This is a genomic window from Herbiconiux liangxiaofengii, from assembly GCF_041927335.1.
In the GTDB taxonomy this organism is placed as follows: domain Bacteria; phylum Actinomycetota; class Actinomycetes; order Actinomycetales; family Microbacteriaceae; genus Herbiconiux; species Herbiconiux liangxiaofengii.
This window is the reverse complement of record NZ_JBHFHD010000011.1, coordinates 226382-281296: the sequence shown is the minus strand read 5'-3', so window position 1 is coordinate 281296 and position 54915 is coordinate 226382. Positions and strand designations below refer to the sequence as shown.

At 71.8% G+C, this 54915-nt stretch carries 55 protein-coding genes and 1 tRNA gene (2 of these 56 only partly in view); 25 read left to right on the top strand and 31 right to left on the bottom strand.

What is annotated here, in order from left to right:
* The 3 genes from ACEXOR_RS13395 to ACEXOR_RS13385 all read left to right on the top strand — a co-directional run.
* Positions 1 to 415, top strand: partial view of an MFS transporter gene (locus ACEXOR_RS13395; protein ID WP_445451951.1) — the 3' portion only. It extends 815 nt beyond the left edge of the window; only the last 415 of its 1230 coding nucleotides appear in the window; the start codon falls outside the window, past its left edge; it ends in the stop codon at positions 413 to 415.
* 41 nt (positions 416 to 456) lie between these two features.
* Positions 457 to 538: transfer RNA gene (locus ACEXOR_RS13390), tRNA-Leu, on the top strand.
* A 55-nt stretch (positions 539 to 593) separates the two neighbouring features.
* Complete coding sequence (locus ACEXOR_RS13385; protein ID WP_374850167.1) at positions 594 to 1358, top strand: DedA family protein; 765 nt, start codon at positions 594 to 596, stop codon at positions 1356 to 1358.
* Between the two features lie 21 nt (positions 1359 to 1379).
* On the opposite strand, the gene ACEXOR_RS13380 is transcribed toward ACEXOR_RS13385, so the two are convergent.
* From ACEXOR_RS13380 to murI, 4 genes are read right to left on the bottom strand one after another with little or no spacing between them, the layout of a single operon-like run.
* The gene (locus ACEXOR_RS13380; protein ID WP_374850166.1) at positions 1380 to 2375 is read right to left on the bottom strand and encodes a cation diffusion facilitator family transporter; all 996 of its coding nucleotides are present in this window, start codon (positions 2373 to 2375) and stop codon (positions 1380 to 1382) included.
* Positions 2376 to 2421: 46 nt separating this feature from the next.
* Positions 2422 to 3021 carry an RdgB/HAM1 family non-canonical purine NTP pyrophosphatase gene (rdgB, locus tag ACEXOR_RS13375; protein WP_374850198.1) on the bottom strand — a complete coding sequence of 200 codons (600 nt, stop codon included), beginning with the start codon at positions 3019 to 3021 and terminating at the stop codon, positions 2422 to 2424.
* Positions 3018 to 3785 carry a ribonuclease PH gene (rph, locus tag ACEXOR_RS13370; protein ID WP_374850165.1) on the bottom strand — a complete coding sequence of 256 codons (768 nt, stop codon included), beginning with the start codon at positions 3783 to 3785 and terminating at the stop codon, positions 3018 to 3020. The genes rdgB and rph overlap by 4 nt, the downstream gene beginning before the upstream one ends.
* Positions 3782 to 4618, bottom strand: coding sequence for a glutamate racemase (murI, locus tag ACEXOR_RS13365; protein WP_374850164.1), 837 nt, complete (start codon positions 4616 to 4618; stop codon positions 3782 to 3784). Before murI ends, rph begins: the two co-directional genes overlap by 4 nt.
* A gap of 47 nt (positions 4619 to 4665) precedes the next feature.
* On the opposite strand from murI, the gene ACEXOR_RS13360 reads away from it, so the two are divergent.
* Positions 4666 to 5967 (top strand): nicotinate phosphoribosyltransferase, encoded by a 1302-nt coding sequence (locus ACEXOR_RS13360; RefSeq protein WP_374850163.1) that lies wholly within the window; start codon positions 4666 to 4668, stop codon positions 5965 to 5967.
* 3 nt (positions 5968 to 5970) lie between these two features.
* Here the strand turns inward: ACEXOR_RS13360 and ACEXOR_RS13355 are convergent, their stop codons facing one another.
* The 3 genes from ACEXOR_RS13355 to ACEXOR_RS13345 all read right to left on the bottom strand — a co-directional run bounded on the left by ACEXOR_RS13355 (position 5971) and on the right by ACEXOR_RS13345 (position 9040).
* Positions 5971 to 6267: a DUF3039 domain-containing protein gene (locus ACEXOR_RS13355; protein ID WP_374850161.1), complete on the bottom strand. Its 297-nt coding sequence runs from the start codon at positions 6265 to 6267 to the stop codon at positions 5971 to 5973.
* 65 nt (positions 6268 to 6332) lie between these two features.
* A complete protein-coding gene (locus tag ACEXOR_RS13350) occupies positions 6333 to 7922 on the bottom strand; it encodes a hypothetical protein (protein WP_374850160.1) in 1590 nt (529 codons plus the stop codon).
* Positions 7898 to 9040: an ABC transporter ATP-binding protein gene (locus tag ACEXOR_RS13345; RefSeq protein WP_374850159.1), complete on the bottom strand. Its 1143-nt coding sequence runs from the start codon at positions 9038 to 9040 to the stop codon at positions 7898 to 7900. The genes ACEXOR_RS13350 and ACEXOR_RS13345 overlap by 25 nt, the downstream gene beginning before the upstream one ends.
* Before the next feature lie 378 nt (positions 9041 to 9418).
* On the opposite strand from ACEXOR_RS13345, the gene ACEXOR_RS13340 reads away from it, so the two are divergent.
* From ACEXOR_RS13340 to ACEXOR_RS13325, 4 genes are all read left to right on the top strand, one after another.
* Positions 9419 to 10111, top strand: a complete 693-nt coding sequence (locus ACEXOR_RS13340) for a phosphocholine cytidylyltransferase family protein (RefSeq protein ID WP_374850158.1) — start codon at positions 9419 to 9421, stop codon at positions 10109 to 10111.
* A gap of 121 nt (positions 10112 to 10232) precedes the next feature.
* Positions 10233 to 11036 carry an ABC transporter permease gene (locus ACEXOR_RS13335; protein ID WP_374850157.1) on the top strand — a complete coding sequence of 268 codons (804 nt, stop codon included), beginning with the start codon at positions 10233 to 10235 and terminating at the stop codon, positions 11034 to 11036.
* Positions 11036 to 11800, top strand: coding sequence for an ABC transporter ATP-binding protein (locus ACEXOR_RS13330; protein ID WP_374850156.1), 765 nt, complete (start codon positions 11036 to 11038; stop codon positions 11798 to 11800). The genes ACEXOR_RS13335 and ACEXOR_RS13330 overlap by 1 nt, the downstream gene beginning before the upstream one ends.
* A gap of 139 nt (positions 11801 to 11939) precedes the next feature.
* Complete coding sequence (locus tag ACEXOR_RS13325) at positions 11940 to 12245, top strand: hypothetical protein (RefSeq protein WP_374850155.1); 306 nt, start codon at positions 11940 to 11942, stop codon at positions 12243 to 12245.
* Between the two features lie 37 nt (positions 12246 to 12282).
* On the opposite strand, the gene ACEXOR_RS13320 is transcribed toward ACEXOR_RS13325, so the two are convergent.
* The 3 genes from ACEXOR_RS13320 to ACEXOR_RS13310 form a co-directional block, all read right to left on the bottom strand.
* Positions 12283 to 12588, bottom strand: a complete 306-nt coding sequence (locus ACEXOR_RS13320) for a helix-turn-helix domain-containing protein (RefSeq protein ID WP_374850154.1) — start codon at positions 12586 to 12588, stop codon at positions 12283 to 12285.
* Positions 12589 to 12650: 62 nt separating this feature from the next.
* A complete protein-coding gene (locus ACEXOR_RS13315) occupies positions 12651 to 15125 on the bottom strand; it encodes an ATP-grasp domain-containing protein (RefSeq protein WP_374850153.1) in 2475 nt (824 codons plus the stop codon).
* Between the two features lie 172 nt (positions 15126 to 15297).
* Positions 15298 to 15831 (bottom strand): SRPBCC family protein, encoded by a 534-nt coding sequence (locus ACEXOR_RS13310; protein ID WP_374850152.1) that lies wholly within the window; start codon positions 15829 to 15831, stop codon positions 15298 to 15300.
* Between the two features lie 33 nt (positions 15832 to 15864).
* On the opposite strand from ACEXOR_RS13310, the gene ACEXOR_RS13305 reads away from it, so the two are divergent.
* Positions 15865 to 16155: a hypothetical protein gene (locus ACEXOR_RS13305; protein WP_374850151.1), complete on the top strand. Its 291-nt coding sequence runs from the start codon at positions 15865 to 15867 to the stop codon at positions 16153 to 16155.
* A 30-nt stretch (positions 16156 to 16185) separates the two neighbouring features.
* Here the strand turns inward: ACEXOR_RS13305 and ACEXOR_RS13300 are convergent, their stop codons facing one another.
* Entirely contained in the window at positions 16186 to 19887 is a 3702-nt protein-coding gene (locus tag ACEXOR_RS13300) for a TM0106 family RecB-like putative nuclease (RefSeq protein WP_374850150.1), read from the bottom strand.
* 186 nt (positions 19888 to 20073) lie between these two features.
* Here ACEXOR_RS13300 and ACEXOR_RS13295 point away from each other — a divergent pair, with 186 nt between their 5' ends.
* Entirely contained in the window at positions 20074 to 20886 is an 813-nt protein-coding gene (locus tag ACEXOR_RS13295; protein ID WP_374850149.1) for an SDR family NAD(P)-dependent oxidoreductase, read from the top strand.
* A 22-nt stretch (positions 20887 to 20908) separates the two neighbouring features.
* Here ACEXOR_RS13295 and ACEXOR_RS13290 read toward each other — a convergent pair whose 3' ends face one another.
* Positions 20909 to 21538 carry a TetR/AcrR family transcriptional regulator gene (locus tag ACEXOR_RS13290; protein WP_374850148.1) on the bottom strand — a complete coding sequence of 210 codons (630 nt, stop codon included), beginning with the start codon at positions 21536 to 21538 and terminating at the stop codon, positions 20909 to 20911.
* Positions 21539 to 21622: 84 nt separating this feature from the next.
* Between ACEXOR_RS13290 and ACEXOR_RS13285 the strand changes: the two genes are divergently transcribed.
* Positions 21623 to 23143, top strand: a complete 1521-nt coding sequence (locus tag ACEXOR_RS13285; protein WP_374850147.1) for an MFS transporter — start codon at positions 21623 to 21625, stop codon at positions 23141 to 23143.
* Between the two features lie 67 nt (positions 23144 to 23210).
* Here the strand turns inward: ACEXOR_RS13285 and ACEXOR_RS13280 are convergent, their stop codons facing one another.
* The gene (locus ACEXOR_RS13280) at positions 23211 to 23873 is read right to left on the bottom strand and encodes a hypothetical protein (RefSeq protein ID WP_374850146.1); all 663 of its coding nucleotides are present in this window, start codon (positions 23871 to 23873) and stop codon (positions 23211 to 23213) included.
* 125 nt (positions 23874 to 23998) lie between these two features.
* On the opposite strand from ACEXOR_RS13280, the gene ACEXOR_RS13275 reads away from it, so the two are divergent.
* Positions 23999 to 25099 carry an NAD-dependent epimerase/dehydratase family protein gene (locus tag ACEXOR_RS13275; RefSeq protein ID WP_374850145.1) on the top strand — a complete coding sequence of 367 codons (1101 nt, stop codon included), beginning with the start codon at positions 23999 to 24001 and terminating at the stop codon, positions 25097 to 25099.
* 90 nt (positions 25100 to 25189) lie between these two features.
* The gene (locus ACEXOR_RS13270; RefSeq protein WP_374850144.1) at positions 25190 to 26506 is read left to right on the top strand and encodes a M18 family aminopeptidase; all 1317 of its coding nucleotides are present in this window, start codon (positions 25190 to 25192) and stop codon (positions 26504 to 26506) included.
* A 28-nt stretch (positions 26507 to 26534) separates the two neighbouring features.
* Here ACEXOR_RS13270 and ACEXOR_RS13265 read toward each other — a convergent pair whose 3' ends face one another.
* The 3 genes from ACEXOR_RS13265 to ACEXOR_RS13255 form a co-directional block, all read right to left on the bottom strand.
* Positions 26535 to 27116: a hypothetical protein gene (locus tag ACEXOR_RS13265; protein ID WP_374850143.1), complete on the bottom strand. Its 582-nt coding sequence runs from the start codon at positions 27114 to 27116 to the stop codon at positions 26535 to 26537.
* Between the two features lie 120 nt (positions 27117 to 27236).
* The gene (locus tag ACEXOR_RS13260; RefSeq protein WP_374850142.1) at positions 27237 to 27503 is read right to left on the bottom strand and encodes a hypothetical protein; all 267 of its coding nucleotides are present in this window, start codon (positions 27501 to 27503) and stop codon (positions 27237 to 27239) included.
* A 118-nt stretch (positions 27504 to 27621) separates the two neighbouring features.
* The gene (locus ACEXOR_RS13255) at positions 27622 to 28296 is read right to left on the bottom strand and encodes an esterase/lipase family protein (RefSeq protein WP_374850141.1); all 675 of its coding nucleotides are present in this window, start codon (positions 28294 to 28296) and stop codon (positions 27622 to 27624) included.
* A gap of 203 nt (positions 28297 to 28499) precedes the next feature.
* Between ACEXOR_RS13255 and ACEXOR_RS13250 the strand changes: the two genes are divergently transcribed.
* Both ACEXOR_RS13250 and ACEXOR_RS13245 read left to right on the top strand, forming a co-directional pair.
* On the top strand, positions 28500 to 29384 hold the full coding sequence (locus tag ACEXOR_RS13250; protein WP_374850140.1) for a glycosyltransferase family 2 protein: 885 nt from the start codon (positions 28500 to 28502) through the stop codon (positions 29382 to 29384).
* A 62-nt stretch (positions 29385 to 29446) separates the two neighbouring features.
* Complete coding sequence (locus tag ACEXOR_RS13245; protein WP_374850139.1) at positions 29447 to 29788, top strand: hypothetical protein; 342 nt, start codon at positions 29447 to 29449, stop codon at positions 29786 to 29788.
* A gap of 39 nt (positions 29789 to 29827) precedes the next feature.
* Here ACEXOR_RS13245 and ACEXOR_RS13240 read toward each other — a convergent pair whose 3' ends face one another.
* The 6 genes from ACEXOR_RS13240 to ACEXOR_RS13215 all read right to left on the bottom strand — a co-directional run bounded on the left by ACEXOR_RS13240 (position 29828) and on the right by ACEXOR_RS13215 (position 35260).
* Positions 29828 to 30298, bottom strand: coding sequence for an SRPBCC family protein (locus ACEXOR_RS13240; protein WP_374850138.1), 471 nt, complete (start codon positions 30296 to 30298; stop codon positions 29828 to 29830).
* Positions 30299 to 30302: 4 nt separating this feature from the next.
* Positions 30303 to 31760 carry a phytoene desaturase family protein gene (locus tag ACEXOR_RS13235; protein WP_374850137.1) on the bottom strand — a complete coding sequence of 486 codons (1458 nt, stop codon included), beginning with the start codon at positions 31758 to 31760 and terminating at the stop codon, positions 30303 to 30305.
* A complete protein-coding gene (locus tag ACEXOR_RS13230) occupies positions 31757 to 32770 on the bottom strand; it encodes an SDR family oxidoreductase (RefSeq protein ID WP_374850136.1) in 1014 nt (337 codons plus the stop codon). The genes ACEXOR_RS13235 and ACEXOR_RS13230 overlap by 4 nt, the downstream gene beginning before the upstream one ends.
* A gap of 127 nt (positions 32771 to 32897) precedes the next feature.
* Positions 32898 to 33392, bottom strand: coding sequence for an SRPBCC family protein (locus tag ACEXOR_RS13225; RefSeq protein WP_374850135.1), 495 nt, complete (start codon positions 33390 to 33392; stop codon positions 32898 to 32900).
* Between the two features lie 9 nt (positions 33393 to 33401).
* Positions 33402 to 33983, bottom strand: a complete 582-nt coding sequence (locus ACEXOR_RS13220) for a hypothetical protein (protein ID WP_374850134.1) — start codon at positions 33981 to 33983, stop codon at positions 33402 to 33404.
* Positions 33980 to 35260, bottom strand: coding sequence for a serine/threonine-protein kinase (locus ACEXOR_RS13215; protein WP_374850133.1), 1281 nt, complete (start codon positions 35258 to 35260; stop codon positions 33980 to 33982). The genes ACEXOR_RS13220 and ACEXOR_RS13215 overlap by 4 nt, the downstream gene beginning before the upstream one ends.
* 122 nt (positions 35261 to 35382) lie before the next feature.
* On the opposite strand from ACEXOR_RS13215, the gene ACEXOR_RS13210 reads away from it, so the two are divergent.
* Genes ACEXOR_RS13210 through ACEXOR_RS13200 form a run of 3 tightly spaced genes read left to right on the top strand, consistent with a single transcriptional unit; the run spans position 35383 to position 36996 of the window.
* Positions 35383 to 35523 (top strand): hypothetical protein, encoded by a 141-nt coding sequence (locus ACEXOR_RS13210; RefSeq protein WP_374850131.1) that lies wholly within the window; start codon positions 35383 to 35385, stop codon positions 35521 to 35523.
* Between the two features lie 9 nt (positions 35524 to 35532).
* Positions 35533 to 36378, top strand: a complete 846-nt coding sequence (locus tag ACEXOR_RS13205) for a helix-turn-helix transcriptional regulator (RefSeq protein ID WP_374850130.1) — start codon at positions 35533 to 35535, stop codon at positions 36376 to 36378.
* Between the two features lie 9 nt (positions 36379 to 36387).
* Positions 36388 to 36996 carry a TetR/AcrR family transcriptional regulator gene (locus ACEXOR_RS13200; protein WP_374850129.1) on the top strand — a complete coding sequence of 203 codons (609 nt, stop codon included), beginning with the start codon at positions 36388 to 36390 and terminating at the stop codon, positions 36994 to 36996.
* A 22-nt stretch (positions 36997 to 37018) separates the two neighbouring features.
* On the opposite strand, the gene ACEXOR_RS13195 is transcribed toward ACEXOR_RS13200, so the two are convergent.
* Positions 37019 to 38104 (bottom strand): GlxA family transcriptional regulator, encoded by a 1086-nt coding sequence (locus ACEXOR_RS13195; RefSeq protein WP_374850127.1) that lies wholly within the window; start codon positions 38102 to 38104, stop codon positions 37019 to 37021.
* 215 nt (positions 38105 to 38319) lie between these two features.
* Between ACEXOR_RS13195 and ACEXOR_RS13190 the strand changes: the two genes are divergently transcribed.
* From ACEXOR_RS13190 to ACEXOR_RS13175, 4 genes are all read left to right on the top strand, one after another.
* Complete coding sequence (locus ACEXOR_RS13190; RefSeq protein WP_374850126.1) at positions 38320 to 38679, top strand: UBP-type zinc finger domain-containing protein; 360 nt, start codon at positions 38320 to 38322, stop codon at positions 38677 to 38679.
* Positions 38680 to 38819: 140 nt separating this feature from the next.
* A complete protein-coding gene (locus ACEXOR_RS13185) occupies positions 38820 to 39977 on the top strand; it encodes a PucR family transcriptional regulator (RefSeq protein ID WP_374850125.1) in 1158 nt (385 codons plus the stop codon).
* A gap of 51 nt (positions 39978 to 40028) precedes the next feature.
* Positions 40029 to 41273, top strand: a complete 1245-nt coding sequence (locus ACEXOR_RS13180; protein WP_374850124.1) for an NAD(P)/FAD-dependent oxidoreductase — start codon at positions 40029 to 40031, stop codon at positions 41271 to 41273.
* Positions 41270 to 42508 (top strand): MFS transporter, encoded by a 1239-nt coding sequence (locus tag ACEXOR_RS13175; RefSeq protein WP_374850123.1) that lies wholly within the window; start codon positions 41270 to 41272, stop codon positions 42506 to 42508. The genes ACEXOR_RS13180 and ACEXOR_RS13175 overlap by 4 nt, the downstream gene beginning before the upstream one ends.
* Here ACEXOR_RS13175 and ACEXOR_RS13170 read toward each other — a convergent pair.
* On the bottom strand, positions 42496 to 43641 hold the full coding sequence (locus tag ACEXOR_RS13170) for a zinc-ribbon domain-containing protein (protein ID WP_374850122.1): 1146 nt from the start codon (positions 43639 to 43641) through the stop codon (positions 42496 to 42498). The genes ACEXOR_RS13175 and ACEXOR_RS13170 overlap by 13 nt on opposite strands.
* Positions 43642 to 43926: 285 nt before the next feature.
* On the opposite strand from ACEXOR_RS13170, the gene ACEXOR_RS13165 reads away from it, so the two are divergent.
* The gene (locus tag ACEXOR_RS13165) at positions 43927 to 44628 is read left to right on the top strand and encodes a GIY-YIG nuclease family protein (RefSeq protein WP_374850121.1); all 702 of its coding nucleotides are present in this window, start codon (positions 43927 to 43929) and stop codon (positions 44626 to 44628) included.
* Positions 44629 to 44732: 104 nt separating this feature from the next.
* Positions 44733 to 45362, top strand: a complete 630-nt coding sequence (locus ACEXOR_RS13160; protein WP_374850120.1) for a DnaJ family domain-containing protein — start codon at positions 44733 to 44735, stop codon at positions 45360 to 45362.
* Between the two features lie 66 nt (positions 45363 to 45428).
* Here the strand turns inward: ACEXOR_RS13160 and ACEXOR_RS13155 are convergent, their stop codons facing one another.
* The 5 genes from ACEXOR_RS13155 to ACEXOR_RS13135 form a co-directional block, all read right to left on the bottom strand.
* On the bottom strand, positions 45429 to 46886 hold the full coding sequence (locus ACEXOR_RS13155) for a hypothetical protein (protein ID WP_374850119.1): 1458 nt from the start codon (positions 46884 to 46886) through the stop codon (positions 45429 to 45431).
* Entirely contained in the window at positions 46886 to 47707 is an 822-nt protein-coding gene (locus ACEXOR_RS13150) for a TIGR03943 family putative permease subunit (RefSeq protein WP_374850118.1), read from the bottom strand. Before ACEXOR_RS13150 ends, ACEXOR_RS13155 begins: the two co-directional genes overlap by 1 nt.
* Positions 47700 to 48749, bottom strand: a complete 1050-nt coding sequence (locus ACEXOR_RS13145) for a permease (RefSeq protein WP_374850117.1) — start codon at positions 48747 to 48749, stop codon at positions 47700 to 47702. The genes ACEXOR_RS13150 and ACEXOR_RS13145 overlap by 8 nt, the downstream gene beginning before the upstream one ends.
* Before the next feature lie 59 nt (positions 48750 to 48808).
* Positions 48809 to 51349 carry an acyltransferase family protein gene (locus ACEXOR_RS13140; protein WP_374850116.1) on the bottom strand — a complete coding sequence of 847 codons (2541 nt, stop codon included), beginning with the start codon at positions 51347 to 51349 and terminating at the stop codon, positions 48809 to 48811.
* Positions 51350 to 51459: 110 nt separating this feature from the next.
* Positions 51460 to 53142 (bottom strand): CYTH and CHAD domain-containing protein, encoded by a 1683-nt coding sequence (locus ACEXOR_RS13135; RefSeq protein ID WP_374850115.1) that lies wholly within the window; start codon positions 53140 to 53142, stop codon positions 51460 to 51462.
* 67 nt (positions 53143 to 53209) lie between these two features.
* Here ACEXOR_RS13135 and ACEXOR_RS13130 point away from each other — a divergent pair, with 67 nt between their 5' ends.
* Complete coding sequence (locus tag ACEXOR_RS13130) at positions 53210 to 54100, top strand: aminotransferase class IV (RefSeq protein ID WP_374850114.1); 891 nt, start codon at positions 53210 to 53212, stop codon at positions 54098 to 54100.
* Positions 54101 to 54110: 10 nt separating this feature from the next.
* Here ACEXOR_RS13130 and ACEXOR_RS13125 read toward each other — a convergent pair whose 3' ends face one another.
* Both ACEXOR_RS13125 and ACEXOR_RS13120 read right to left on the bottom strand, forming a co-directional pair.
* Entirely contained in the window at positions 54111 to 54671 is a 561-nt protein-coding gene (locus ACEXOR_RS13125; RefSeq protein WP_374850113.1) for a LysM peptidoglycan-binding domain-containing protein, read from the bottom strand.
* Between the two features lie 60 nt (positions 54672 to 54731).
* Positions 54732 to 54915, bottom strand: the 3' end of a protein-coding gene (locus tag ACEXOR_RS13120) for an LLM class F420-dependent oxidoreductase (protein WP_374850112.1). It continues 782 nt past the right edge of the window; only the last 184 of its 966 coding nucleotides appear in the window; the start codon falls outside the window, past its right edge; the stop codon is at positions 54732 to 54734.

The window sequence follows — 54915 nt, the reverse complement described above, 5'->3', positions numbered from 1 at the left end:
GCTGTTCTACACCAGCGGGTGGATCATGGACCGGTTCGGCCGGCTGTGGAGCGTGGTGCCGTCGATGGTGGGCATGGGGCTCGCCCTGATCACCCTCTCGTTCACGCACGACCTCGGCAGCTCCGCCCAGTGGTTCGTGGTGATCGCCATCGTGATGGGCGTGGCGAACGGGGTGGGCAGCGGCATCATCATGACGCTCAGCGCCGACCTCGCACCGCGGGAGAACCCGGCGCCGTTCCTCGGTGCCTTCCGGTTCACGGCCGACGCCGGTGCGGCTCTCGCGCCGCTCGGCGTCTCGGCCGTGGTGGCGGTGGCGTCGCTGCCGTTCGCGACCGGCATCGTGGGGGTCGTGGGCCTCGTGGGAGCCGGCATCCTGGTGCGGTCGATCCCCCGTTATCTGCCGCACTCCCGCTGACAAGCCGCCGGGCACCCTACCCCTACACTGGAGTTGCGTCTGCGGGAGTGGTGGAATTGGCAGACACGCAGGATTTAGGTTCCTGTGCTTTCGAGCGTGAGGGTTCAAGTCCCTTCTCCCGCACTCTCACCGATTTGCCGCCGGGCGAAACCGCCCCGACGACTGGAGAAGACTGACCGTGTTCACTGCCGCACCCGCTGCTCTCATCCCCTGGCTCGACCCGAACACCCTGCTGGGCGGCGTGTTCGGCCCGGTCGCCCTGCTGGTGGTCTGTGCCATCGTGTTCGCCGAGACCGGCCTGCTGATCGGGTTCCTGCTGCCGGGCGACACCCTGCTGTTCTTCACCGGTGTGCTCGCGGTGGGCGGCAAGTTCGGCATCGACGTGTGGTGGGTGTGCCTGGCCATCTCGCTGGCCGCGTTCCTCGGCGGCGAGGTGGGCTATCTGATCGGTCACAAGCTCGGCCCGCGGGTGTTCGAACGCAAGGAGTCCGGCCTGTTCAGCGTGCGCAACGTGGAACGCACGAACGCCTTCTTCGAGCGCTTCGGCGCGCTGGCCGTCATCATGGCCCGCTTCGTGCCGATCGTGCGCACCTTCGCCCCGATCGCCGCCGGCGTCGGCCACATGAACTACAAGCGCTACTCGCTCTACAACGCCATCGGAGCCCTCATCTGGGGATCGGGAATCGTGCTGCTGGGCTTCGCGCTCGGCCAGATCGAGCCGGTTCGGGAGTTCACCGAGAAGTACCTCGACGTGGTTCTCATCGGCGTCGTGGTGCTCACCGTGGTTCCCACCGCCATCCACTACATCCGCGAGTCGCGGAAGGCCAAGCGCGACCCGAAGGTGGCCGAGGCCGACGACGTCGAGATCACTGGAGCCGCCGAGCGGCTCACGCTCGAGCCCGAGGTGTTCGGCGGCGACGTCGACACCACGCCGAAGGGCTGATCGCCCCCTCGGCAGCACCGCCTACCGGTGGTGGTTCTCCTCGTGCCGGGCGTGCTCGACCGGCTCGAGCTGGAAGGTGGAGTGCTCCACGTCGAAGTGGCCTTCGAGGCATTCGCCGAGCGAATCCAGGAGCAGTCCCGTCTCGCCGCGCTCGAACACGATCGGCTGCACCACCACGTGCGCCGAGAAGACGTACCGGCCCGAGGTGATGGCCCACACGTGCACGTCGTGCACGTCGACCACCCCCGGCTCGTCGAGGATGTGCGACCGGATGCCCGCGACATCCATCGTGGGCGGGGTGGACTGGTTGAGAACCCCCACCACGTCGCGAAGGAGCGACACGGCACGGGGAACGATCATGGCCGCGATCAGGAGCGAGGCGATGGCGTCGGCCTTCTCGAACCCGGTGGTGAGGATGACCACGGCCGCCGCGATCACCGCGATCGACCCGAGCAGGTCGCCGAGCACCTCGAGGTAGGCGCCGCGCATGTTGATCGAGGTCTTCGCCCCGCCCCGCAGCACCATCAGCGACACGAAGTTGGCCACCAGGCCCACGGCCGCCACGCCCAGCATGAGCCCGCCCTGCACCTCCCCCGCCTCGGTGGAGAGCAGCCGGCCCACCGCCTCGATGGTCACGAAGCCCGCCACGACGATCAGGATGAGGCTGTTGATCAGCGCGCCGAACACCTCGGCCCGCTGGTAGCCGTAGCTGTGGCGCTCGTTCGCCGGGCGGGCTGCCACGATCGTGGCGATCAGCGCCACGATCAGGCCGATCAGGTCGGAGAGCATGTGGCCCGCGTCGGCGAAGAGCGACAGCGAGCCCGACAGCACGGCGCCCGCGGCCTCCACGACGAGCACGGTGGCCACGATCGCGATGGCGATCGTGAGCCGGGTGCGGTTGGCCCCGGCACCGTGCGAGTGGGTGTGCGACCCGGACGCCGGCGTGGCCGACACATCCGCCCGAGTGTGACCGGACGCCGGGCCGCACCGGCGTTCGTGGCTGGAGTGATCGGTCATGATCACCACGGTAACCGCCTCCGAACACCGGGTGCCACCGTTCGCGCTAGTTAGGAATGACGCTCATTCTCAACACCGGGATGGCCGCCTCGAACGCCCGGGCGCGGTGGCTCTCGGCGTTCTTCTCGGCGGCCGTCAGTTCGGCGGCCGAGACCTCGCGACCGTCGGGTACGAAGATCGGGTCGTAGCCGAACCCGCCGCCACCGGCCGCCTGCCGGGCGAGCCGCCCGGGCCAGGTGCCGGAGACGACCTGCTCGAACCCGGTGGCCGGAACCACGATGGCGATGTGGCAGGCGAACCAGGCCGCCCGGTGCTCGTCGGCGAGATCGGACAGCTGGTCGAGCAGCAGTTCGAGGTTCGCGCGGTCGCCCCGGCCGTGGCCGGCCCAGCGTGCCGAGAAGATGCCGGGCGAGCCGCCCAGCACGTCGACGCAGATGCCGGAGTCGTCGGCCAGGGCCGGGAGCCCGGTGTGCCGGGCGGCCGTGCGCGCCTTGATCAGAGCGTTCTCGGCGAAGGTGGTGCCGTCCTCCACCGGTTCCGGCCCGTCGTAGGCCACGATCTCCAGCTCGGGCAGCGCCGCCCCCAGGATGTGCTGGAACTCCTCGACCTTGTGCGCGTTGTGGGTGGCGAGCACGACGCGCATCAGGCGGACCGCCCTGCCGCGTCATCCGTCAGCGTGGCGGTCTGCAGCGTCGCGAGCTCGGCCGTGCCCAGCAGGGCGAGATCGAGCAGTGCGTTCAGCTCGGTGCGGTCGAACGGTGCACCCTCGGCCGTGCCCTGCACCTCCACGAACAGCCCCCGGCCGGTGACCACGACGTTCATGTCGGTCTCGGCCCGCACGTCTTCGACGTAGGCGAGGTCGAGCATCGGCTCGCCGTCGATGATGCCCACCGACACGGCCGCGACCGAGTCGATCAGCGGCTGCGACTTCTGGCCGATGAACTTCTTCTTGCGGGCCCACTCGATGGCGTCGGCCATGGCCACGTAGGCACCGGTGATGGCGGCGGTCCTGGTGCCGCCGTCGGCCTGCAGCACGTCGCAGTCGATCACGATGGTGTTCTCGCCGAGCGCCTTCATGTCGACCACGGCCCGCAGCGACCGGCCGATCAGTCGCGAGATCTCATGGGTGCGACCGCCGATGCGGCCCTTGACCGACTCGCGATCGGTGCGGTCGTTGGTGGCGCGGGGCAGCATCGCGTACTCCGCGGTGACCCAGCCCTTGCCGGAACCCGACTTCCAGCGGGGCACGCCGTTGGTGAAGGATGCGGTGCAGAGCACCTTGGTCTTGCCGAACGAGACCAGCGCCGAGCCCTCGGCCTGCTCGCTCCAACCCCGCTCGATGGTGACACGGCGGAGCTGATCGGCGGTGCGGCCGTCTTTGCGGGGGCCGGTGCTCGGGGAATCGGTCACGGTGTGCTCCTTCTGGGATGCGGGATGGTGATGGCTCCGGTGTGCACCAGCTCGACCCGCGACACCTCGGGGCCGAGGAAGAGCTCCGACAGGCGCAGGAACTCCTGGGCGCTGCCGCCGGTGGCCTCGTAGCGGTACACGGGCGGTTCGGGCGAGGTGCGCTCCATGCCGGTGCGCACGAGGGTGCGGTACACGTCGTTGGCCGTCTCGGTGTCGCTGGAGACCAGCCGCACCCCCTCGCCCACCACGTAGGAGATGGCACCCTTCAGGAACGGGTAGTGCGTGCAGCCGAGCACCAGGGTGTCGATGTCGTGCTCCATCAGCGGGGCGAGGTAACGCTCCGCCAAAGCAACGAGCTCGTGGCTGGTGGTGTCTCCGGCCTCGACGTGGGAGACGAACTCGGGGCAGGCCTGGGAGAACAGCTGAAGATGCGGAGCCGCCGCGAACGCGTCGTCGTAGGCTCGCGAGGTGATGGTGGCGGTGGTGCCGATCACACCGACGCGGTTGTTGCGGGTGGCCGTGACCGCGGTGCGAACGGCGGGCTGGATGACCTCGATCACGGGCACGTCGTAGCGCTCGCGCGCATCCCGCAGCATCGCCGCCGACGCCGTGTTGCAGGCGATCACGAGCATCTTCACGTTCTGGGCCACGAGGTCGTCGAGCACCTCGAGCGCATAGCGCCGCACATCGGCGAGCGGCTTCGGGCCGTAGGGCGAGTGCGCGGTGTCGCCCACGTAGAGGATGGACTCGCGCGGGAGCTGGTCTCGCACCGAGCGGGCGACCGTGAGCCCGCCCACCCCGGAGTCGAAGATCCCGATCGGCGCATCACTCACGAGAACCCAGCCTAGTGCGGGCCGTCGGCCGCTCTAAGCTCGAGGGCGTGACCATGTCGACAGCTCTGCTCACCGATCGCTACGAACTCACCATGGTGGATGCCGCGCTGCGCGCCGGAACCCATGACCGACCGAGCGTGTTCGAGGCGTTCGGGCGCACGCTCCCCCGCGGTCGCCGGTACGGCGTGGTGGTGGGCACCGGGCGACTGCTGCAGCTGATCGAGTCCTTCCGCTTCGCCGACGCCGAGCTCGAGTTCCTCCGCTCGCACGAGGTGGTGAGCGCCCCCACGCTCGACTGGCTGGCCGACTACCGCTTCTCGGGCACGATCACCGGGTACCGCGAGGGCGAGGTGTACTTCCCCGGCTCGCCGCTTCTGGTGGTGGAGTCCAGCTTCGCCGAGGGCGTGGTGCTCGAGACCCTCATCCTGAGCGTGCTGAACTACGACTCCTCGGTGGCCGGCGCGGCCGCCCGTATGGTGTCGGCGGCGCGCGGCCGGCCACTGGCCGAGATGGGTTCGCGGCGCACCGGGGAGCGCTCGGCCGTGGCCGCGGCCCGGGCGGCCTACATCGCGGGCTTCGCCGCCACCTCGAACCTCGAGGCCGGCCGGAGCTGGGGCGTGCCCACCATGGGCACGGCCGCCCACGCCTTCACGATGCTGCACGACTCCGAGGAAGATGCCTTCCGCGCGCAGATCGACGCCCTCGGGCCCTCGACCACGCTGCTGGTCGACACCTACGACGTACCCACCGGGGTCGAGACCGCCGTGCGCGTGGCCGGCACCGGACTCGGAGCCGTGCGCCTGGACTCCGGTGACCTGCTCACCCTCGTGCACGACGTGCGGGAGCAACTCGACGCGCTCGGCGCCACGGCCACGAAGATCACCGTCACCAACGACCTCGACGAGTACGCCATCGCCGCACTCGCCTCGACGCCGGTGGACTCCTTCGGGGTGGGCACCTCGCTCGTGACCGGGTCGGGGCATCCCGCCGCCGGGATGGTGTACAAGCTGGTCTCCCGGCAGGGCGCCGACGGCCGGTGGGTGGCGGTGTCGAAGAAGTCGGCCGACAAGGCGACCCACGGCGGGCAGAAGCATCCGGTGCGGCTGCTCGACGCATCCGGTGTCGCCACCTCGGAGACGCTCTACGTGGGGGCGTTGCCGCCGACGGATGCGCGGGGCCGGGCCCTGCACGTGCCCCTCGTGGTCGACGGGGTCGTTCAGCGCGAGCACCTCGGGGCCTCCGGCGTCGCCGCCGCCCGACGCCATCACGCGGCCGCGATCGCCGAGCTGCCCGATCAGGCGTACCGGCTCGCCGCGGGCGAGCCGGTCATCCCGACCGTCTACGCCTGAGGCCTACTCGTCGAGCAGGCGCTCGTAGATCTCCTTGCAGGTGGGGCAGATCGGGAACTTCTCGGGGTCACGGCCCGGGGTCCACTTCTTGCCGCAGAGCGCCTTCACGGGCTTGCCGGTCATCGCCGACTCCATGATCTTGTCTTTCTCGACGTAGTGCGAGAAGCGTTCGTGATCTCCGGGGTCGATGCTGTCGGTGTTGAGCAGCTCTTCCAGCTCGCGATCGAGCGTGGTGGTACCGCCCCCGCCATCGGGGATGGCACCGGGATCGGAGGTTCGTGCGTGGGGGTGTTCGGCCATGCAGACGATTCTAGAGCGCTCCGAGGGCACCCCGGCCGAAGCGGGCCGCCCCGCGGAGGAGGGTCTCAGTTGCGCTGCGCGGCAGCGAGGATCTCGGGCCCACGGCGATCGAAGATGCGGGCTCCGCCGACGACGCCCAGAACGAGCACCACCACGCCTACCCCCACCCCGGCCCAGAGCGAGACCCAGAAGTACTCGGGGTCGACGAACACGCCGAGCACCCCGTAGACGATGGCCGGCAACGACAGGGCGAGGGTGCCGAACAGCGAGAAGATCTGGGCGAGCACCGAGGTGGCCCCGGTGGCCTGTGGCTGGGTGAACGCGCTGTCGCCGGGCCGGGTGGCCGGGTAGGGGAACCGGGCCGAGAAGAGACTGCCGAGCCCGAGACCGGTGGCCACCAGGCAGGTGCACACGCCGAGCATCGCCGGCAGGGCGTCGAGGTTGTCGGCGAACAGCACGCTGAGGAACGAGCCGATGCCGATCAGGGGCACGGCGATCAGCACCACCGGGATCATCCGGCCGACCCGGTCGGCGAGACCCACCCGGCCCGCCACGAGGTGCAGCCACACCGCCGTGTTGTCGAACGCCACGTCGTTGTGCATCACCCAGCCCAGGAACACGCACATCAGCGGAAGCGGCAACAGGGCGGTGTACTCGATGGGCACGCCCACGAAGGCGAACACCAGCACCGCGAGAACCGCCGGGGCCGGCACGATCACGAGCTGGGCGAAGTACCGTGGGTCGCGGGCCCAGTAGGTGAGCACACGGGCCGTGATGGCGCCGGTGGGGGTCGCCGGCACGCGGCCGAACCAGCCCAAGCCCGCCTCGTCGCGCGTCTCGTCGACGCGGTTGCCGGGAGACACGAGCATCAGCGACACCAGTCCGCGCCAGCCGAGCCAGAGCAGCCCCAGTGTGGCGAGGGCGATCAGCAGCTTGAGCACGGCGTACACCCACTCGCCGTTCACCGCGTCAGCAGGCACCGCCCAGGCGGCACCGAGCGGGGTCCAACCGAGGGCTCCGGCCAACGCCGGAAGCACGGCCTCATCGCCGCCGCCCCAGGACGAGCCGCCCCAGCCGGTGATCATGATCAACAGGATGCCGGGCACCAGCACGAGCACCGCGAGCACGCCCACGACCGCCCCGATGTCGCGCGCCCGCCGGCTCGAGAAGGCGAACGAACCGAGCGACACGGCGATGCGCGCGCCGAGCACGCAGGTGACCGCGCCGACGACCGCCGAGACGACCGCGAGCAGCGTGGAGCCCGGCGACTGCGACCAGGTGACGATGGAGGCGAGGCTCACGATGCTGACCACCAGGGCGGGCACGCCGAGGAATGCCGCAACCAGCAGCCCGAGCGCCAGGCGCCCGTCGCTCAGGCCGAAGAGCGCGAACGACCGGGGGTCGAATCGGTCGCGCATCCCGAAGATCAGGGGAACGAACCAGAAGCCGGCCGTCACGAGGCTGCCGCCGATCACGACGGTGGTTCGTGCGGTGTCACTGTCGGCCGAGCGCAGAGCGATCAGGCCCGCCACGAGCACAACCGTCATCACGACCGCATAGGCGAGGCCGATGAGCACCCCCACCAGCTGCGACGCCGGCCGGCGGCCCGCGTTGCCGAGAAGCCGAAGCCTCAGTCGGAGGAACTCAGCAACCATTCCATGCCTTCCGCGCTCTTGCGGCCGCCCGCGAGTTCGATGAAACGGTCTTCCAGCGACCCGCCGTCGCGCACCTCGTCGACCGTGCCCTTGCTGAGCACCCGGCCCTCGACGATGATCGCGACCCGGTCGCAGACGCGCTGGATCATGTCCATGCTGTGGCTGGAGAGCACGACGGTACCGCCGCCGGCCACGTACTTCTCGAGGATCTCGACCACGTTCGATGCCGAGACGGGGTCGACCGACTCGAACGGCTCGTCGAGCACCAGGATGCGCGGCGAGTGGATCATCGAGCTCGCCAGGGCGATCTTCTTGGTCATGCCCACGGAGTAGTCGGAGACGAGCCGGTTGATGGCGTCCTCGAGGCCGAAGGCCCGGGTGAGGTCGTCGGCGCGCTGGCGGACCGTCTTGGAGTCGAGACCGCGGAGCGTGCCCGAGTAGTGCAGCAGCTGGCGGCCGGTGAGACGGTCGAACAGGCGCAGCCGATCGGGCAGCACGCCGATCATGCGCTTCGCCGCCGCGCGATCGCGCCACACGTCGTGACCGAACACCGTGATGGTGCCGCCGTCGGGCCGCAGCAGGCCGGTGGCCATGGAGAGCGTGGTGGTCTTGCCGGCACCGTTGGGGCCGACGATGCCGTAGAAGGAGCCCTGGGGCACGTCGATGTCGATGCCCGCGACAGCCGTGGTGCTGCCGAACTTCTTGGTGAGGCCCGAGATCGACAGGCTGATGCGGGTCGGGTCGAGGTCGCGCACGACCGAGGCAGGGGCCTGACGTGCGGCGGGGCGCGACGGCCGTGACGGGGTGCGCGGCTTCGACGGGGTGCGCGGCGCCGCGGGGCGCTTGGCGGGAGTCCTGGGTGCGGCGGCCGAGGTCTCGGTGCCGGTCTCGGTCTCGGTCTCGACGCCTGTCGCATCGACGACCGCCGTGTCGGGGGCCGCTGTGTCGGGGGCCGCCGTTTCGACGGCCGTCGCCTCGGTGACGGCGGGCTTGGCCGCGGGCTTGCGCACGGGCGGCTTCCGCGGGGTGGCCGGCCGCTTGACGGGGGCCTTCGTGGTGGGAGTCGTGGCGGCGGGCGTCGTGGCGCCCGCCGGCTTCGCGGCGGTTGGCCGCTTCACCGGCTTCCGCGGGGTGGCGGCGCTCGTCGAGGCAGCAGAAGACGCTGGAGTGCGACGCGGTGTGCGCGGTGCACCAGAGCGCGCTCCTCCAGTATTCGGAGTGTCTGACTCTGAGCTCACCGCACCAACCTATCAATCCCATCGAGACGTCGCACCGACCCCGGGCGCACGTTCACGAAGCCCCCAGTCTGACATCGATCGACCCCCGCCGACGCATCACGAAACAGAAACGATACACGCTCTCGCTGTTGCCCCGAAAAGGGGTCATAGTACGCTGAACAAAGGCATAAAGGCGTGTCTATTCAATGACATCGAGGTGAACCGGGCCTGACAACTGGGCGAAGCCATCGACACGAACCCATCGACAGAGGAGGAATCATGACCACGCAGGTCGTCATTCTCGCCGCCGGGATGGGCAGCCGTCTCGGCCGCTCGCTTCCGAAACCGCTCACCGAACTCAGCGACGGCCGCACCATCATGGGCCAGCAGTTCGACAACATCCGTCACACCTTCGGTGCCGCCGCCCGGGTGACCGTGGTGGTGGGGTACAAGCTCGAGCACATCATCGAGGCATTCCCCGAGGCCTCCTTCGTCTACAACGAGGAGTACGACCAGACGAACACCTCCAAGAGCCTGCTCCGCGCGCTCCAGGCGTCGGGTTCGGGTGGCGTGCTCTGGATGAACGGCGACGTCGTGTTCGACCCGAGCGTGCTCGACCGCACGCTGCCGTTGATGGCGCGCGACCAGTCGTTCGTCACCGTCAACACCGCGAAGGTCTCCGACGAAGAGGTGAAATACACCACCACAGCCGAGGGCTACATCGACGAGCTGTCGAAGACCGTGGTGGGCGGGCTCGGTGAGGCCGTGGGCATCAACTACATCTCCTCCCGTGACAAGGCGGCGTTCGTGCGTCACCTCCAGCGCGTGAACGACCAGGACTACTTCGAGCGCGGTCTCGAGCTGGCCATCGCGAAAGACGGCGTTCTCGTCGAGCCGATCGACATCTCCGACCTGTACGCCGTGGAGGTCGACTTCGCGGAAGACCTCGAACGCGCCAACCTGTACGTCTGAGATGTCGGCGTCTTCGACGCCGAAATCGTGGGTCGTGCAGTCGTGGGCGGGCTCGCGAGGATGAAGCTGGCGCTGAGCTAGTCGGTAGGCTTGCCCCTGAGGCGACGAAAGGGCACCGCACGTGAGCGCAGCGACTGGGCTGCCGCTGGCTCGATCCAGTGGCGGATGGTCGCGTTACCGGCATTCGCTGTGGTTGCTGACCCGGCGTGATCTGCGGGTGCGCTACTCCACCTCGGCGCTCGGCTACGTCTGGTCGATCCTCGACCCGCTCGTGATGGCGGGCATCTACTGGTTCGTGTTCACGCAGGTGTTCCAGCGGCCGGTGGGCACCGAGCCCTACATCGTCTTCCTGCTCACGGCGCTGCTGCCGTGGATGTGGTTCAACGGCGCGGTCTCCGACTCCACGCGGGCGTTCCTGCGGGAGGCCAAGCTCATCCGGTCGACGAAGATCCCGCGCACCATCTGGGTGAACCGCCTCGTGCTGTCGAAGGGCATCGAGTTCGTCGCGAGCATCCCGGTTCTGGCCTTCTTCGCCATCGCCGCCGGAGCCGCGGTGAATCTCGACCTGGTGTACTTCCCGCTCGCGATCGTGCTGCAAGGCGTCTTGACCGTGGGGGTGGCGTTGATCGTGGCCCCGCTCGTGGTGTTCTTCCGCGACCTCGAGCGGGCCGTGAAGCTCGCGCTGCGCTTCCTGTTCTACGCCTCGCCCATCATCTACGGCACCCACGACCTGCCAGAGCCCCTTCAGGGCTGGGCGGCCTTCAACCCGCTCAGCGGCATCTTCTCGCTGTACCGGGCCGGCTTCTTCTCGGATCAGCTCGACTGGTACCAGGTGGGTGTCGGGGCGCTGATGTCGTTCGCGTTGCTCGGAATCGGTCTCGTCGTCTTCCGCCGGTCGGAGCGCGCCGTTCTGAAGGAGATCTGATGACCGCGCTCGAGGTGGGCCCGACGGAGCCCGACGTGATCTCGGTTCAGGGTGCCGGCATCCGGTTCAAGCGCAACCGGCGTGCGCGCCGCAGTTTCAAAGACCTGTTTGCCGGCCGGCGGCGGCGGTCGCGGCCCGACGAGTTCTGGGCGCTGCGCGACGTGAGCTTCACCGTCACCCGGGGCGAGGCCATCGGCGTGATCGGTCGTAACGGCCAGGGCAAGTCGACCCTGCTGAAGCTCGTCGCCGAGGTGGTGCTCCCCGACGAGGGAGCGGTGGGGGTGTTCGAGGGCGTGGCCCCGCTGATCGAGATCACCGGCGGGTTCGTCGACGACCTGTCGGTGCGCGACAACGTGTACCTCACCGCCGGGCTGCACGGGATGACGCGGAAGGAGGTCGATGCGCGGTTCGACTCGATCATCGAGTTCGCCGAGATCGGCGACTTCCTCGACACCCCGTACAAGCACCTCTCGAGCGGCATGCGGGTGCGGATCGCGTTCTCGGTGATCGCGCAGCTGGAGGAGCCGATCATCCTGGTCGACGAGGTGCTCGCCGTGGGCGACAAGGGGTTCCGGGAGAAGTGCTATCGGCGCATCGAGGAGCTGCTGGAGGGCGGGCGCACCCTGTTCTTCGTGTCGCACAACGAGCGTGATCTGCGGCGGTTCTGCACGCGGGGCCTGTACCTGGACAAGGGGCGGCTGGTGTTCGACGGCGCGATCGACGAGGCGCTCAAGCGGTACGCGGCCGACACGTCGGGGGGCTGACGGTCGAGGTCGGCACCGGCGTGCAGACCTTCGGCGTCTTCTGCGGCGTACGGTTGTGCAACCGGCGGAGTTGTGCACAATCGGGGTGCGCTCGCCCGGGTGGGGGGTGGTGGTCGGTGGGGGGCGGTGAGATCGGTTCATGGCAAGCAGTCACACATCCCCATACGAAACCGAATCAGTCGCCTACCGCGTACCGCTCCGCCTCGACCGCCGCGATGCGCCTCACCGCTACCGCCTCACCAATGCCGGAGACGAGCCGCTCCGCGGCCTGTCGTTCAGCCTGCTCGGCGGCGGCGTCATGCGCGCCAGCCCGCCGTTGCTGCTCGTGCCCGGGCAGCAGGTGCAGCTCACCCTACGTGGAGATCAGTTGACGTTGAGCGGTGTGCTCATCGTGCGCTGGTTCAGGCCGAACGGCGACGAATACCTGTGGCGGGTGAGCTTCTGAGGGGCGCCGGTGGGGTAGCGGAGCAGCGGGCCTCCGGCTACGCCGTGCCGCCGTTCTCGCGCGCACGGATGAGGTCGGCCACCGTCACCTTGTGCGGGCGGTCGGGCAGCATGTCGGGAGTCATGCCCTGGAGCAGCACGGCGGGGTCGAGGTTGAGGGCACCCGCGATGCGCAGGATCGTGTGCAGCGACGGGTTGGCCTGGCCTCGCTCGATCTTGCCGAGGTTGGTGAAATGCAGTCCTGCCAGGTCGGCGAGCTCCATCTGATTGATCGCGAAGCGCTGCCGCTCCTCCCGGATGCGGGTACCCAGCAGGGCGGCGGCATCGGAATGGGCTGAACTCACCCCTCATGCCTACCTGCCCCATGCTCACGCAACCAGAGCGCACGAACAGCATGCGTTTGCACCTACAGCGTATGGCGCTCCACCAAGGGCATGGCGATGCGCTCCAGAACGGCCTGCAGCATCGACCACGCCATCCGCCGACGCCACGGCAGGTGTCGCGTGTACACCGCGAGGTACTCGAGCTCCCGTTCGGCGCCGCGATTGCGTTTGAAGTCGGCCACGCCGCTCGAGGCGTGCAGGTCGACGCCCTCCTCGTGGGCCTGGCGCGCGACGAGCCAGCTGAGCATCCGGTACAGCCCCTCCTCCACCGGGAGGGTGGTGTCGTACCCGAACACGGGCGCGGCGAGCAGACCGTGCGCGGTCGAGGTGCCGATCACGCCGACGATGTCGGCGGGCGTGACCGGTGGCGCGGCGGTGCGGTGCAGCACGGTGCTGGGGCGGCCCGGTCGTGTCAGCAGCGTGAACCGCAGGAAACCGCTGCGCTGGGCCGCGCCCACGAAGGCCGCCGTGTACGCCGGGTTCAGGCGCGAGTACTTGCCCAGGTAGAGCAGGCCGTAGAGGTCGGCGATGCGCTGCCGGATGGCGGGGCTGGACATGCCGGTGACGGGGTCGACGGGCGCCGGTTGCGCACGGTGGCCCGAGGTCTCGAAGAGACCTCGGTCGCGGCGCACGTCGCGGAGCGTCATCCATTCGTCGCCTCGGGTGGGGGCGAAGAGCACGCTGCGCGAGGGCAGCAATCGGTAACCGGCGCGGCGCAGAACGTCGGGCAGCGTGGTTCCGCGGCCGTGCACGCTGCGCCAGGCCACCGCGGCATCCGGATGCGCGGCAGTGAGGCGGGCCGTCACGTCGGCCACGGCGGCCTCATCGAGCTCGGGCAGCAGATTCGTCGACACGAGGGAGTTGCCCACGATGACCACGTCGTCGACGCGACCGGCCCGGAGCACGACCTCGAGCACCCGCAGCAGCCCGCCCGCCGCGCGACGGACCGGCATCGACGGCAGCTCCACGAGCTCCTCGCGGGCGTAGTGCACGTAGTGCGTGAGCGGCGACACCACGTAGCTGCGAGCGGCCTCCTGGCGCGGGGTGGAGGTGGAGGTGGAGACCGTCACGGGGAGCGAGTGGTCGCCGACGGTGACGGTGTCGAGGCGGCACCCGGTGTTGGCGGCGATGGCGGTGGGGCCGCCCTCCAGGGCCACGGCCTCGACGAAGCGGGCCGCCCAGAGCGGGTCGCGGGCGGGCCGAGACCGCCGGGCGGGCTCGGGGAAGTGCTCGCCGTTCCATTCGAGGTCGAGCGTCGATGCGGCCAGGAGGTCGGTGTGCGCAGCGCGGGCCTCGGCTGCCTGCACGCTGAGCGCACGGAGCAGCGCGGTGACGGGGAGGCGGTCGGAGGGTGGGCGGAGGGCATCCGGGCTTCGCAGCTGGCCGACGAAACGGCGGGCCGTGGTGGCCGAGCGGATGGCGGGACCGGCGTAGAGCAGGTGCGGCACTCCGAGGCGCGCACCCGATCTCGAGGGTGCGACGACGGGCCCCGACGGCGCAGCAGCACGGGTCACGCGGGGGTCGGCGCCATCCGGGGCATCACGCGGCGCGGGAGGCCGGCCGCGGAAGGCGGCGGCGAGACCGTCTGCCGGAGCGAAGAGATGGATGCCGCTCGTGGCGCGCGGGTTGCACTCGAGCACGATGACGGGGGTGGCGGGAGTCGAGGGGCGGTGCATGAGGTCGAGACCGAACTGGCCGGTGAGTCCGAGCGCTCCGGCCAAGCGGGCCGCGATGGCGTGGGCCGCGACGACCTCGGGGCGGGAGGGATCGAGGCGCTCGAAGGCCACGCCTGCTCCCACCGATGCACCTCGACCCGCCCGCCACACCGGACGGTAGGCCGCGAACGCCGTGAGCCGGCCCTCGACCGCCACGGCGTAGGTGCAGAACTCCTCACCCTCGATGTGTTCCTGCACCAGCCAGCGCTGCTCGGGCGTTATGCGCTCGGGCTCGGGCAGCGGATCGCCGGGGTCCACGATGCGGGTGCGGGTTCCGAACCGGGAGAAGGCCGGCTTCAGCACGACGCGGCGGGTGCGGCGGGAGGTGTCGCGCGACATCCGACGCCACACGATGCGCGAGTCGATGACCTCGGTCGACGGGTGCGGCACCCCGAGCTCGGCGAGCAGCAGCCGGAACTCGGCCTTGTCGTGCAGGCGGCGCAGCACGTCGATCGGGGGTGCGAAGAGCACCGAGTCGAGCGGTCCCCACCCGGATGGGCCCGGCCGCGAGTCGACTCCGGCCGCCAGCCAGAAGATCTCCTCGCAGGTGGGAACCACGAGGTCCACCGCGTGGCGGCGCGCGATGCCGGCGACGGCGTCGACGAACGCCACCGGGCTGAAGCGCGGCGAGGGCACCCGGTAGGCCTTCGACACGGCGTTCGAGGCGGAGGCGATGGCGGGCTGGCTGTCGGCCGTGACGACGGTGGCCCCGGATGCGGCGAAGTGCCGCGCGAGGTCGAGGGTGGCCGGCGCGCGGGATCCGGTGAGCAGCACGGTGCTCATGGGGTTGCCGCCCGTAGCGGGCGGGCGGCCGCGGGGTGGGTGGCGGGGGCGGTTCGCGCACGCGGATCGGGAGCCGAGCGCAGGAGACGGTCGGCACCCGGTTTCCGTGCGGCAGGCGCTCCGGCACGGTGTACAGGGTGGGGGCGCGGGGTCATGGGGTGGGGGCGCGGGGTCACGGGCGGGGCGGGGGTGTCGGGGCGGCGTAGCCGTCGGTGCCGTCGGCGGCGGCCACGCAGACGGTCATGCTGCGGGCCATGGAGCGGCGCCAGACGGGGCCGATGAGGTGTTCGACCACGAAGCGGCGTGCGGGGAGGGGGCGGAAGCCGTAGCGCCAGCGGATGCGTGAGCGCTCCCCCGCGGCCCCGGCGGGCTCGAAGCGCCAGTGCGCCTCGGCTTCGGAGACCAGGTGGGCGAGGGTCTTGGTGTAATTGGTGACGGTGTAGTCGAAGCGGCCGACCGCATCCGGAGCCGCGGGTGGTTCGTACACGTCGAGGTGCTCGCGGAAGCGGCTGCCGTCGGACAGGTGCACGGTGCGCGTGCGGCCGGGTGCCGTCCAGGGGCCGGTCGCGTCGGAGACGGCGGTGACGCCCGGCAGCACCAGGTAGCGGTGGAAGAGCGTGCTGTCGTCGCGCGGAACCACCCGGGCGAACGCCGTTGCGGCCGGCACCGACGCCTCGCCGACGGCCTCGAACCAGACGTGCTGCATCTGTTCACCGTAGCCCTCCCCTACGCTGGTGCCATGCCTTCGTACCGCGTCACGATGATCGTCGGAACCCTCGAGCTCGGGGTGCGCCCCGAGGAGGTTCTGCCCACGCTCACGCAGGCCATCGCCGACTTCACGACGGTCGAGGCGTCGGACGTGACGGTGGTCGCCGGCTCGCCGCGCGTGATCGTGCGCTTCACGGCCGACGACGACCAGGCCGCCTACCTCATCGCCGAGCAGGGCGTCGACGGGTCGCGCGTGTCGGTGGAGCCGATCGCCTGGCAGCTCACGCGCCGCGTCGGCGGGTCGTGGGAGCTGCTGGAGTAGCACGGCTGTTGGCCCGGCCGTGCGCCTGGCTCAGGATGCGCCGTCGGGTGAGTGGCGGGCTCGGGTGAGGCGCAGGAACGCCGAGACCGTGGCCAGCTCCGACGGGTTCGCCGGGAGGTGCTCCGTGAGCGCCGGCGAGTACACCAGATGGGCCGCCCACTTCGCCCGGGAGATCGCCACGTTCAGGCGGTTCTTCATGAGCAGGAAGCCGATCCCGCGCGGCACGTCGGTGGCCGACGACGCCGCCAGCGAGACGATGGCCACGGGTGCCTCGCGGCCCTGGAACGTGTCGACCGTGCCGACCGAGGTGTCGGCGAAGCCGGCCGCGGTGAGGTGCGCCCGGAGCAACTCGACCTGCGCGTTGTAGGGCGCCACCACGATCACGTCGGACGGCAGCACCGCACGGCCGCGCGCGCCGCCGGCGGCGCCGGGTTCGCCCTCCTCCGCCGGGTCGAACCAGCGCCGCGCCACCACGTCGCGCACCAGCGCCACCACGCGCTCGGCCTCCTCCGGCGACGAGGTGGAGTTGCCGTGGTGCAGCACCGGATGACGGTGCAGCCCAGGCCGCATCCCTTCGAGCGACCGCGCCGTCGTGGCGGTGGGCTCGGAGTGCAGCTCACCCTCGTACGACAGCTCGCTGACGGGCGCGCACACCTCCGGATGCATGCGCCAGCTCACCCCCAGGAAGTACCCCAACGACGGCGGCAGCACGTCGTGCCCCTCGGTGAGCCAGCCCAGCGCCGAGGCGTCGACCGGCTCCGGATGCGTGCCCTGCGTCACCTGCGGGAGCTGCTGCGGGTCTCCGAGCAGCAGCAGGTTGCGGGCAGACACGCTCACCGCGATGGTGTTGGCCAGCGAGTACTGGCCGGCCTCGTCGACCACGAGCAGGTCGAGCTCTCGACGGCCCACCCGGGTGACGTTCGAGAAGTCCCACGCGGTGCCGCCCACCACGGCACCGACGCCGCCGGCCTCGGCCCGGTCGAGGAAGCGGCGCAGGCCGTTCTTGCCGAGCGCGGTGAAAGGCGCATCCGTCGCCTCGCTCACCTTGCCCACCTGGCTCCGGTCGACCCCGGCGCCCACGATCGCGGCGAGCATGTTCTCGACCACGGCGTGCGACTGGGCCACCACGCCCACCCGCCAGCCGTGCTCGCGCACCAGGTCGGCCACCACCCGTGCGCCGGTGTAGGTCTTGCCGGTGCCGGGCGGGCCCTGCACCGCGAGGTAGGAGTCGTCGAGGGCGAGCAGTGACTCGCGGATGGCGTCGATCACCCCGCGCGACCCCGGCTGCACGCCCTCCAGGGCGAGACCGTCGCGACGGCGCGGCGAACGACGGCGCAGGATGTCGACGGCGGCATCGGCCGGGAACACCGGCAGCACGTCGGCCAGCTGCTGCCCCCACTCGGCGATGGCCGACTGCAGGGCGGCGGTCTTGGGCGGCGCGGAGGGCGTGACCGCGACGGGCAGCGCGTCGTAGGGTTGCCCCGCCATGGGCAGGGCCTCTTCGAAGACGTACTGGGTGATGCCGTTCGGCAGCTCGCGCACCTCGATGAGCGTGGTGCGGGCGTGCGCCACGCGGTCGCCGGGGCGGGTGCGCGGGGCGGGCCACGGATGCGGCGGGTCGTAGACGAAGAACCGCCCGTTCGCGCCCACCTCGAGCTTGCTGCCAGGCGCCGGCGTGCCGCGCAGGCGCACGTGGCGCCGGTCGGCCTTCTGCCCGGGGTTGCGGAACCAGGGGCGCTCGAGAACGGCCGCCTCGACCGTGAGCACGTCTCGGGTGTCGGCCCAGTCGTCCAGCGGTTGCTCGAGGCGGTTGTAGTGCTCCCACCAGAACGACTTGTCTTCGCGGCGGTGGTAGTCGATGGCCGCCGCCGCCACCGCCACGGCGAGCTGGTCGGGCGTGCGCTCGGGCCGGGCGGGCTCCGGATGCGCGGGGTCGCCCGGCGCGGCCGTCGGCGCACCGGAGACGGGCACCGCGCCCGACACGGCGCCGGAGGCCGTTCCGAGTGCCTCGACGTGGGCGAGCAGCTCGCCGTGCAGCGTGCTCTGCTCGAAGTCGAAGGTGGCCGAGGCCTCGGCCGCCGCTGCCGCGTCGAACTCCGCCTCGGCGGCCAGGGCCGCCGCCCGGCCGGGCGCGAGCGGGCCGGCGCCGTTCTCGGCACCCCGCTCCAGCAGCCAGTCACGCAGGCGCAGGGTGGAGAGGCAGTCGTACTCGTTGTAGTCGGCGATCTCGGCGAGCTGGGCCGTGGCGGCGCGGGCGGCTGCCGCATCCGTTCGGCCGGCGTCGCGCAGGGCGGCGTACCGCACGTAGGCGGTGATGGAGTCGGCGCCGTTCGTGACCTCGCTCTGGCGCAGCAGCTCGCCCATGTAGAGCGGCTCGAGCTTCTTCAGGCTGTAGGAGCGCGAGCTCACCCGCACGCTCTTCTTCACCACGGGGTACAGGTCGACGAGCACGTTGCGGCGCAGCAGGTCGTCGAGCTGCTGCTCCCCCACGCCGTGGCGGGCGCAGAGCATCTGCAGGTGGGCTCGTTCGTAGTTGGCGTAGTGGTAGACGTGCAGACCGGGATGCTCGCGCAGGCGCTCGGTGACGTGGTCGAGGAAGGCCTGGAGCGCCCGCTTCTCCTCGGCGTAGGAGTGCGCCCAGAAGGGCAGGAACACCGTCTCCTCCGGGATGGTCGGGTGGTGCTCGATGAGCCCGAACAGGTAGTCGAGCCCCCAGTCGGGCCCGCCGCCCTCGGTGTAGAGCGGATCTCCCTCGAAGTCGAAGAAGATGTCGGCCGGATCGGGCCGCGGCAACCCGTCGAGCGCGGCGGTGTCGAAGACCCGGTAGGCGAGCCCGGCCCGGCCGTCGACCTGCATGCGGGCCTGGTCGCGGAGCGCCTCCAGGCTCGATGGGGCGAGGCCGTCGACGGGGCCCTCGGAGTGGGCGAGCTCGTCGATGGTGTCGATGCCGGCCGCGAGCAGCCGGGCCCGCTGCGTCACCCGGATGGCCGCCACCTGCAGCAGGTCGCGGTGCGCGTCGACCTCGGGAGCGCACACCTCGCAGCGGCCGCAGATGGTATAGCGAGGGTCTCCCCACTGGACCGCCGTGTCGTGCATCCGTTCGTCGAACAGCACCTCGAGACGCTGCCGCCGATCGAGGTACACGGGCAGGATGTCGCGCAGCAGATGGGTGGACCGCGAGCCGTCGCCGAGCAGCAGGTGCACCTCGTCGCCCACCGGGACGCCGAGCCGCTCGAGCTGATCGGCGTAGGCGGCGAGCTGCAGCAGCGCGGTGATCTTGGCGCGGCGGGCCAACTTGGTGTCGTACACCTCGTAGCGCGGCGGCTCGCTCGCCGGCACCTTCACCAGGAAGTCGGCGAAGCCGAGGAACCGCCCGTCGAAGAAGGTGGCCTGGAACACCACGTCGGCGCCCGCCCGCAGGGCCTCGAGGGTGAGCTGCTGATGGGCCAGCAGCGCCTCGGGGGTGGAGCGCTCGGGCCGCGGGATCTCGGCGACCCCGCTCGGCCGAGTGCCGTCGAAGGGCCCGAACCGGTCGCGGAAGGCCTCGAGCGTGCGCAGCTCGTGCGCGTCGCCGAGCCGGGCGGTGCGCTCGAGCATCTCGTCGGCCGCCTCGGCCACCGGGGCGCTGCGGCCGAGCTTCACGTCGAGCCGGCGCACGAGGGCGAACTCGCACACCGCCGCGGCCGTGAGGTCGGTGGCGCTGTAGAGAACGTGGTCGCCGGCGACGATCATCGGGCCTCCTCAGGTCTCGATCAGGCTAACCCCGGGCGCCGACACCGAGGTTCTCCGCACCGACACCGACGTTCTCCGCACCGGCGCCGGCACCGGCGCTCCCGTGCCGACTCCCGACGACGGGGATAGTGTGCGAAAGCCGCCCCGAACCACCGGGCCCCGGCGCGAGGAGACGGAGCCGAACCGATGGCAGGCAAGCTGATCGTGATCACCGGAGCCAGCGACGGCATCGGAGCCGCCGCCGCCAGGGCGTTGAGCGGGCGCCACACCGTCGTGGTGGTGGGCCGCTCCCCCGAGAAGACCCGCGCGGTGGCCGAGTCGATCGGCGCCGAGTGGCTGACCTCCGACTTCTCGGTGCTCGACGACGTGCGCGCCCTCGCCGGCACCCTGCTCGAGCGCTACCCGCGCATCGACGTGCTGGCCAACAACGCGGGCGGCATCATGGGCCCGCGCACCGAGACGGTCGACGGCCACGAGCAGACCTTCCAGGTCAACCATCTCGCCCCGTTCCTGCTCACGAACCTGCTGATGCCGAGGCTGATCGAAAGTCGCGCGAGCGTGATCGCCACGTCGAGCCTCGCCCACCTCTACGGCTCGCTCGACCTCGGCGACCTCGACGGCCGGCAGCACTACCGGCCCGAACGCGCGTACGGCAACGCCAAGCTCGAGAACCTGCTGTTCACCCGCGAGCTGCACCGCCGCTTCCACGACCGGGGCGTGTCGGCAGCCGCCTTCCACCCCGGCGCCGTGTCGACGAGCTTCGCCTCATCGACCAACAGCGGCATCCGGATGCTGTACACCGGAGTGCTGCGACGTCTCCTCCGCACGCCCGAGCAGGGCGCCGAGACGCTCGTGTGGCTCGCGGCCGGAACGCCCGGGGTCGATTGGCAAAGCGGCGACTACTTCGTCAAGCGCGCCCCGGCCTCGATCAAGCGCGGCGCCGACGACCCCGCGCTCGCCCGCGAGCTCTGGGAGCGCAGCGAGGCGATGCTCGCGTAGCGGCACCGGGATGAGCGCTGGGCTAGGAGGCGCGGAGGCCGACGGCCGGGAGCACCACGTTGTCGATGATCGACAGGAGGTAGTCGCGATCGACGGGGCGTTGCGTGAGCAGCAGCCGGTAGGACGACATCGCGGGGGCGACCAGTGCGATGGCCTCGATGTCGACGTCGGGCGAGATCTCGCCGCGGTCGATGGCGCGCTGCAGCAGCCGCCGGTTGGCCTCGGCGCGGGGCGCCACGATGGCGGCGTCGATCGCCTGGGCCAGGTCGGGGCTCCGCGAGAGAACCGACATCAGCCCGGCCATCACCTGCATCTTGCGCTCCGCGTCTTCGAGGGTGCGCGGCTTGATCATCGCCACCAGGTCGCCGCGCAGGGTGCCGGTGTCGGGCAGACGGTCGAGGGCGAGGTCTTTGCTTTTCATGCAGGCCACGGCCTCCACCACGAGCTCGCCCTTCGATGGCCAGCGGCGGTAGAGCGTCGCCTTACCGGCACGGGCACGGTTGGCCACCATCTCCATGGTCATGCCGTCGTAACCCTCCTCGGCGAGCACCTCGATCGCCGCGTCGAGGATCTCGGGGTCGCGCGAGTGGTCGCGGCGGCGGCCGGGGCGCGCGGGGGCGTCGACGGTGACTGAGGGCTCGAGCGGCGCCATCGCTGCTCCTCCTTCGATTCGGTAACGAGATGTTTACAGAACTCATGGTATCCGAAACTAGCCAGTTCCGTATATAGTCCTTCCATGCCTGATTCCTCCCCCGCCACCCCGCTCTCGTCGCGGCGCTGGCTCACCCTCACCACGGTGGCCCTCGCGCAGCTGATGGTGGTGCTCGACGCGACCGTCGTGAACATCGCCCTGCCCTCCGCCCAGGCCGACCTCGGCTTCTCCGACGGCGACCGCCAGTGGGTGGTCACCGCCTATTCCCTCGCCTTCGGCAGCCTGCTGCTGCTCGGGGGCCGGCTCTCCGACCTCATCGGTCGCAAGCGCGCCTTCATCATCGGCCTGATCGGCTTCGCCCTGGCCAGTGCCCTGGGCGGCGCCGCCGACAGCTTCGGCCTGCTGATCGTGGCCCGCGCCCTGCAGGGCGTGTTCGGTGCCCTGCTCGCCCCCACCGCCCTCGCGGTGCTCACCACCACCTTCACCATTCCGAAGGAGCGCGCCAGGGCCTTCGGCATCTTCGGAGCCATCGCCGGAGCCGGCGGGGCCGTGGGCCTTCTGCTCGGCGGCGTGCTGACCGAGAGCTTCAGTTGGCGCTGGAACCTCTACATCAACGTGGTGATCGCCGTGGTGGCCATCGTCGGCGCCCTGATCTTCGTGCCGTCGCCGCGCCGCGAGGGCCCGCGGCCCAAGCTCGACCTGCCCGGCACGCTGCTGGTGTCGGCCGCCCTGTTCGCCCTCGTCTACGGTTTCTCCAGCGCCGAGACGAACGACTGGGACTCCCCGCTCACCTGGGGCATGCTCGCGGCCAGCGGTGTCCTGCTCGTGGCGTTCGTGCTCTGGCAGCGCCGCGCGGCGCATCCGCTTCTGCCGCTCGCCATCGTTCTCGACCGCAACCGCGGGGCCGCCTACAGCTCGGTGCTGATCGCCGGCGCCGGAATGTTCGGCGTGTTCTTGTTCGTGACCTACTACCTGCAGCTCATCCTCGGCTACTCGCCCATCCAGACCGGGCTGGCGTTCCTGCCGATGATCGTGATGCTCGTGCTGGCCGCGCAGCTGTCGACCAACATCTTCGTGCCGCGGTTCGGCCCGAAGGTGACGGTACCCATCGGCATGGTGCTCGCGGCGGTGGCGATGGTGATGCTCACCCGGCTCGGCACCGACGCGGTGTACGCCGCCGACGTGATGCCGGCGCTGATGCTGATGGGCCTCGCGATGGGCACCATCATGCCCGCGTCGATCCAGACCGCCACGCTGGGGGTCGACCGCCAGTTCGCGGGCGTGGCCTCGGCCATGGTGAACACCAGCCAGCAGGTGGGCGGCTCGATCGGCACGGCCCTTCTCAACACCCTGGCGGCCACCGCCGCGGCCACCTACCTGGCCGACAACCTGCCCACCACCGCTGCCGTGGCCGCCGAGGCGGCCGTGCACAGCTACGCCACGGCGTACTGGTGGGGCGCGTCGTTCTTCACGGTGGGTGCCGTGATCGCGGCGCTGCTGTTCCGCCGCCGGGGTCAGGGGGTCACCGTCGGCGTGGCGCACGACGCGGCGTCGACGGATGTGCGGGCGGCCGCTGTGGATGACGCCCCGGTGCTGGGGCACTGACTCCGGCGCGCGGGCCTGAGTGCCGTCGAGCGCTCAGGCCCGCGACGTTCTCAGGCCTGCGACGTGCTCAGGCCTGCACGGCGATGTTCTGCGCGATCGGTACCCAGCCCGAGCTCACCGTCATGTACTCGGTGTGCAGCCACACCCTCGTGCCCTCGGTGCCGAGCCGGAGCATGGCGCCGTGCGCCCCGAACGACTCGAACGGCAGGCACACCGCCTCCGGCGCGGTGATGGCGAGGGACGGCACGGGGAGGGTGGGCACATCCGTGGTGGGGGGCCCGAAGCCCACTCCCGCGACGGCGTCGGCGGCACTCGAGGGCGAGGGGCTGGGGGTGGGCGACGCAGTCGCCCCGGCCGGCGCGGAGTCGGCGGCCGCATCCGGAGTCGCGTCGCCGTTCGTCGCGGTGGCGTCCGTGTTCCCGGGCGCATCCGTCTGCAGCAGGTCGGCGGGAGCCGGAGCCGCGATGAAGCACACCTCGTCGCTCGTGCTCGCCCCCACCCAGAACGCCGTGCCGTCGTGCTCGGCGAGCAGGCGCACGCTGGTGTCGACCAGGTCGGCGTCGACCCCGGGAACCACCGGCGGCACGATGTGCGCGGCGACCGGAGTGCCCTGGTCGAGGTGTGCGAGGCGCGAGAGAGCACCCGTGGGGTTCGACGTGCATCCGCTCACGAGCACCAGGGTCGCCGCCAGCGCCACCGTTCCCACGACGACCGAACCGCTCCTGCGCATTCCACACCCCTCTGCTGCGCCGATCGACCGGCGGCATCCGGAGATCGACGTTAGCCGACGAAGCCGACCGTCTGCTTCGAGCGGATCGGCTCGCGCCGACGCCGCCCGAGCGGTTGGATCGGACCATGAGAGTGCTCGTGCTGGGTGGGTCGGAGTTCGTGGGGCGGGCCGTGATCGAGGCGGCGCTGGCGCAGGGCGCCGAGGTGACGGTGGTGAACCGCGGCACGCATCGGGCGCCGGCGGGGGTGCGGTGGTTGCGAGCCGATCGGCGGGTTCCGGATGAACTCGCCGACGCCCTGCGCGCGGCGGGCCATCAGGGTGCCGGCTCCGGGGGCGACGAACGCGACTCGCGCTTCGACCTCGTGGTCGACACCTGGTCGTGGGAGCCCTGGGTGGTGCGCGACTCGGCCCGCCTGCTCGAACCGTGGGCCGAGCGATACCTGCTGGTGTCGAGCCGGTCGGTGTACGCCGACCCGGTGCCCGCCGGCGCCACGGAGCGGCATCCGGTGGTGGAGTCCTCGGCCGACGACGGCGACCCGCGGCAGCCCGGCGCCGTGCCGGCGCAACAGCTCGACTACGCCCGGATGAAGGCCGGCGGCGAGCGGGCGGTGCAGGAGGCGTTCGGCGACCGCGGGATCGTGGTGCGGCCGGGACTCGTGCTCGGGCCGTGGGAGAACGTGGGCAGGCTGCCGTGGTGGCTCGGGCGCATCGCCCGCGGCGGCGAGGTGCTGGCGCCCGGCGACCCGGCGACGGGGATCCAGTTCATCGACGCGCGCGACCTGGCCTGGTGGCTGCTCGGCCTGCCGGAGGCGGTGACGGATGAGCACCGCGATGCACCGGGGGCGATCGTGGCGTTCGACGCCGTGTCGCCGGTGGGACGGCACACGATGGGCGGGCTGCTGGAGGCGTGCGTGGCGGTGACCGGATCGTCGGCACGACTGTGCTGGCTGCCCGAGCCGATGCTGCTGGCCGGGGGCGTGCAGCCGTGGACCGGGCTGCCGATCTGGCTCCCCGCGGGGGCCGACCACGACTCGCTGCACGGGAGCGACGTGTCGAAGGCGCTCGGCGCCGGTCTGGTGCTGCGGCCGCTGGAGGCGACCGTCGCCGACACCTGGGCGTGGCTCGGCGAGCTGGGCGGCGCCGCGCCGCAGCGGGCCGACCGGCCGGCGCTCGGCCTCGACCCGGCTCTGGAGCGACGCCTGCTCGACGCCTCCACCGGCAGCTGAGCGGCGCAGTCCGCCCGTGCGGGAACGCGGGCAGCCTCGCGCCGGGCAGCGCCGCGCAGCGCCGCTCGGCGCGGGTGGTTGGATGGAGGCATGGCCGACACCAGCACCTACATCGACGACTTCGCCGCCTTCATCCAGGCCTCCCCCACGTCGTACCACGCCGCCGCGGAGAGCGCCCGGCGGCTCACGGCGGCCGGTTTCAGCGCGCTGGACGAGGGCGACGAGTGGCCGCAGGGCCCCGGCCGGCGCTTCGTGGTGCGTGACGGCGCGATCATCGCCTGGGTGGTGCCCCCGGCTGCCGAGCCGCTCAGCCCGTTCCGCATCCTCGGCGCCCACACCGACTCCCCCGGCTTCAAGCTCAAGCCCCGCCCCACGATCGGCTCGCACGGCTGGCTGCAGGCCGGTGTGGAGGTGTACGGCGGTCCGCTGCTGAACTCGTGGCTCGACCGCGAGCTCGAACTGGCCGGCCGGCTGGTCACGCGCGACGGCCGCGAGGTGCTCGTGCGCACCGGCCCGTTCCTGCGCATCCCGCAGCTGGCCATCCACCTCGACCGCGAGGTGAACAGCGGCCTCACGCTCGACCGTCAGCGCCACACCGCCCCCGTGTTCGGCGTGGGTGACGCCTCGACCGCCGACCTCGTGGGGCTGCTGGCGGAGCGCGCCGGGCTGCGCGGGGACGACGTGGCGGGCTACGACATCCTCACCGCCGACACGGCGCCTCCCGCGCGCTTCGGGCTCGACGACGCGCTGTTCGCGGCCGGCCGGCTCGACAACCTCACCTCGGTTCACGCCGGGTTGACCGCGCTGCTGGCCCCGGCCGGCGATGCGGCCGACGGGAGCGCACCGGCCGACGCGACCGGCCACCCGGCCCCCGCCATCCGTGTCTTCGCCGCCTTCGATCACGAGGAGCTCGGCTCGGAGTCGCGGTCGGGCGCGAGCGGACCGTTTCTCGCCGATGTGCTCACCCGGGTGCAGGACGGCCTCGGCGCCACCGCCGAGCAGCGTGCACGGGCCTTCGCCGGTTCGTGGTGCCTCTCCTCCGACGCCGGGCACTCGGTGCATCCGAACTACCCCGAGCGCCACGACCCGGTGAACCAGCCGGTAGCCGGGCGCGGCCCGCTGCTGAAGATCAACGCCAACCAGCGCTACACGACGGATGCGCACGGCGCCGCGCTCTGGCAGCGGGCGTGCGAGCAGGCCGGTGTGCCGTACCAGGAGTTCGTGTCGAACAACACGGTGCCCTGCGGCTCCACCATCGGGCCGCTCACGGCGACCCGCCTGGGCATCCGCACCGTCGACGTGGGCGCACCGCTGCTGTCGATGCACTCGGCGCGGGAGCTCGCCCACGTCGACGACCTGGTGGCGCTGTCGGCCGCGATCGTCGCGTTCTACTCCCCGGGGGCCTGAACCGGCTCCGGGGCGCGGGCACACACCCTCAGGGTGCGGTGCACCGCGACTCGCTCGTCACCGTCACCACGCCGTCGGCCACCAGCACCTGCACGGGCACCAGGTTCAGCCCCACCAGACGGATGCTCGTCCCGCCGCCGTCGGGCAACTCCTCGGTGGCCGCGTTCCAGTCCTCGGCCTCGTAGGTGGCCGGCAGTCCGGCCGCCCACGCCGCCAGATCCACGCCAGGGGCGGGAGTGAGCACGCGGTCGAGGGAGTACTGCTGCCGGTCACTGCCGTCGACGCACTGCTGCACCGTCGAGCGGTCGTCGACCGCGGCCGGAGGCTCGGGCAGCGTCGCGATGAGCCCGTCGACCTGGCTCGTGGCCTCGGCCGTCACCCCGTCGAGCGTGGTGGGCGCCGTGGGCCGCGAGGTGGTGACGCCGATCACCACGGCGGTGATCAGCACGGCGCCGATGCCGAGCCAGAGAAGGGTGGCCGGGCGCAGGAGCCCGCCCCAGGGCTCGCCCTTCGGCGGTATCACCGGGAGCTTCCGGCGCGGGAGGAGCCGGAAGCCGTCGATGGATCGAGACCGCTCGCCGGCGGCCTCTCGGTCGTCGGCGCGGGGCATGCGGCGGTCCTTCCGTTCGGGCGGCACCGATGCTACCCGAGCAGGATGCGAGCCCGATCGGAACGCCCGGCGGGCCGAGACGACAGACCCCGCGAGGCGTGAGGCACGACGCCCGGCGGATCAGCCGCCGAGGGTGCCCGAGTCATCTTCCGAGGTCGGCACCGGCGTCGGGAACTCCGACTCCAGCGGAGTGGGCTCCGACGACTCGGGTGCGGGCGAGATGTCGTCGTCGGGGGCCACCGGGGTGCCCGAGCTGGTGCGCTCCGGGTACGGGGTCTGCGCGTCGGCGTCGCAGCCGGCCAGGCCCACCACCGCTCCGGCGGCGAGCAAGGCGCCGGCGGCGAAGCCGGCCAGGCGGTGGCTGAGGGGGCGGGTGCGGATGATCATGGGTTCCTCCGGGTGATCGGGATGCCGTCATCCCATCGAACCCCCGCATGCGAACCCCGGCACGCGGGTCGCCAAAGCCGGCCCGAGGGCGTAGAGGCCACCGCACCACGCGGCCGCCTCACGGCCGGCCGGCCGCCTCGACGGTGACGGCGAGCGTGGTGGGATGGCGCAGCACCCGGAAATGACCGCCCACCCGTACGCGCACGTTCTCGGCCCCCGGCAGCACACTCGACTCGGGGATGATCGGGTCGTACTCCCCGAACACCGAGGTGATGCGGTCGTTCACCCGGTCTTCGGTGTTCAGCAACACGGTGAGCGGGTCGTCGGCGCGAAAGGCGCGGAGGGTGCTGGTGAAGGCGAAATCGGCGTAGCGCGAGCCGGAGAACGGGGTGGCGATCGCGACCATGCGCATCAGGCGGCGATCGGGATCGAGCTCGAGCATCGCGTACTTGCCGATCAGTCCTCCCTTGCTGTGGGCGGCGATGAACACGTCGTCGAGACGGTGCTCACGCACGAAGTCGGCCACCAGCCGCGCACTGTCGATCACCGGACGGCGGTTGTGCCGAAGAGCTTCCAGTACGAACACCGGATGCCCGCGGGAGTGCAGCGCCTCGATCACCGGCTGCATGAAGTGCCAGGTCTCGTACACCCCGGGGATGATGATGCACGGGCGCCCGGAACCGGTCTGGAAATCGTCCGGATCGGCCCGCGACGCCATTCCGCCGAGCTGAAGCCCCGCAGCGGTGGCGTAGTCCTCCACGAACCAGCGCGCCTTCGCGATGAGACCGGTCATCGCCTCGTCGCGGGGGTCGGTGCGGAGCTCATGGGCGTGACCCTACTCGCAGCCTGCGCGATCCGCCGGGCCCTGTCGGCCGGTGCGGCCCGGTCCCGGCGTCAGCCGTCGTGGCACGTCGTCCGCCTCCGGGCAAGCCGGGCGCCTCGGCTCGGTGCCCGGTGTACCGTTCCCGGCACCGAACCCGTTGAGAGGAACCCCCGATGTCGACCCGCCCGCCGGCCGCCCCGCCCGCCCGCACCCCGGCCACCCGCATCCCGCCCACGATCTCGGTGGTGATCCCGGTGCGCGACGACGCCGATGGGCTCCGCCGGTGCCTCGCCGCGCTCGCGCGGCAGACCGTACGGCCGCTCGAGATCGTGGTGGTCGACAACGGCTCGAGCGACGACAGCGCCGAGGTCGCCCGGGCCGCGGGCGCCCTCGTGGTCGACGAGTCGGAGGAGGGCATCCCTGCCGCCTCGGCGCGCGGCTTCGACGAGGCCCGCGGAGACCTCGTGGCGCGCCTGGACGCCGACTGCGTCCCCCGCACCGACTGGCTGGCCGGTATCGCGCGGGCGTTCGAGGAGCGTCCGCACCTGGTGGCGGTGTCGGGATGGGCCCACTTCGGCGACGGTCCGAGGCTGCTCCGCCGGTCGTTGGCCGCCGTGTATCTGACGGCCTACACGGCCTTCTCCTCGCCGGGGCTCGGCCATCCGCCCCTCTTCGGATCGAACTGCGCGGTGCGGCGAGACGCCTGGCAGGCCGTCTCGGCGGAGGTTCACCGCCACGACCCGCTCGTGCACGACGACCTCGACCTCTCGGTGCACCTCGGTGCGTTGCCGGCCGCCGCCGCCGGGGCGACCGGGCGTTACCGGCGGCCCGGCATCCGTCTCGACCGCCGGATCGGCATGACCATCTCGATGCGGCCGTTCGCCGACCCGCGAGCCTTCGCGCTCCGGGTGCGGCGCGGAGTGCACACACTGACGGTGCACCGAGGCCGACGGGGCAGCGATCGGCTGCTGCCCCGCCCCCTGCTGTCGCGGTCGCCGACTGCTCTTCACGCCGATCCGCAGCGAGGGCCCGAGAGAAGCGGTGCCGTGCAGGCCTAATCGCCTGCGGAGGCCCTGGCAACCCGGTTGTCAGCGACGCGCTTTCACGACTCACTGGTGGGATGGACAGAATTCACTACTCCGGCGAATCGGTGCTCACGGGCACCACCATCGCCCAGGCGCTGCTCGAATACGGCCGGGCGCTGGCCAAGCAGTCCGATTCGGCCGTCATCGACATTCCCATCCGGCGCGTCGACGGGTCGATCGGGCGAGCCGAGTTCCTGATCGGGCCAGCGAGTCAGCTGGTGTCGGAGAAGGAGCCCGACGACGACCAGGACGAGCTGGAGGACGACGCCGTGGTCGACGACCTCCGGTTGCGCACGGCGCAACTCGAGCCGTCGCGACCGGTGACCGGCGCCACCGGGGCCGTGCCGGTGGCGGAACTGGACTTCGACGAGCTCTGAGTCCGCCGCGACCGGTTCACCCCGGCCACCCGGCCCCGGTCACGGAGTGCGGGTGCGGCTCTCGGTGGCGCGGTTGTCGGGCCGGTTCTCGGCGATGTAGGCGAGGCGGCGCAGGGTCTCGACGTTGCGGACGTAGAGCGGCACGTCGAGCACCGCTGAGGGCACGAGCGAACCGGGGCCCCGCACGGCCTGCTCGCGCAGCCGCACCAGGGTGCCCTCGCCGCGGGGCTTCGCCTCGACGCTCACCCGGGCCTCGCCGATCGGCCAGCCGGCGGGCTGGATGACCATGCGACGCGGCGGATCCCACTCGAGCACGGTGGTCTCGTCGTCGATCAGCGCCGGCCACACCCCGAAGGAGTGGAAGAGCTTGCTGCCCACATCGGGCCAGTGGTCGTCCACCTCGCGCATGCGGGAGGCCCCCACCACCCAGACGGGGAACAGCCAGCCGTCGGCGAGCACGTCGAAGACCTGCTCGGGGCTGGCGTGGATGTAGCGGACGTTGGTCGACATGCGGTCACTGCTCCGATCGGCCGAGTGCGGGTGGGGAGAGGATGCCGAACTCCGCTGCGAGGGCGCGACGGGCGGCGTACCAGCCGGCCAATCCGTGCACGCCGGGGCCCGGCGGGGTCGACGACGAGCAGAGGTAGACCCCTCGGGCAGGCATGGACCACGGGTTGAGCGAGAACCGGGGCCGGCCGGCCAGTTGCAGGAAGTCGGCGGCTCCGGCCGCGATGTCGCCGCCGATGTAGTTGGGGTCGTACTCCTCGAGCTGCAGCGCGGTGCGGCTCGACGAGGCGAGGATCAGGTCGCGGAACCCGGGAGCGAACCGCTCGATCTGACGGGTGATGGCCTCGGTGGGGTCCAGGGTCGAGCCGTGCGGCACGTGCATGTAGGTCCAGAGCACGTGCTTGCCCTCCGGCGCCCGGGAGGGGTCGGCGATCGAGGGCTGTGCCGCCAGCACATAGGGCGACTCCGAATGCCGGCCACGGGCCACCTCGGCCTCGGCCGCCGCGATCTCGGCCCGGCTGCCGCCCACGTGCACCGTGCCGGCTGCACGGAGGAGCTCGTTCTGCCACGGCACGGGACCGTCGAGCGCGAAGTCGACCTTGGCGGCCGCGTTGCCGTACCGGAAACGCTCCAGCCGTCGGGCGAACCGTGACGGCAGTCGATCACCGGCCAGGCGGGCCAGGGCCCGCGGCGACACGTCGAGCAGCACGGCCCTGGCCGGCGGCAGCGCGTCGAGGCTCGTGACCTCGGAGTCGGTGACGATCTCGCCCCCGTGGGCACGCAGGTCGTCGGCCATGGCGTCGACGATCGCCTGACTCCCGCCGATCGGGATGGGCCAGCCCCGGCCATGGGCGTAGCTGCCGAGCGCCAGCGCCGCTCCGGCCGTGGCGAGCCCGGGCATCGGGAGGATGGAGTGCGCGGCCACACCGGTGAGCATGGCCGGTGCCACCTCACCCCGGAACCGAAGGTTCCACAGCGGCGAGCCCTGCTCCAGCGCGCGCAGCCCGAAACGGGCCGCGGTGACCGGATGCGCGGGGATGCGCAGCAACGGCGACCCGGCGAACTGCGCGACCCGGTCGGCCTCGTCGGCCAGGGGGCCCATCAGCCGCATCCACGCCGGGCCGTCGGCGCCGAGGTGCTCGGCCGTACGGCGCACGTCGCGGTAGGCGATGCCGGCCTGCCCGCCGTCGAGCGGATGCCCGTAGGAGATCTCAGGCACCACCAGTTCGATGCGCCGGTCGAGCCCGAACCGGCGGAAGAACCCCGAGGCGAGGGCCATCGGGTGCACGGCCGAGCAGAGGTCGTGCAGGAACCCGGGGAGGGTGGTCTCGGCCGTGCGTGCGCCGCCGCCGATGGTGGAGTTGCGTTCGTGCACCTGCACCGCGAGGCCTGCCCTGGCCAGGGTGACGGCGGCGGAGAGCCCGTTGGGCCCGGCCCCCACCACGATGACGTCGGGCGTGCTCACCGGCGCCCTCCGAGAACCGCCTTGGCCGCGGTGCCGAGAGCCGCGAGCCCGAACGCGGCGCCGACGCTCGCGATGCCGATGGCGAGGGGCCGGTGCAGGATGTACCAGACCTCCAGAGACCGCGTGGTCGCCTGGTCGCTGAAGATGCCCCGGGCTCCCTGGTCTCCAGGGGTCGGCTCGTAGAGGTTGGTGGGCAGCATCGGCTCGGTCTTCTCCGGTGCCTGCTGGCCGTCGTACCCCGTCTTGGCGAGGTACCAGTCGAGGAAGCCGGCCACGAAGCGGTTGCCGATCACCGTCTTGGCGGTGGGCCCGCCCACCCAGGTGCGACGACGCGGATGCTCGGCGACGTGCGCGATGACGCTCGCGCCCACCTCGGGTTCGAAGATGGTGTCCATCGGCTGCGGGTGGTGCGGCAGAGCCGACTTCACCCAGTTGAACTGGATGGTGTTCATGGCGGGCATGTCGACCGTCGAGACGCGCACCGGGCTCTCCCGGTGGATGAGCTCGGTGGTCACCGACTCGGTGAATCCCTGCACGGCGTGCTTGGCCCCGCAGTACGCCGCCTGCAGCGGGATGCCGCGGTGCGCGAGGGCGGAGCCCACCTGGATGACGTGCCCGCGCTCGCGGGGCACCATCCGCGACAGTGCCGCGCGGGTGCCGTTCACGAATCCGAGATAGTTCACGGCCGTGGCGCGCTCGAAATCTTCGGGATCGGTGTCGAGGAACTCCGCGAACGACCCCACCATGGCGTCGTTCACCCAGAGGTCGATCGGGCCGAGTTTCTGCTCCACCTCGTCGGCCGCCCGCTCCACCGCCTCACGGTCGGCCACGTCGGTCACGACGCCCAGTCCGCGGCGACGGTAGGCCTCGATCTCCTCGACGGCGGCGTCGAGCCCGTCGGTGCCTCTGGCGAGCACCGCCACGTCCCAGCCGCGGCGGGCCAATGCGCGAACGGTCGCGCGACCGAGCCCTGCGGTGCCCCCGGTGACGACGGCTACTCCCCTGCTCATGCTGCTCCTGTTCCACGCCGCGACGATCTGGCCGGGCGATGTTCGCCAACGTACCCCGGGGTGCACCGCACCGCATGGGGGCCCGCGGCGCTCACGGCCACCCGTCAGCGCCCGCCACGGCAACCCGTCAGCGGGGCGCGTTCGCCGGTGGCGGATCCTCCCGGTCGACCGACCGGATCGTGACGTGGGAACGCCCCTTGGGGCCGCCCGTCTTCTCGAGGTACCGCGCGTACGAGCGCAGAGCCGATCGCACCACCCGGCCGTCGACGCCCACCGCCGCGGCCGCACGCTCGGCCGCAGATCCCGGATCCCAGTCGACGGTGAGCGTGACCCGGGTGGAACCGTCGCCGTCGGAGACGAAGTCGGCGCGGGCGGTGAACGCCAGGTCGCCGCCGATGGTGCGCCACGTCACGTGGTCGTCGGGGATCTGTTCGACGATCTCGGCGTCGAACTCACGCACGATCCGGCCGACGGTGACCACCCAGTGGGTGTAGGCCTCCGCCGTCTGCGACACCGAGCTCACCGGGTGGAAGAAGAGCGGGAACGACTCCACGTCGATCCATTGCTTGTACGCGGCCGCGATGGGCACCGGTACGACCACCGAATGACGGGCCTGCCTCATGCCGCCACCCTATTTCTTCTTGCCATTGCCGTTTCCGTTGCCGTTCCCGTTGTTTCCATTGCCGCTGTTTCCATTGCCGCTGTTGCCATTGCCGTTGTTGCCGTTCCCCTCGCCGCCGGTGCCGGTGCCGTCGTCGCCGCCGCTTCCGGTGTCGCCGCTGTCGACGGGGGCCACCTCGGTGGGCTCGACCGGTGCGGTCTCCTCCGGTGCGGTCTCCTCCGGCGCGGTCTCCTCTGGCGCGGTCTCGGCTGGCGCGGTCTCGGCGGGCGCCGGCGACGCCGTCTCGAGATCGGCCCGCACCTGGGCGATCGACGAACGGATGGCGGTGAGCCGCTCGTCGCTCACCGATCCGTCCGCGGCCGCGCCCTCGACCTCGGCCGCCAGCGCGTCGAGCTCCGCCAGCGCCCCGGCGCGGTCCCCCGACGCCGCGAGCTGCCCCACCGTCACGACGCTGCTCTGCAGACCGGCGGCCACCGACGACTCGATCGCGGTGTTCGCGGTCGTGCATCCGCTCAGCACCAGCGCGGAACAGAGGGCCACGGAGAGCGCGGCCGCGTGGATCGGTCGACGCACGACGCCCCGCCCGCTCACGGCGAGACCTCATCGAGCAGCTGCTGCAGATCGTCCTGCAGCGGCTGCTCGAGGCTCGGCAGCACGGGCGTGGCCGGAGCGGCCGGGCCATCGATCGCGCTCAGGCCGAGCACCACCGCGATGGCGATGACCACTGCCGCCGCCGGCAGTCCGATGAAGACGGCCAGCAGGCGCGTGCGGGCCCGCGAGGTGTGGCGCCGAGATCGGCGCGTGGGGGTCGCGGGTGCGGCGTCCGGCGCGACGGCCGCCACGAGTGTGGGTGCCGTGGGGCCGGCGACGGCCGGGGCCACCCGCGTCGGAGCGGTCGGGGCGGGCGATTTGAGGGTGGGTGCCGCCGCATCCCCGCGTCCGGCAGATGTGACCGCGATCGCTCCGGTGGCGTCTGCGTCGTCGGTTCCGTCGTCGCCGGCTCCGTCACCCGCCGCGTGCTGCGCGAGCTGGATGGCGCGTGCGGCCACCGCCACCTCGAGCGCGGTCGGCCGCTGCTCGGGCCGGGTCGCCGTCATCGCGGTGAGGAGCGACTTCCAGCGGTACCCCAGTTCGCCCGGGATGACGGGGCTCGACGACACCCTTGCCATCAGGGATTCGTGGGTCGCGGTCTGCGGGAACGCGCGGCGGCCGGTGAGCGACTCGAGCAGCAGCAGGCCGAGCGCGTACACGTCGGCGGCCGGAGCCGGGGCCGCACCGCGTACCTGCTCGGGGCTGAGGTAGGCGGCGGTGCCCATGATCGTGCCGGGCAGCGTGACCCGGGTGCTGTCGAGTAGGTAGGCGATGCCGAAGTCGGCGAGCGTCGCCCGGAACGCCGGCCCCGGGGTTCGGCTCGGGCGCAGCAGCACGTTCGACGGCTTGATGTCGCGATGCACCACGCCGCCGTCGTGCACCACGTGCAGGGCCTCGGCGAGGTCGAAGGCCATGGCGGCGACATCGGCCGGCGGCACGGGGCCCTCGGCGATCCGCGCGCGAAGGGTTGGCCCGTCGACGAACTCCATGGCGAGGTAGGCGTGATCGGTGTCCTCGACGCGGGCGTCGTACAGGGTGACGAGTGCGTGGTGGTTGAGCGAGGCGAGTACCCGGGTCTCGAAACGGGTGCGTTCGAGATCGGAGGTCTCGGCCGCACCCGGCCGGAACACCTTGATGGCCACCGTGCGGCCCAGCTGCTCGTCGACCGCGCGGTAGACCGTGGCCATCCCGCCCTCGCCCGCGCGGGATTCGAGCCGGTAGCGACCGTCGAGCAGTTGGCCCGTGTGCGGCGCGTCATCGGCCAGCAGTTCGTGCATCGGCCCTCCTCTCATCACGTGCCTGTCCTGCCTACCACGGTCGGGTCAATGTTCGTTGACCCAAAAGGGTGAAATGTGGTGTCGGCCGCACCGGTGCACAGCATGTCCGTAAACGCCGCAAAGTGGGCCTGAAACACACCAGCCCGGGCTCGCGCTCGATCGCGGGGTACGACACCATCGAAGTGAGCGGCCACCACCGCTCCGGCCACGGCGGCTCCGCCTCGGTGCGGTCGCCCTCCGACGGGCCGACGACGCGCGGGTGAGGAGACGATGTGAGCGATCGATCGCTTCTCGCCGAGTACCTGCGGGCTCGCCGCGATCTGGTGCAGCCGGAAGACGTGGGCCTGTACCGGGAGGCCGGCCGCCGGGTGTCAGGGCTCCGCCGGGAAGAGGTCGCCCGCCTCGCCGGGATCAGCTCGGAGTACTACCTCAGGCTCGAGCAGGGGCGCGACCACCAGCCCTCCGACCAGGTGCTCGGGGCACTCGCGCGGGCCCTCCAGCTCGACGACGACGGCCGCACCCATCTGATGAGGCTCGCCCGACCGGAATTCCTCCCTAGAGAGCGCTCTCCACGGGAGCCGGCCGAACCGGGATCCGAGGTGCTGGCGCTGATGGGTCAGTGGTCGCACACCGCCGCGTACGTGACCGACCGCAACCACGACGTGGTGGCCGCCAATCCGCTCGCCCGGGCCATGGCGCCCGGCTACTTCGAACCGGGCGTGAACCTGCTGACGGCCGTGTTCACCGAGGCGCCCCGCGAGCCCGACGAGGTGTGGCGGCCCACCGCCAGCACCCTGATCGCATCGTTGCGCTACCACGGCGATCCCTTCAGCCCCCGGTTGCAGCAGATCGTGGGCACCCTGGCGGTGGCCGACCGGGAGTTCCGCACCATGTGGAGCCGGCACGACGCGCATCCGCAGATCTCCGGTGTCTCCCCCACCTACGTCGACCCGGTGGGCTGGGTGCACTTCCGCTGGCAGACCCTCGAGATCCCGGGTGACACCGGCTACTTCCTCACCGTGTTCTACGCCGACCCCGGCACTCCGGCCGAGCTGGCCAACACCCTGCTGCGGCGGCGGGTCGAGGAGCAGTCACAGGCCGCCCGGGTGAGCCTGTAGCGTTGTGCCATGGCACGACCTCGCCGGTTCGACGAAGAGCGGCTCTTGGCGTGCGCTCTCGAGGCCTTCTGGCAGGGCGGTTACGACCGCACCTCCATCGATGACATCTCCTCCGAATCCGGCGTGGGCAACGGCAGCATCTACGCGGCCTACGGCAGCAAGCTGGGCCTGTTCCTGGCGGTCTTCTCGCGGTACTGCGACGGCCGGGTCGAACTCGTCGAACGGTCGCTGGGCGGCTCGAACGGCGCGCCGTTCAGCGAGGCGGTCGAACGCTACCTCGACGACGTGGTGAGCGACTGCACCTCGCACGACGACCGGCGGGGATGCCTCATGCTCAACAGCCTGGCCGATCTCACCGGTCGATTCCCCGAGGTGCTGGATCTCGCTCAGGCGAGCATCCGGCGCATGGAGGACGCCATGGCCGGTCGCGCCCGGCAGGCGGTCGACGCGGGCCGGCTCGACCTCGGCTCCGACCCGCGCGCGGCCGAGGCTCTCGGTGCGCATGTCGTGCTGGTGTCGCAGGGTCTCATTCAGCTCAGCCGCATCGGCATCGAGCCGTCACGGCTGCACGGGATCGCGGCCGCTGCCGCCGCCGCCATCCGCACGCGGGCCGCCTGAGATCTCGTCCAGGTCGCGGGTGTCAGGCGCTCGCGTGCTCGATCTCGTCCCGCAGGGGTGCGAGACGCCCGGCGGAGTCCAGGTCGAGCACTGCCGCCTCCGAGCCCGATTCCCGGTGCGCCGACCGGAAACGCCGCTGGTACTCCGACGGTGTCACCCCGAGGCGGGCCGTGAACGCGCGGCGCAGAGCGTCGGGTGAGCGGTAGCCCGCGTCGGCGGCGGCACGGGCGACGGATGCGCCCGACTCGAGGTAGCGGGTGGCGAGATCCAGGCGCATCGAGTTCACGTAGGCGGCCGGGGTGGTGCCGAATTCCTCCCGCATCACCCGGGCGAGGTGCCGCGGGCTCACGTTGGCGTGCGCCGCCAGATCGCGCATGCTGCTCGGTCTGGACGGATCGGCGGCGACGTACTCCGCGATCGCCCGGGCCACCGGGGTTCGGGGGGCAGACGCCCGGAGCGAGGCCGAGAACTGCGACTGCCCGCCCGAACGGCGCAGGTACACCAGGAGCAGCTGGGCCACCGCCCGGGCGTCGTCGGGCCCCAGATCGTCTTCGACGAGTGCGAGCGCCAGGTCGATGCCGGCCGCCACCCCCGCCGAGGTGAAGACGTTGCCGTCTTTGATGAAGATCGCGTCGGCCTCCACGGACACGTCGGGGTAGCCGGCCGCGAGCCGCTCGGTGAACTTCCAGTGGGTCACTGCGCGGCGTCCGTCCAGAAGGCCGAGAGCGGCGAGCCCGAAGGCTCCGCTGCAGATCGACGCGATCCGCTTCGAACGGGCCGCGAGCAGCGACACCGCCTCGAGCAGGGCGGGATCGGTGAACACCTCGAGCGCCCGCTCGCTGCCGGGCACGACGAGCGTGTCGAGTTCACCGGCCTCGGCCGCCGACACCGACACCCCCACCCGCATACCCATCGAGGTGGTGATGTCGCCGCCGTCGGGCGAGATCAGCACGATCTCGTAGCTGTCGATGCGCTGGTTCGCCTCGAGGAACACCTCGGCGGGCCCCACGAAGTCGAGGGTCTTGACCTGGTCGAAGACGAGCACGCCGATCCGGCGCCGCGGCGAGCGCCGCCCCCGGCCGGCTCCCCGTGTGGATGCGGCAATCACGTGTGCTCCTCGGGGCCGGCACCGTCTCGTCGCTCCTGGCGGATGACACGGGTTATGGAATGGTCACTCCATTAGAGCAGAATTCGGCTGCCGTGTCGTCTGCCCGGCTCGATCTTTCTCGACGATCGTCGGACATCTGCTCGACCGCGGCCCTTCCACCCGCCACGGCGGCGGCGTAGCGTCGAGGCGTCAGATCGATACGGGAGGGCCAGCGGATGACGCCAGCAGAGCAGACGATCGATCCCGATGTGGCGCCGAGCGGCACCGGATGCGTGGAGTGCGACGCGGAGGGCAGCTGGTGGGTCCACCTGCGGCGCTGCGCGCTCTGCGGGCACGTGGGCTGCTGCGACGACTCCTTGAACCGCCACGCGACCGGCCATTGGCAGCAGACCGGACATCCGGTGATGCAGAGCTTCGAGCCGGGTGAGGACTGGTTCTGGGACTACCGGAGCGAGGACTACACCGACGGGCCGCGACTGGCCGATCCGCAGAGTCACCCCGCGGCGCAGTCGGTGCCCGGCCCCGCCGATCGGCTGCCCGACGACTGGCAGGAGCAGTTGGCCGACGCCCGCTGACCCGGCGATGGCTGCGCTGACAGCCTCGCTCAGGGTGGTCTCCGGAGGGACCGTCAGAGTGGTAGCGGGAGGGACACGCGTCGGCGGGCCTGCCGTCTTTAGCCTGGGGCCATGACAACCGCCTCGACCTCCTGTTCGGCATGAAGCTGCAAGACGTCGTCGACGAACTCGCCGAGTCGATCGGCCGCTCCGTCGTCGTGAACGACCTGTCCTACCGGCCCCTCGCGGCAAGCGCCCAGGGCGACGAGATCGACCAGGTGCGCGCCACGAGTCTGCTGCAGCGTTCGACCCCGCACGAGTACCGCGAGTACCTCGAGGGGCTGCACGTCAACCAGGCCCGCCAGCCGATGACCATCCAGCTCACCCCGTTCGGCGGGCGCGAGCGGCTGGCGGTACCCATCCGCGACGACTCCGGCCCTCTGGCGGTGCTGTGGCTGATCACCGGTGGCCTGCCGCCGCTGACCGCCGGCGACTACACGGCCATCGAGGCTGCCGGGTCGCTGTTGCGGGGCATCCTGGCCACAGACTCCCCCGGTGAGGCCACGAGCCGCCCGGCGGTGCTGCGGCGACTGCTGTCGGCTGAACCCTCGACCAGGCGGCGGGCGTTCGCCGACGCCGTGGCGAAGCGGTGGATCGAGCGGGGTGCGGGCACCGTGGTGCGGGCGGTGACGGTGGACCCGCAGCTCTCCACGGTCGAGCGGGAGGCGTTCGGGCGGCATCTCGGTGCATCGCGCGCCCTGGGCGCCGCGTACCTCGGCGAGTGCGGCGAGGCGCTCGTGCTGGTGGGGCGCGACGGCGACCGGGGCCAGTTCGAGCAGGCGGTGGCCCGCGAGGCCGAGCGCTGCGGAGTGCGGGTGTCGGGTATCGGCACGGCGCACCACGATCGCACCGATGACGACCTGCAGGTGGCGGTCGACCAGGCCTGCACCGCGGCGGCCATCGTCTCCGCGCTGCCCCAGCTCGGGCCGGGGGCCGACATCACCGAGCTCGGTGCCTGGGCGCTGCTCACCTCCGTGATCGGCGACCGCCGCCAGCTCGCGACGTTCTCGCCCGCCGCGCACCTGCTCTGCGTAGAGGGCGACGAACTGCAGCGCACGACGGTGGAGACCTACCTCGACGTCTGCGGACACGTGCGCGAGGCCTGCGAGCTGCTGCACATCCATCGCACCACGCTCTACTACCGACTCGAGAACATGCCCGACGTGGTGCGCGCAGCGCTGGACGACGGGATGCAGCGGAGCACCCTCCACCTGTGCCTGAAGCTGCTGCGCTACTGGGAGGCGACCGGCAGGGCCTGACCCGCCGCCGCCACGCCACGCCACGAAGACCCACAGAAGGGAACCACCCCCGTGCCGCGTACCGTGCACCTCCTCGGGGAGCGCCGCAGCCGCGATGCCTACGCCATCCGCGACTTCCTGACCCGGAGCGTGGTCGACTTCACCTGGACCACGCTCGACACCGACGACGACTGCCGGCGCCTGCTGGGCGTGCCGCTCACCGAGGCGGGGCTGCCGGTGGTGGTACTCCCCGACGGCTCGAGGCTCAGCGATCCGAGTATCGCCGAGATCGCGGAAAGGCTCGGCTGGGTGACGGCGCCGAAACTGCAGGAGTACGACCTGTCGATCTACGGAGCCGGGCCGGCCGGCCTCTCCGCCGCGGTCTACGCCGCATCCGAGGGACTGAGGGTGGTGCTGATCGAGCGGGAGGCCGTGGGCGGGCAGGCGGGTTCGAGCAGCCTGATCGAGAACTACCTCGGCTTCCCGCACGGCATCGCCGGCGCCGACCTCGCCGAGCGGGCCCGCCAGCAGGCCGTCGACTTCGGGGCCGAACTGCTGATGATGCGGGAGGGCGTGCAGGGCGAGTTCCGAGACCACCGCATCCACGTGCGCCTGGCCGACGGCAGCACCCTCGCGGCCCGTTCGAACATCTGCGCCACCGGTGTCGAGTGGCGCCGACTCGGGCTCGACCGCGAGGACGACCTGCTCGGCCTCGGCGTGTACTACGGGGCCGGCACCTCCGAGGCACCCGACTGTGCGGGCGAGGAGGTGTTCGTGGTGGGCGGCGGAAACTCCGCCGGGCAGGCCGTGATGAACCTCTCGGCCCACGCCGCGCACGTGACGATGCTCGTGCGCGGCCCGAACCTCAGCGACACGCTCTCGCAGTACCTCGAGTCGAGGGTGCGGGTGCAGCCGAACGTCGACATCCGGCTCGACACCCGCATCACCGCCCTGCGCGGAGACGACTCGCTCGCCGGGCTGGCCCTGGAGAACACCCGCACGGGCGAGACGGAGGAGGTGGCGGCATCCCGGGTGTTCATCTGCATCGGCGGCAACCCCGACACGGAGTGGGCGGCGGCCACCCCGATCGTGCGAGACCGCCTCGGCTTCCTGGTGACGGGGCCCGATCTCGGGCCCGCCGATCTCGGGGCATGGCCGCTTGACCGGGCACCGTTCTATCTCGAGACCAGCGTTCCCGGTTCGTTCGCCGCCGGAGACGTGCGGCAGAACTCGGTGAAACGGGTGGCCTCGGCGGTGGGCGAGGGTGCGATGGCCGTCACCTTCGTGCACCGGTACCTGGCGGAGACCTTCGGATGAGCGCGACACCCGCATCCGTCGACACCGCTCGGCACCGTCGCGTCGGCCACGGGGCCGGCTTCTGGATCGTGGCCGTCACGTTCCTGCTGGTGATGGCCTATTCCACCGTGCCCACCCCCCTGTATCCGCTGTACGAGCAGCGCGACGGGTTTCCGCCGTTCGTGGTGACGGCGATCTTCGCGGCGTACGCGGTCGGTGTGATGGTGAGCCTCTACCTCGCCGGGCACGTGAGCGACTGGCTCGGCCGCCGGAGGGTGCTGCTGGTGGCGGTGCTCGTGTCGGCGCTGTCGGCGGTGCTGTTCCTGTTCTTCACCGAGGTGCCGGGGCTCCTCGTGGCGCGGTTCGTGAACGGGGCGAGCATCGGCATCCTGACCGCCACCGCCACCGCGCACCTGGGTGAGCTGCGGGCCCGGGCGAAACCCTCCGAGAACGCCATCGTGGCCGCCTCGGTGTCGGGGGCCGCGAACCTCGGCGGGCTCGCGCTGGGGCCGCTGATCGGTGGATTGTTCGCCGAGTTCCTGCCCGACCCGCTGATGCTGCCGCACCTGGTCTTCCTGGTGGTGCTGCTGGTCGCCGCGCTCGTGCTGCTGCTCGTGCCCGAGACCGTCGACGTGCCCACCGGCGATGACCGGCCGCGGTATCGGCCGCAGCGCCTCTCGGTGCCCGGAGGGTCGGGGCGGGCCTTCGCGGTGGCGGCGTTCGGCGCCTTCTCGGGGTTCGCGGTGTTCGGGCTGTTCTCCTCCCTCGCGCCCACGTTCCTCGTGGTGACCTTCGACTCGCCCGACCACCTGCTCGCCGGGGCGACCTCGTTCTCGGTGTTCGCGGCGGCGGCGGCCGGGCAGCTCGCGTTGGTGAAGCTCCGGATGCGCACCCAGCTCACGATCGCCGTGATCGGGTGCGGCACCGGCCTGCTCCTGGTGGCCGCGGGGGCTCTGCTGCCGGCGTTGGCGGTGTTCCTGATCGGTGGAGTGACGGCCGGGGTCGGTGTGGGGCTGCTGTTCAAGGGCGCCCTCGGCACGGCCGTGTCGCTGGCCGATCCGGCGCGGAAGGGCGAGACGCTGGCGCTGATCTTCCTGGTGGCGTACGCCGGGCTCGCGGTGCCGGCCCTCGGCGTGGGGGCGGCGCTGGCGGTGGTGTCGCCGATCGTGGCGCTGGTGGTGTTCGTGGGGCTGGTGTTCGTGGCGACGCTGGCAGCGGGACTGCTCATGCGGCGGCGGGCGGCTCAGCGCAGATAGGCGTTGACGAACAGGTCGCCGCGTGCCGCTCGCAGGCGCTCGATCAGCGCGTCGACGGCCTTGTCGGTCACCCCCGACGCCACCAGGTCGAACGGCCCGATCGGCTGAAGCCGGCCACAGCGCACGCGCACGACCTCCCAGCCGACGGCGCGGAGCATCCGGTCTTTTCGGCGGTCGGTCTGCTCGCGCGGGCCCACGTGCTCGAGCCCGAAGCGGCCCACCGTGTCGTACTCGATCGCCACGCGCAGCTCGGTGATCACGATATCGGGCCACACCTCGATGCGGCCGAAGAACGGCCGGTTCACGGCGACGGCGTTCGCCCGCTCGGGCGAGAGATCGAGGTCGAAGCGCGCGGCCAGCCGCTGCCGCAGATCGGCCTCGGCAGCCGAGGAGGTGCGCGGTGCCCGGGCGCTGTGGAAGGCCTCGCCCGGCCGTCGTCGCGGGTCGGTGCGCACGTCTTCGCTTGCCGACGCCGCCGCGCTGGTGACTGCGCCGTCTGTCGGGCTCGGGCTCGGGCTCGGGCTCGGTCTCGGGGCGACCGAGGGTGGCGCCGGATGCTGGAGCTCCTGCGGCGCTCCAGCCGTTCGCTCCGGCCGGACGACGACGGGTACGGCGAACGGCACCTCGGCGAGGCGCACGATCCCGCCCGTGCTGCGCCGCGGAGCGGTGGTCGTTCGCGCCCGCCGGACTGCACCCGCACCCGCCCTGGCCGGCGCCGGAGTGCCCGGCCGACGAGACGTTCCGTGCGGCGCACCCGCCTCGGGCTCCGGTTCACGGCGGGGCTCCGGCGGAACGTGGGGCGCCATCGGAGCGAGGCGCACCCGCGTGGGGGCCGCGAGCTCGGAGCACACCGGGCACCACACCGAACGGCGGCGCACACCGCCCGGCCGCGAGCGCTGCTCGGCGGGAGTGGCCACGAAGACGTGGCCGGTGTCGCACTGCCAGGTGAGGTACACGTCGGCGGCCGGCGGCACCTGGGTGAGGGTGATCTCGCGGTTGAGATCGGGGTGGTACTGGTGCACGAGAACCGGGAACTGGGCCCAGTCGTCACGGAACGTACCCACGGCGTACGGCACCTCGCGCTCCTTCGAGCGCTGGCGCCGCGCCCACCAGGCGTCGATGCTCTCCGGCACGACCCGCACTCCTCCCTCACAGTTCCTGACGGCCGAGTGGCCGCCCCGCGGTCACGCTATCGGCCCCCACCGACGCCGGGCCCCCGATGTGGGCCCCGAGACTCGGCCCCCGCGACTCTGCCCCCGCGGCCCCCGGCGACTCTGCCCCCGCGGCTCGCCCGGCCGCCAGCGCCCCGCGCCCGAGCCGACGGCCACGCGCACGGATTCGGCGCACCGACCGCCAGGCAGCCACGGCGGCGCGATGCCGTGTCGGAGGCACCTCGTACAGTCGCCCACGAGGTGATCATGACCGACCGCACCACTCCAGCCGAACACCCGGCGCCCGCACGCGCGGAGACCCGCGCGACGGAACCCGGGGAGTTCCCCGGAACGGGCATCCGCTGCGGAGCCCTCGCACCCGAGCCGACGGCCTCGCACACGGATGCCGCCCACCGACCGCCTGACAGCGCCGGCGGCGGGCAACGGTGCGCGAAGCCCGCCGATGCGGCCGCGGGGTTGGGGTTGTGCGAAGAGCATCTGCTGCTCGCCGCGGAGTGGACGGCGGGGCGCGTGGGGGTCACGGACGTGCTGCCCTCACCCTGCCTCGCCTGCGGGTCGCGGCTGGGCGTGCGGTACCCGTCGGGGTGGCTGTGCGCCGCGTGCGAGTGGCGGCACGGCGAGCACCCCGACCCGGATGCGCGGCCCGTGCGCGTCGACGTGGTCTACTACATCCGGTCGCGGGGCCGCATCAAGATCGGTACCTCGGCCAACCCGCGGTCCAGACTCGCGCAGCTGCATTACGAGGAGCTGCTCGCGTTCGAGCGCGGCGACCGCCGGCTCGAACAGCAACGGCACGCCGAGTTCGCCGAGCAGCGGGCCGGGCGGGAGTGGTTCTTCGAGCATCCGGAGCTGTTGGCCCACATCGACGTGCTCCGGGGCGGCGCCCCCGACCCCTGGGATCAGCACCGCCGCTGGCTCAGCGCTGCCGCCGCCCTCGCGGGCCGCTGACCGTCCGCCCACCCGGCGTCGACCGTCGAGCCGTCGCAATCCGCCCTTCCGCCCGCGTGAAAGGGCGGATTGCGACGGCTCGGCGGCCTACGCTGGAACCAACCGTGAACGACGAGAACCAGCCAGCCGCCGAGCGGGTCGCCGACCCGCGACTGAAGGCCGCCCGCTACCGGGCCGGCGGCACCGGCAACGAGAGCGGCGTCGACGACACGGATGCCGCCGACGCCGGCCGCCCCACGATGCAGCAGCGGGCCCACTTCGTCGAGATCCAGATCCAGCAGGCCATGCTGCGCGGCGACTTCGACGATCTGCCGGGCGCCGGCAGACCCCTGACGGGCTTGGGGCGGAGCTACCACCCCGACTGGTGGATCCGCCAGAAGATCGAACGCGAACGGCTCACCGGGCTGGGCCCACCCGCGCTCACGCTGCGCACCGAGGACGCCGAGCTCGGCGACCGCATCGACGCCGAGCATTCCGAGCAGGCCGTGCGAGACCTGCTGAACGACTTCAACCGCCGGGTGGTGGAGGCCCGCCGCCAGCTGCAGGGCGGGCCGCCGGTGGTCACCGGCACCCGCGACGTCGACGCCGAGGTGGCCGCCTGGCGCAACCGCCGCGAGGCCCGGGTGCGCGCCGCCCGCGAGGCCCGGGAGCTCGACGACGCCCGCATCGCCGCCCTGCCCTGGCGCGAACGTCGACGCGCCCTCAAAGACCGCCGCAGCCGCGCGGGCTGGTGACCGGCCGCCACCCGAGGCCTGCCTGCCGGTGCGCGAGAGCCGCCGGCGAAGCCGCATCCGTCGCCCCTACTCGCACCAGTCGGGCTGGAACCCCGGCACGCCCCGCGTGACCGCCCCGTCGACCACGCGCACGAAGTAGGTGGTCATGTCGGAGTACCCCGGCAGGGCGTACCCGTCGCCCACGGCCGACGCGCCGATGGTCTCCACCGCCAGGTACTGCCCGTTCGGCGACACGCAGAAGCCCCGGATGCGCGACCCGGCAGCCGCCGGCCGGTACAGCTCGCGCGTGGCGGAACCGTCGGCGTAGAGGATGACCGAGCTCTGCGCGGCCGACCCCGAGGAGTAGTCGACCTCGTCGTACTGCCGCACGGTGGCCCCGTTCGCGAGCGTCGCCACCGCCGACGGGTACAGCGCCGGGTCGACCTCGGGCACGGGCTGGGTCAGCGGCTCCACGGCGCCGGTGCCCAGGTCGATGGTGGAGGTGCCCGCCGGGTCGGCCACCACGAGCTTGAGCCCCCCGGCGAGGAAGTCGCGCATCTCGACGTGCCGCCCGAGCGGGGTGGGCCCGGCCGAACCGAGCGGGTCGATCAGGTACAACTGCTGGTCGGTGCTCTGAGCCACGAGCGCCGAGCTGCCGGGCACGAACTGCCAGTCCACCACCCTGAGCGGCGCCCCGTCGAACCCGGTCACCTCCTTCGCCTTGCCGCTGGCGTCGAGGGGGTCGAACGTGAACAGGGTGTTCTGGTACGTCCGACCGGTCGAATCCGTGCCGCCGTTCACCGTGTAGCCGAACAACCCCGCCGTGGTCGAGGCGTGCAGGTTCTGGATGCGCCCACCGGGCGGGGTGAACACCGTCGCCGGCGTCGCGCCCGCCTGCGACACGGCGAGCGTGCTCGCACCCTGATCGTCCAGCAGCACCACCGCGAAGGCGTCGCCGGCCACGGCGTACTGCTGGATGCGGGGCGCCTCGAACACCACCTCGCTGCTCGACCCGGCGGCCGTCGACAGCCCGGAGCGGAGGATCTGGTCGGTGGGCTTGTCGGAACCGGCTGCCGCTCCCCCGCGGCGCAGCAGGCTGTATACGTCGACGTCGGGCGTGGTGAACCGGTAGTCAAGCGAGCCGCTCAGACCGGTCGACGACCCCTGCACCCCGCCCACCCGAACCTCGTAGTCGGTGGCGTAGTCGAGAATTCCTCCGAAGGTGACCGTCACGTCGGCACCCGAACTCTCGACCGTGAAAGGAGCCTCCGGTGTCACACTCACCTGCGCCGTGTCGACGGGCTCGAGCGCCTGATCGGCGTGCAGCACCAGCCGCTGTTCGGGGCGGGTGATGGTGGCCGCGAGGTTCACCGAGCCGGCGTCGAGCTTCGGGCCTCGCAGCACCGCCGCGGTGCCGAGGCCGGCCGCCGCGAGGGCGAGCACGGCGAGGGTGGCGATCACCGCTCGGTCGAAGCGCCGCATCCGGATGCGCCCACGCCGGGTGGTGGCCGGCCTCAGGTTCTCGTTCTGGGACTCGCGCGGCATCAGTACACGTACGGCTCTGACGGCTGCGCCACGGCCTCGATCGAGGCCGGCTCGAACACGATGGCCTGTTTGCTCGTGGTGCTGGGGTTCGGTGCGAAACCGCCGCTGGCGGTCACCCAGGAGTCGACGGCGTAGGTGCTCTGCCAGCCCGGCAGGTACACCGGCACGCCCACGGGCTGGGCGTCGACGGCACAGCAGGTCACCACGAACCGGGCCACGTAGAACACGTCGTCGGGAGCGTCTGGGTCGGGAGTGACGAAGCCCGTGAGAGTCGCCGTCTTGCCCGCGAAGTAGTCCTGGCCGGCGCCCTGACGCAGCAGCGAGGCCCAGTCCTTGATGGTGAACGACGCCGTGTCGCTGCCCACGAGGTTCTCGGTGGCGCCCGTGTCGGTGACGGCGGCCGAGGCGTTGAGGTCGCGCTGGTCGACGGTGGCGGTGGTGAGGGTGGCGGGCGGCACCACGAGCAGGGCGACGGTGGTGCCCACCACGACGAGCGCGGCGGCGCCGGCCCAGAGGAGGTCGCGGCGTCGCCGCGGCGCATCCGGAGCAGCAGTCGACAGGGGCGCGGCGTGCGCGTGCGGTTCGCCGTCGTGCTCGGGTTCGTGGGCGTGGTCGTGATCGGCGTCGGTCGACGTCGGCACGATGGCGAAGGCCGCGAGCACCATCACCCCGGCGATCACGGCCATGATCACCGTGAACTCGTAGTACCGCGGGTGGATGTAGAGGCCCAGCTGACCGGTGGCCGCGAGCCACACGATGGCCACGATCCCGATCAGGCTGAGCAGGATGCCGCGCCAGCGGGTGAGAAGTCGATCACGCAAGAAGGTTCACTCCGAATCCGAGGGCGAGGGAGGCCAGGGCGACCACGGCGACGAGCCGCACCAGCGCGCCGGTGGTGAAGGTGGTGCGCAGCAGCGTGATCATCTTCACGTCGACCATGGCGCCGAACACGAGGAACGCCACCACGCCGCCGGGCAGGAAGGTCGACCCGAAGGCCAGGATGAAGAACGCGTCGACGTTCGAGCAGATGGCGATCACGAACGCCAGCACCATCAGCGCGAGCACCGACCAGATCGGGTTGCTGCCGAGCGCGGTGAGCACGTCGCGCGAGAGCCCCACCTGGATGGCGCCCGCGATGGCCGAACCCACGATGAGGGCCGGCAGCATGGTCGAGGTCTCCTCGGTGAAGGCCACCACGGCCCGGCGGAACCGGGCCACCTGTCCGGCCCGGCCGTGCTCGTGCCCTGGCTGCTCGTCGCCGATGCGGCACGCCTCCTCGAAGGCGGGTGTCAGCAGCAGCTCCGGCTGGGGATGCCGGCTGAACAGCCAGCCCACGAGGTTCGCGATCACGAAACCGCCGGCGATCCGGCCGATCAGGATGCCGTCGTTCCAGCCGAAGGCCTGGTACGTGGTGACGATGGTGACGGGGTTGAGGATGGGCGCGGCGAGCAGGAAGGTCATCGCCTCCGGAACGCTGAAGCCCTTCATCATGAACCCGCGCGCCAGCGGCACGTTGCCGCACTCGCACACGGGCAGCAGCACGCCCACGAGCGAGATGGTCACGCGGCGCAGGGCCGGGTTCCGCGGCATGATGCGGTGGATCACCCGGTCGGGAACCCAGAACCGCACCACCACCGAGATCAGGATGCCCAGGAACACGAATGGCAGCGACTCGATCACCACGCTCACCGAGAGCGTCACGAAATCCCGGATGCGGTCGGGCACCGCATCCGCGCTCCACGAGGCCGACACCAGCCGCAGCACCAGCAGTGCGGCGGCCAGCACGGCTCCCACCACGAGGCCGCGCAGCGCATACCGCGGCCGCGGACGACGCGTGGTCGGGGCCAGGAGGTCGCTCGTCACAACACGACAGCGTAGGGCAGGGCCGCGGCCCGACCCTGGGAACAGGCCGCCGTCGCGGGTTACATCAGGCCCTGGGCGGCCAGCTCCCAGCGGATCGACGAGGCCACGCGCACCGCGTACTCGGGGGTCATGTGCACCTCGTCGTAGCGCGTGGGAACGGTGCCGGCGAAAGCCGGGCAGTAGCCCTGAACGCAGGTGAAGCCGAGCGAGCTCACCACGTGGTCGCCCGTGCCCGAGCCGGCGACCGCCGCCTGGAACGACTTCTGGAAGTCGTTCCAGGTCTGGTCGATGCCCACGTTGCAGTCCTGCGGGCTCTTCACCGGCGAGTAGCAGGTGCCGAGATCGGCACCGAGAGGCGGCGGAGCCAGGTACACGATGCGGCCGGCGGCGTCGTAGTGCGAGGCCTGCGCCATCGTGGACGCGACCAGGTCGTTCACCGTGAGCGGTTTGCGGTCGGCTCCGTTGCCGAGGGCGTAGGCGTTGGAGACGACCACCAGCTGCGGAGAGTCGCTCGCGATCTGTGCGGCGACGTCGGCCTTGCGCTGTGGGCAGGCGTCCATCACACCGGAGCCGTCGTTCTGCACCAGCACGTCGGTGAATCGGCAGCCGTAGAGCCCGACCGCCGTCACCTTCCACTGGCCGTGGCTCTGCTCGGCGATCTCCTTGAAGGCCGGCGCGTAGGCGAGCGCCGTGGAGTCGCCCACGAGGTAGAGATGGTTCGGGGCGTTGCCGTCACCCCAGGTGCAGCGCCCGAAGTCGGGCGTGCCGCCCACCTCGAAGCAGCCCTTGGCCGGGTTGCGGCTCGAGGTCTCCGAGATGGCGGCATCCATCGAGGGCGAGAGGTTCGAGGGCCACTCGGCGGCCGACGCGGCCGCCCAGAGGTCGGCCTGAATGGCGTCTTCGGGGTTCGCCGTGGGTTGTCCGTCGTCGGTCTCCGGGCCTGAGTCCCCGCCGAGTCCCGCCGCCGGAACCCCCTGGGGCACCTCGATGGCCAGCGGCCCGTCGCCCTTGACCGAGAGCTGAACCGTCACCGCGACCACCACGACGATCGCCACCAGCCCGAGCCCTGCCAGCAGGAACTGCGCGCTGAAGCGTTCCCGCCACTCGGCCCAGGCCCGCCGACGGGCGTCGCCCAGCGTCTCGACCGGCGACGCACTCGCGGCGTTCCTCCCCTCACCCGCCGAGGCGCCCGGCCGCACCCCCGCACCGAAGCGCGTCCCGCCGGTCGCGGCCTCCGCCCGAGCGCCGGGAGCACTCGACGCCGCGGCCTCGGCGCGCGCTTTCGCGCGGGCCGCCTCGGCGGCGAGTGCCTTGGCGCGCGTGCGGTCGGAGATCGCCGCCGGCGCCCGCACCCCCGAGGGAACAGCCACCGGGCGTGCGCCCCGGCTCCCCTCGCCCATGGGACTCGGCACCGGCTCGGGCTCAGGCCGGGGCCGGGGCTGGGGCTGGGGTTCAACCTCAGCCTCACCTTCACGTTCACGTTCACGTTCACGCCCAGTCTCACGCCCGGCTTCCGGCGGCGCGAGCAACTCGCGCCCGCGCAGCCAGGGCGAGCGGTGCAGCGGCTGCTCGATCAGGAAGTACGACACCAGCGCCACCGCGAGGGTGGTGCCGAGGATGACGGCGGTGACCGCAGGCGTCTGTTCCGGCAGCAGCAGCAGGGTGAACACCAGCACCGGGAAATGCCAGAGGTACAGCGAGTACGACAGGTCGCCGACGAAGCCCGCCACCGGGTTGGTCAGCGGGAACAGCCAGGGCTGCCGCCCGCCGACACCGGCCGCGATCACCGCCCCTGTCGCGAGCACGGCGGGCGCCGCCCAGGGGCCGGGGAACGCGAACGACGAGTCGACCAGCAGCAGCGAGGCCACGATGCCCGCGAGCCCCGCCCAGCCGAGCACGAACCGCACCGCGACGGGCAGGCGCATCACGAGGGGCGCCGCCACCGCCAGGAGCCCGCCGAAGGCCAGCTCCCACACCCGGGTGAGGGTGGAGAAATAAGCCACCGCGGGAGTCTCGGCGCTCTGCCACAGCGCGAACCCGAACGAGGCGGCCCCCAGCATGCCCAGCGCCACACCGAGGAGGACCCGGCGACGCATCGGCGATGCCCGACGGCCCACGACGCCCAGCAACAGCACCACGAGCAGCGGCCAGACCAGGTAGAACTGCTCCTCCACCGACAGCGACCAGAAGTGCTGCAGGGGTGAGACCGCGTCCTGGGCCTGGAAGTAGTCGGTGCCCTCGACGGCGAACCGCCAGTTCGACACGAAGAAGAACGCCGACACCGCATCCCACACCGTCGACCAGAACCGTGGCTGGTTGAACAGCAGCCACGCGGTGGCGCAGGTGACGACGAGCACCGTCACCGCGGCCGGCGCGATGCGCCGCATCCGCATCGCGTAGAACCGGCGCATCGAGGGCCGGCCGTCGGCAGAACGACCGGTGTCGCGGATGAGCAGGCCCGTGATGAGGAACCCGGAGATCACGAAGAACACGTCGACGCCCGCGAAACCGCCGAGTGGCCATCCGATGACGTGGTCGAGGATGACGGCGATCACAGCGAGTGCGCGCAGGCCCTGGATGTCGAGTCGGCGCGAGGTCATGGCTCAGAAATCCTAGCGCCGGAGAGCGCTCTCCGATGACACGACCTCGACAGCTGTCTGCCCTCGCTGGAGCCACCCGCCGATCCCTCGCCCAGGAGTCGGACGGCCCCTCACAGCGTCCGTTTCAGCGCCCGCCGTGCCGCCTCGGCCACCTCGAGCGCCTGCCGGGCCTGATCCAGCGACCGCTGGTAGAGCACGCCGTACGTGAACGAGCTCTCACCGGCCGCGTCGGCCCGCCGCGAGGTGAGCAGCACGAACTCGGCGAACAAGGACGCGTCGCGATGGAGTCCGAGTGCATCCTGCAGCTCTTCGGCATGCTCGCTCAGCGTGCGGGCCGACGAACCGAGCACGGCCCCCGCGCCCGTCGACGAGAACTCCGCCGCGTGCCGCAGCCGTCGTGCCGCCTTGCGCGAATCGTGCAGCGCACCGGCCGATCCGGCAGCCTCCGCGAGGTCGGCGCTCCCGGCGTCGACGAGATCGTCGGCCGGAACCGACCGGGCCAGCGCCCGACGGCCGGCTTTCCGCAGCGCTCGCTTCGCCTCCTTCTTCGGCGACAGAGCGGCCTCCGAGGCGGTGGGGTCGGCCCAGGCGCCCGCGCCGGTGAGTTCCTCCAGCGAGTCGAGCAGACCGAAGTAGACCGGCTGGCCCATCGCGCGGAGCAGACGCCCGTGCGCCTCGGCGTGCTCGGCCCGGGTGTCCTCAACGAGGCGACGCTCCGCATCCGGGTCGTCGACACCGCGTTCGGCGGCGAGATCGTCGAGGGCGTGGGCCGCCCAGGCCGCCCGCACCTCGAGATCGCGCACCTCGCCGAGCACCGCCCCGAACCGCGAGAGCGAATCCCGCAGCCCGTCGACGGCGGTGGCCTCGAACAGGGCGCGATGGATCGACAGAGCCGAACGGATGCGACGCATCGTGGTGCGGAACCGGTGCAACGCGTCGGCCTCGTCGTCGCGCACGGCCGGGTCGAGCACGATCAACCGCTCCACGAGCTCGGCGAGACCCTGTCGCACCGCGGCGGTGGCGGGCGGATCGGCAGCCGTCACGTCGACGCGTCCCGCACCCGTGGAGGCGCCGTCGCCGGAAGACGGCACCTCGGCTCCCAGCCCGGTGCGCCCCAGCGCCTGCGCCAGCTTCGAGACGCTCGGCGAGACGGTCGCGCCGGCCTCCAGCAGCCGTGCCTCGATGGCGTCGAGCAGGGCTGCGCGCCCCTCGGCGGTGTCGGGAGCGGCCTCGCCCAGCTCGGCCTCCCACTCGTGCCACAGCCGGGTGGTGCCCTCGCGCGCATCCGTCGCCCGCACCGCGTCGTCGGCGATCTCGGCCACGAGGCGCCCGTCGCCGTCGCGCAGCTCGGTCACCCGGCGGGTGGTCAGCACCTGCGCGAGCGGGGTGAGTGAACGCCCGCGAACGTGCACGCGAACCGCCTCGACGACGTCGTGGGGCACCTCGTGCGGCGCACTCCCGGCGACACCGTCGGCGGCCGGGCCCGCTGACCCATCCGCATCGGCCGCGTGATCGAGCGGCCACTGCAGCTCGGTGCGCCCCTCGACGGCCGGCAGCTTCACGTGCCACCCCGCGTCGTGGCCGCCTTCCCGGCGCCGGAGCGCGATGCGCCGCCGAGCCAGGGCCAGCTCCGCCGTGTCGAAGTACACCGCCTCGAGCGTGTAGGGCTCCAGCGTCACGACGCTCTCCACCCTCACCCCCGAGGCCGCTCCCACGCCGGCGAGGTCGGGCAGCGACCGCTCCCCCTCCACGGCGTACTTGCGTTCGATCTCTGTCTGACTGGTTCGGGCCATTGGTCCGGTCTACCCCTTCACGGCGAGTTCCGCTTCCGCGGTGGGGGATGCGGAGCACACTGAAGGCGTGTCCGTCCCTGTTCTCATTCTGGTCAACCAACCCGTCTCGCACGAGTCCGAGCCGAGAACGGATGCCCCCACCCCCGCCTTCGTGCAAGCCGACGCCCGGCTGCCGCACCTGAGCGTGCTCGACCTCGGGGCCACCCGGGGCGACGGCGTGTTCGAGACGGTGATGGTGGCGGCCGGATCGGCTCCCGCCATCGACGCGCACCTGGATCGCTTCGCGGAGTCGGCCCGCCTGCTCGACCTGCCGGCGCCCGACCGGTCGGTGTGGCAGGCGGCGTTCGCCGCGGCCGTGGCCGCGCTTCCGCTCGTCGACGTGCTGGCGGTGAAGCTCGTGCTCACCCGCGGCATCGAGGGTGAGGACTCCCCCACGGGCTGGATCGTGGCGCGGCCCGGCCGCGACTTCACCCGCGAGCGCTCCGAGGGTGTGCGGGTGGTGACGCTGGACCGCGGCTACCGGCACGACGTGGCAGCCACCTCGCCGTGGCTGCTGCAGGGCGCGAAGACGCTCTCGTACGCCGTCAACACGGCTGCGCTGCGCGAGGCCGCGCGCCGGGGTGCCGACGACGTGGTGTTCACCAGCTCCGACGGCTTCGTGCTCGAGGCGCCCACCGCGAGCGTGCTGCTGCGCGAGGGCGACCGCTTCTCCACGCCGAGCGCCGACCTCGGCATCCTGCCCGGCACCACCCAGCGCCGGGCGTTCGCGTTCCTGAACGAACTCGGTTTCGAGACCGACTCGGTGCGGCTGCGCACGAGCGAGCTGCACCGGGCCGACTCGCTCTGGCTGGTGTCGAGCATCCGCCGCGCCGTGCCCGTGGTCTCCCTCGACGGCGAGCCGAAGCGGATCGACCACGACCTCACCGCCCGCCTGAACGCCTACCTCGCCGCCCACTGAGGTACCAGGGTCAGCAGCCGGCGCCCACCTGCTCCGTGGGCAGCGGCCAGCGGATGTCGAGCACGTCGCCGGGCTGCAGCTCCAGCGGGTCGGAGCACGGGAAGTTCACGCGCACCACGTCTTCGGTCTGCAGCTGGAAGCGCGAGGCGATGGCGAGCACCTGGTCGCCCTTCTGCACCACGTAGCTGTACTCGTAGCCGTTCACCTGGGTGGCCGGTCCGACGGCGAACTCCTGCGCACCCGAGTCGGAGACCACCGGGGTGTTCGGGGTGTTGCCGCCGTCGGTCTCGCCACCCATCTCGTTGGGAGCGGTGGGAGGCAGGGGCGGCGGCGGGGCGGGCTCGGGAGCCGGCTCGGCCTCGGCCGTGGGGGTGGGCGGCGTGGGGGTGGGCGGCGGGGTCGGGGTCGGGGTGGTGGTCATGGTCACCGTGACCGTCGGTGCCGGTTCCGGTTGCTCGAGCAACCCGCACCCGGCGAGCGCCGCCGCCACGCCCACCGCCACCGCGACGACCACCGCTCTCCGGCGCAGAGTCGCACCGGCGACCGGCCGCGGGTCATCGAGGTTCTGCACGCCCCGAAACTAGCGCCGAACCGCTTGGGACTTCCACTCCCAGCGGCGGCCTCGTCGGAGTCAGAGGGCGCGGAGCTTCTCCAGCAGCGGCCCGGCGGCCTCGGCCAGGAACTCGTCCTGCCCCTCGTCGCCCACCTGCACGAGCGCGACGTCGGTGAAGCCGGCGTCGATGAAGGCCCGGAAGCTCTCGGCGATCTCGTCGAGGTCGGGGCCGCAGGGGATCGACCCGGCCACGTCGTCGGGA

Bases quoted from the DNA above. Each gene is read 5' to 3' on its own strand.
- ACEXOR_RS13230 (WP_374850136.1), bottom strand. From the start codon at position 32,770: ATGAGCAGGGGAGTAGCCGTCGTCACCGGGGGCACCGCAGGGCTCGGT.
- ACEXOR_RS13295 (WP_374850149.1), top strand. From the start codon at position 20,074: ATGGCAGGCAAGCTGATCGTGATCACCGGAGCCAGCGACGGCATCGGA.
- ACEXOR_RS13255 (WP_374850141.1), bottom strand. From the start codon at position 28,296: ATGACCGGTCTCATCGCGAAGGCGCGCTGGTTCGTGGAGGACTACGCC.
- ACEXOR_RS13350 (WP_374850160.1), bottom strand. From the start codon at position 7,922: ATGGTTGCTGAGTTCCTCCGACTGAGGCTTCGGCTTCTCGGCAACGCG.
- ACEXOR_RS13175 (WP_374850123.1), top strand. From the start codon at position 41,270: ATGAGCGCGACACCCGCATCCGTCGACACCGCTCGGCACCGTCGCGTC.
- ACEXOR_RS13240 (WP_374850138.1), bottom strand. From the start codon at position 30,298: ATGTCGACCAACGTCCGCTACATCCACGCCAGCCCCGAGCAGGTCTTC.
- ACEXOR_RS13165 (WP_374850121.1), top strand. From the start codon at position 43,927: ATGACCGACCGCACCACTCCAGCCGAACACCCGGCGCCCGCACGCGCG.
- ACEXOR_RS13215 (WP_374850133.1), bottom strand. From the start codon at position 35,260: ATGCACGAACTGCTGGCCGATGACGCGCCGCACACGGGCCAACTGCTC.
- ACEXOR_RS13300 (WP_374850150.1), bottom strand. From the start codon at position 19,887: ATGATCGTCGCCGGCGACCACGTTCTCTACAGCGCCACCGACCTCACG.
- ACEXOR_RS13270 (WP_374850144.1), top strand. From the start codon at position 25,190: ATGGCCGACACCAGCACCTACATCGACGACTTCGCCGCCTTCATCCAG.
- ACEXOR_RS13340 (WP_374850158.1), top strand. From the start codon at position 9,419: ATGACCACGCAGGTCGTCATTCTCGCCGCCGGGATGGGCAGCCGTCTC.
- ACEXOR_RS13245 (WP_374850139.1), top strand. From the start codon at position 29,447: ATGGACAGAATTCACTACTCCGGCGAATCGGTGCTCACGGGCACCACC.
- ACEXOR_RS13260 (WP_374850142.1), bottom strand. From the start codon at position 27,503: ATGATCATCCGCACCCGCCCCCTCAGCCACCGCCTGGCCGGCTTCGCC.
- ACEXOR_RS13380 (WP_374850166.1), bottom strand. From the start codon at position 2,375: ATGACCGATCACTCCAGCCACGAACGCCGGTGCGGCCCGGCGTCCGGT.
- ACEXOR_RS13275 (WP_374850145.1), top strand. From the start codon at position 23,999: ATGAGAGTGCTCGTGCTGGGTGGGTCGGAGTTCGTGGGGCGGGCCGTG.
- ACEXOR_RS13305 (WP_374850151.1), top strand. From the start codon at position 15,865: ATGCCTTCGTACCGCGTCACGATGATCGTCGGAACCCTCGAGCTCGGG.
- ACEXOR_RS13155 (WP_374850119.1), bottom strand. From the start codon at position 46,886: ATGCCGCGCGAGTCCCAGAACGAGAACCTGAGGCCGGCCACCACCCGG.
- ACEXOR_RS13265 (WP_374850143.1), bottom strand. From the start codon at position 27,116: ATGCCCCGCGCCGACGACCGAGAGGCCGCCGGCGAGCGGTCTCGATCC.
- ACEXOR_RS13355 (WP_374850161.1), bottom strand. From the start codon at position 6,267: ATGGCCGAACACCCCCACGCACGAACCTCCGATCCCGGTGCCATCCCC.
- ACEXOR_RS13330 (WP_374850156.1), top strand. From the start codon at position 11,036: ATGACCGCGCTCGAGGTGGGCCCGACGGAGCCCGACGTGATCTCGGTT.
- ACEXOR_RS13140 (WP_374850116.1), bottom strand. From the start codon at position 51,349: ATGACCTCGCGCCGACTCGACATCCAGGGCCTGCGCGCACTCGCTGTG.
- ACEXOR_RS13310 (WP_374850152.1), bottom strand. From the start codon at position 15,831: ATGCAGCACGTCTGGTTCGAGGCCGTCGGCGAGGCGTCGGTGCCGGCC.
- ACEXOR_RS13250 (WP_374850140.1), top strand. From the start codon at position 28,500: ATGTCGACCCGCCCGCCGGCCGCCCCGCCCGCCCGCACCCCGGCCACC.
- ACEXOR_RS13280 (WP_374850146.1), bottom strand. From the start codon at position 23,873: ATGCGCAGGAGCGGTTCGGTCGTCGTGGGAACGGTGGCGCTGGCGGCG.
- ACEXOR_RS13325 (WP_374850155.1), top strand. From the start codon at position 11,940: ATGGCAAGCAGTCACACATCCCCATACGAAACCGAATCAGTCGCCTAC.
- ACEXOR_RS13135 (WP_374850115.1), bottom strand. From the start codon at position 53,142: ATGGCCCGAACCAGTCAGACAGAGATCGAACGCAAGTACGCCGTGGAG.
- ACEXOR_RS13190 (WP_374850126.1), top strand. From the start codon at position 38,320: ATGACGCCAGCAGAGCAGACGATCGATCCCGATGTGGCGCCGAGCGGC.
- ACEXOR_RS13285 (WP_374850147.1), top strand. From the start codon at position 21,623: ATGCCTGATTCCTCCCCCGCCACCCCGCTCTCGTCGCGGCGCTGGCTC.
- ACEXOR_RS13290 (WP_374850148.1), bottom strand. From the start codon at position 21,538: ATGGCGCCGCTCGAGCCCTCAGTCACCGTCGACGCCCCCGCGCGCCCC.
- ACEXOR_RS13225 (WP_374850135.1), bottom strand. From the start codon at position 33,392: ATGAGGCAGGCCCGTCATTCGGTGGTCGTACCGGTGCCCATCGCGGCC.
- ACEXOR_RS13200 (WP_374850129.1), top strand. From the start codon at position 36,388: ATGGCACGACCTCGCCGGTTCGACGAAGAGCGGCTCTTGGCGTGCGCT.
- ACEXOR_RS13315 (WP_374850153.1), bottom strand. From the start codon at position 15,125: ATGAGCACCGTGCTGCTCACCGGATCCCGCGCGCCGGCCACCCTCGAC.
- ACEXOR_RS13185 (WP_374850125.1), top strand. From the start codon at position 38,820: ATGAAGCTGCAAGACGTCGTCGACGAACTCGCCGAGTCGATCGGCCGC.